Origin of the sequence: Enterovibrio sp. FF113 (assembly GCF_041439165.1) — a bacterium.
Lineage (GTDB): Bacteria > Pseudomonadota > Gammaproteobacteria > Enterobacterales > Vibrionaceae > Enterovibrio > Enterovibrio norvegicus_A.
Genome location: NZ_JBGONO010000018.1, coordinates 1 through 57671, shown reverse-complemented (window position 1 = coordinate 57671; position 57671 = coordinate 1). Strand labels below are relative to the sequence as shown.

The window sequence follows — 57671 nt, the reverse complement described above, 5'->3', positions numbered from 1 at the left end:
CTTGATCAGAAGGTAAAATCGCGAAATGAAGCAAAATGCTACTGAGAACAGGGACAATAACGAGTCCTCCGCCAATACCTAGTAGCCCTGCCAAAAAACCCACACCACAGCCTAGTAGCGCGCAGTATATAATTAACAATAGCAATTCACTCATTTAGCTCACTTTTTAATATAGGGAGGGGATTTAATACTAAATAAACACAGTGTATCCGTATTTTAGGGGTGTGAATATAGCTGACCGTTGGTAGGACTTTCAAATAAAATAGATCATGAATGTTTCTCATGATGATTGTGAGGTAAAACCATTGTTAATCTGATTTTCAATCACGTATAAAATAAATTCTGCTTTGAACCTAGAGAAATGTAACCATTTTCTAGTGGTAGGTTGTAAGAAAGTTTTTTTCTTTATTTCGAGCGCGAATGACTAAAAGAGTAGAGAACTCGGAAATAAGCAAATTTAGGCTGTCGGTTAAAGAAAGGGTGTCAGATTACGATGAATAGAGAATTTACATTTACGATTAAGAGCATTTGTCTCGATGAAAACTACCATCCTTCGGATAACACCCGAATCACAACCAATTTTGCTAACTTAGCAAGAGGGGATAGCCGTCAAGAAAACCTGCGTAACGCATTGAAGATGATTGATAATAGCTTTAATGCCTTAGCTCACTGGGACAACCCAAAAGGCGATCGTTACTCTGTAGAGCTTGAAATCGTCTCGGTTGACATGGACATTGAGAGCCGCGGGCAAGCCTTTCCATCAATAGAAATATTGAAGACAAACATTGTCGACCATAAAACCAACGAACGCATTGAAGGCATTGTCGGAAATAATTTCTCCTCTTACGTACGCGACTATGATTTCAGCGTATTGCTATTAGACCATAACAAAAATAAACCGGGGTTCAGTATCCCTAATAACTTTGGTGAATTACATGGAAAGTTGTTTAAGTATTTCGTAAATTCTAATGAGTACAAGCAGCATTTTAGTAAGCCACCCGTTATATGTCTCAGCGTGTCTGATAATAAAACCTATCACCGAACTGAGAATCAGCATCCTGTTTTGGGTTTTGAATATCAACCGAACGACTCGTCGTTAACAGAGCAATACTTCAAAAAAATGGGATTACAAGTGCGCTATTTCATGCCGCCAAATAGCGTAGCGCCTTTGGCATTTTATTTTGTGGGTGATTTACTCAATGATTACACCAATCTTGAGCTAATTAGCACTATCAGCACAATGGGGACATTCCAGAGAATCTACCGACCTGAGATCTACAATGCCAATGCTGTCGCAGGGAAGTGCTATCAACCCAACTTGAAAAACTCAGACCATTCGCTCACTCAAATTGTTTATGACCGTGAAGAGCGTGGTCAGTTAGCTATTGAGCAAGGCAAGTTTGCACAAGAGCATTTCATTAAGCCTTACCAATCGATTCTTGAGAATTGGTCAGCGCAATACGCTTTGATTATACCCAAGTAGCCTGAAGATGCAGGATTCAGCGAGCTTTACTGACGTTATGATCAAGGCGTCCCTTTGCCGATGTAGTGAGCTCCATCAAAAAGGGACAACACCGAGCATAGCGTCAGTAAACTCGCCCGAAGGGAGGCCCTCAGAGCGTCCACTTCATCGTTAAATTCCTGTGAAATAGAATGACTATTCCTACAAGAATTTGCCTTGAATTGAACACTCTGAGGGCCTCTGAAATCGAGCATCTTCAGGTTACTTGGGTATAACCCATTAGACAGCAGAATTTATGATGAAAAAATTATTACCTACCTCGACCGCGGGCAGCCTGCCTAAACCCTTATGGCTGGCGCAGCCCGAGACGCTTTGGTCTCCTTGGAAATTGCAAAATGAGGAGTTAGCGCAGGGCAAACACGATGCGTTACGTTTATCACTGCAAGAGCAGCAACACGCAGGGGTTGATATTGTCAGTGATGGCGAACAAACACGCCAACACTTCGTCACGACATTCATAGAGCACCTTAATGGCGTAGATTTTGAAAAACGTGAAACTGTTAAGATTCGTGATCGTTACGATGCAAGCGTACCAACTGTCGTCGGCGCGGTGAGCCGTCAGAAGTCCATTTTTGTTGAAGATGCTAAGTTCTTACGTCAACAAACCAAGCAACCGATAAAGTGGGCTTTACCTGGTCCTATGACCATGATCGACACACTTTATGATGCGCACTACAAAAGCCGAGAAAAGCTCGCATGGGAATTTGCCAAAATTCTTAATCAAGAAGCGAAAGAGTTAGAGGCGGCTGGTGTAGATATTATCCAATTTGATGAGCCCGCATTTAATGTGTTCTTTGATGAGGTCAATGACTGGGGGATCGCCACGTTAGAAAGGGCCATTGAAGGCCTAAAATGCGAAACCGCCGTCCATATTTGCTATGGCTATGGCATCAAAGCCAATACAGATTGGAAAAAGACCTTGGGATCAGAGTGGCGACAATATGAAGAAATCTTCCCTAAGCTGCAAAAATCCAACATCGATATTATCTCTCTCGAGTGCCACAACTCCCGTGTGCCGATCGAGCTACTTGAGCTTATTCGCGGTAAGAAAGTGATGGTCGGGGCGATTGATGTCGCCACCAACACCATCGAGACGCCTGAAGAAGTCGCGGAAACCTTACGAAAAGCGCTCAAGTTTGTTGATGCAGAGAACCTTTACCCTTGCACCAACTGTGGCATGGCACCTTTGTCTCACGACGTCGCCAACGCCAAGCTAAATGCTCTTAACGCAGGTGCAGAGATCATCCGCAAAGAACTCTCGATTTAGAACGGAAGAGATTGATGTTTGGGCCTGGGCTTGTTACCGCTCTCCCTAAACAGGGATAACGGTAACAAGCGCGCATTAACCAATAATGCTGAGCGTGGCCTGCAAGATAATCAAGTTAACAATATCAATGAAGAACGCGCCGACAATTGGCACTACCATGAAAGCTTGTGGTGATGGGCCGAAGCGATTGACCACCGAGCCCATGTTCATCACGGCTGTTGGGGTTGCCCCCAAGCCAAAGCCACAGTGACCACTGGCAATCACCGAGGCATCATAGTTCTTACCCATTACGCGATATGTCACGAAGTAGGCAAACAGCGCCAGCATGATGGATTGAACGAGCAAGATGACCAAGAAGGGGATGGCGAGATCAAGAATGTTCCATAGCTTTAGGCTCATCAGCGCCATGGCAAGGAACAGGGCAAGTGATACTGTCCCAAGGATATCGACAGTCTCGACGTCCAGTTTTTTCACCTTGGTGACTTCCTGAACGTTAGTAATGATAACGCCAATGAACAGTGCATAGACAAAGTCAGGGATCATCAGCCAACTGATGTCAAAACCGCGAACCCATTGCTCTAGGTATTTAGCGCCAACGACACAAATCAACAGCACAAACAGGGTTTCAATGACTTTTTTTGCTGTGACGTTTTCTTGTTCGTTTTCGTTGTAGGTCACCAACTCTGGGAACTGCTCGTGGGTTTTATGCGTATTGCCATACTGCGATTTGAGTTGGTTCTTGTCGATCAGGCGTTGTGCCACAGGGCTACCAATAATGCCGCCCATGATGAGGCCAAAGGTGGCAGACGCCATGGCGATTTCAAGTACGTTCTCCATGCCATACACTTCTTGGAAGGTCTGCGCCCACGCAGCGCCAGTTCCATGCCCACCTGAAAGGGTGATGGATCCAGCAATGAGTCCCATTAGAGGATCTAAACCAAACGCGGTGGCAAGAGAAATCCCGATACTGTTTTGCACCACAATGTATAACGATGCGACGGCTAAAAACACGAAGACTTTCGCGCCACCTTTGATCAACTGGGTATAGTTAGCAGCAAGGCCAACAGTGGCGAAAAACATCAACATAAAGGTATGTTGTAGGGGCAAATGAAATTCGAGTTCAATACCGTTCAAATGCATGACAGTGATAGCACTGGCAACGACAAGACCACCCACAATGGGTTCAGGGATGTTGAACTGCTTTAGAAGGGGAACTCTGGCATTGATAAAATGCCCAAGAAACAGCACGAAAATGGCGATAAGAAAAGACTCGAGTGCGCCGACTGAAATTAGTTGATTCATATAGCCTCTGTGATCTCATCATCCTCCGTAATGCATGAGATTCTTATTTTGATTTATCTTCGGTTCGAAAGAATTCGCGACAGCGCTGAGCCTTCTTGGCTTGCTCACAGCGCGACACGCTCATTTCGGGGCGTTGTTATCTCACATTGCGTGCATTAAACACAGTACCCGACTGCAAAAATATTCACTTTCGGTGTCATTTTAACCACTTTGGGTTGAGCTGCACCGAAAAGGTTATCAAGCCTTTGTAGCGGCATGTGCTTTTCAGAAAGCTTAAGAAGGAAAAGGGGGGCGTGATTGTCGCGAATGTAACAATTTGGAATGAAAAAAGCGGACCACCAATTTGCAGTGTCCGCTTTTGGTTTACATGAGAGTATTCACCTTGAAGGAAAAAGCTTGTGTCGATAAATCGCCACGATAAACGCAATAAGCGGATAGAACCAAATGAGGTGATTGGCGTGGATCTCTTTAAAGGTTACCTCAATGATGATCAACAGCAAGGCAAAGCACACCACCGTTTCTTCAATGGACAAGGTTTTGTTGGCGTTGCGCACCAAAAAGTAGATCAGCGCGCAAAGCTGGGTGAGGGGGAACAGCACATGCAGTACGTCTGGCGTGATGGAGTAGAGGCTGGTGGAATCGAAATTCAGGCTAAAGCGCAGAATGAATACGTTCTCAATCATGCTTTGATGATCCCACGCGAGGAAAATCAGTAAGGGTGATGCACCAATGGCGCAACCAATCAAAAAATTCAGCCGAATATCTTTGCGTAAAAACATCGCGAGCAGGAAGGCGGCAGGAGAGAATTTGGTCGCGAATGAGAGGCCCATCAACACACCCGCGAGCAACCACTTTTCTTTTTGAACACACACCAAACCCACTAATAGCAGCGCGACAGGGTAAATATCGTTCGCGCCGACGTGAAACACTTCGTACCACAGCCTCTCAGGTAGAAATAGCAATACCATCGATGCCAACACAGCGCTTCGAACTTGCCACCCGTTGGTTTCAATCTGGCTGCGTGAAGTTAAACAACCCGCCACCAACGAACACAGCGCAAGGGCTGTAATAGCAAGAAAGGCAACACTCGTTAACTTATAGCCGATGCCCGGGAAGTAGGCTGAGGCGGCGTACCCCAATATCATGCCAGGACCATAGTGAAAGCCGCGGTGTTCAGGCGCGAGTTCAGGGCGAATATTGATACTTTCACTGAGATAGGGGTTTTCACCCTGAAGAAATAGCAGCTTGGCGGCATGTTCAGTGGTGTAGCCAATATCGACCGTGGGTGCAGCAAAGATGAAGTCACCATAAGCGGGCACCATGCGGGCAAAAATCAAGGCCAGCACCGCCATGGCAAAAACAGCTTCAGTCATCAGCATCGTCTTACCGATATCATCAGACTGTGTTCTGTGATTGAAAAGGGTCAGGATCAGCGCAAACAAGCCGCTGAAACAGAGAAACTTGGTGAACGGATGTCCCCAATCGTAGGTTTGGAACAGGCGATAAGCACAGTAGATGAAGACGAGTGAAAATAAGAAAGATGACGAGCATAAGACTAGATGCCAGCCTTTTTGCAAAGACGCAGACTTTTCAAATGACGCAGTAAAAAAACGCATAGCAGTCCTCAAACAGTGTTCATGCCGAAGCACGGCGACAAAGGCCCGGCTATTCAATCCCCTATCAATGAGTGTAGAATAAATGCAACAGAGCGCATAATGCACTCTGTTGTTTTATAGTGACTAATTTGGCGATTTAACGACTTAGAGATTCAGTGACGGTGCGGAATCAATCCGGCAATCATAAAAGTGTGTGTCGCCAGTGCCTGACATTTTCTGGACGCCGCGCAACTGTTGTCGGCAATGGCGGCTTGCTGGGTATATATCACTTCCCCGTCTTTAATGGTTGAAACCACGGTGATGTCAGCAAGCTCCATTGGGTTAACCTTCAATGGATTGTCAGACAACAAGACCAAATCGGCCACTTTGCCTGTTTCAATCGAGCCTTTGGTCTTCTCTTCAAAGTGCTGATACGCCGCCCAGATGGTCTGTGCTTTCAACGCCGTCATAGATGGCACGCGCTGGTCTTTGCCTAACACGCGTCCACTTCGAGTGATCCGGTTAACGGTGGCGGAATAGACCCGCATCGAATTAGGAAACGCAACGGGCGCATCGTGGTGAGAAGTAAATATCATGTCGCGATCCAATGCCCAGCCAGTGGGTGAAATATTTTCAGCCCGTTCATCGCCGAGTACAGATTGTGCATGCCAATCACCCCAATAGAAGGTGTGCATAGGGAAGAAAGACGGCATAACGTTGAGTTCTTTAAACGACTGCACCTGATCTTCTCGGGCGGTTTGCGCGTGAATGGCGACAAAGCGTCGCTCGCCTTCACCATATTTCTTCGTCGCGTTTTTCACGGCGCGGATATATTGGTCGATGGCAGCATCACCGTTAGCATGTGTGAGTAATTGCCAGCCGTTTTCCATCGCCATACCGACATATTTCTCCGCTTCTTCATCCGGCATGATGGGGTAGCCGAGATAACCTGCTTTTTGGCCTTCAGGCGGGATAAGATAGGGTTTGGTTAGCCATGCGGTTTTGCCTTGTGGCGAACCATCTAGCGTCAGTTTGACGCCGCCGACACGGAAACCATTGTTGTAGCTTTGGCTAAGGTAGGGCGGCTTCATGATGTCTGTGCCGAGCTGAATATCCGTGTAGGCCACCACGTCCAGCAGCAGTTTCTTTTTCTGCGCAATGTCGTACATGGTTTTGACACTGTCAGACATGGTGCGGCCTTCTTGCGCCGTGGTGTAGCCATATTTGGCGTACAACTCCATGCCTGCCTGAAACAGCAATTCGTTCTCGTCGGGACTGATTTGCGTAAATAAAGGGATCAGAGCACCAAAAAACGCGGACTCCTCAAGCACACCATTAGGCTCGTTGCTGTCAGGGACTCGGCGGATCACACCGCCTGGAGGGTTCTTGCTGTCAGCGTTGAAGCCCAGCATATCGAGCGCTTTACTGTTCAAAACAGCCAAATGCCCAGACTGATGAATAATGAGAATGGGAACCTCGGTCGACACGGCATCCAAATCGAAGCGGGTTGGGTGAATTTGCTCTTTTAGCTGAGAATCGTCATAACCAAAACCGATGATGAAGTCTTGCGCTTTATTGGTTGGCTTATCAGCCCAAATACGCAGGGCTTCCTGCAAACTGATGATGTCGGTCACCGGGCCATCTGGCGGTGACAATAAGTTAGCAGACACCGCTTGAAGACCGGTATTCATGACATGCCCATGGGCATCGATAAAGCCCGGTATCATCGTCATGCCTTTCAAATCGACCACGTGGGTACTGTTACTGGCTAACTTGAGTACGTCTTCGTTGTCGCCAACGGCAAGGATTTTGCCATTGAGTATCGCCACAGCGTTGGCATCAGGTTGTTTATCGTTGACCGTGATGACCTGCGCATTGTGATAAATGGTGTCTGCAAAGGGCATTTTAGGGCTATCTGCAAGCGCAGGAAAGGAAGCGGCGAGTGCCGTCAGCGTAAACAACGAGGTTTTCATAGTGACTCCTTCAATAAAGAAAAAAGCGGTTCAAGCCCGCTTGTCATCTCTAGTGTATGCCGTGGCTCGCCCAGAAGTCGTCTAGATTTTGAAGCAATTGATGACGTTCATCGTCGGTTAAAAAAGCGGCCTCAATAGCATTTCGTGTGAATTGCACTAATTGTGCTTTGTTAGGGGAAAGTGCCTGATTCAGCGCAAGGAAGTTGTCATTCATGTAGCCGCCAAAAAATGCGGGATCGTCGGAGTTCACTGTCACGCAAAGCCCTTCGTCCAGAAGATTGAGAATGTTGTGATCTTCCATACGGTCGAATACCCGCAGTTTAATATTGGAAAGCGGGCATACCGTCAGTGGCATACGTGTTTCTGCCAGTTCTATCATTAGTGTAGGGTCTTGCACGCATTGAACGCCGTGGTCGATTCGATTCACATGGAGCAAGCGAATCGCATCCCAAATATTGCTTGCTGGGCCTTCTTCGCCCGCGTGTGCGACGGCTTTCAATCCCAGTGCACGTGCTTCAGCGAAGACGCGCGTGAATTTTTCAGGTGGATGCCCAAGCTCGGAAGAATCCAGTCCAACTGCGATAAGACGGTGCAGGTGGGGTTTTGCTTGTTCCAACGTTTCAAACGCCGCTTCTTCAGAAAGGTGGCGTAGGAAACACATAATGAGCTTGCTGGTGATACCGAGTTCTTTCTCTCCCTGACGCAGCGCATGGTAGATGCCGTTGATCACGGTATCAAACGCGATACCACGGTCAGTGTGAGTTTGTGGGTCAAAAAAGATCTCCGTGTGCATCACGTTGTCCGCTTTGCAGCGCATCAAATAGGCCCAAGTCAGATCGAAAAAATCTCGCTCTGTGATCAGTACGTTGGCGCCTTGGTAATAGATATCGAGAAAAGACTGAAGATCATTGAAATGGTAAGCCGCGCGCGCCTCCTGAACATTGGCGTAGGGCAGGGTGATACCATTGCGCTCCGCCAACTCGAACATCAGTTCTGGTTCCAATGAGCCTTCAATATGAAGGTGCAACTCTACTTTTGGTAAACGACGAATAAAATCTTCCATAGTAATCTCCGTGTTTCAAGCTAATTCGTCTGTCATACAGTATAGACGTCTATGTCTTTCTTGACTGGCAGGTCAATTTTTTTGACATAGGAATCATTTATTTGAACGCTTTAATGTCTCCGATTTCTTCACGGATTGCTCAATCACGGAGCTCACCAATTGTTGTTGGAACTGCTTAGGCGCTTGACCCACATGGCGAGTAAAGAAGCGAGAAAAATAGCCAGGGTCTTTAAACCCGAGTTGATAGCCAATTTCTTTTGATGAAAGCTGGGTGAAAATCAGCAATCGCTTGGCTTCATCGATAATCCGTCCGTGAATAATCTCTAACGCTTGCTGATCAGCGCTGCGCTGGCATGTGCGGTTGAGTTGTCCTTGGCTTAAGCCCAATGCGGCGGCGTATTCACTCACACTCCAGTGCTGGTTGTAATGTTGTTCCACCAAAGCCGTGAATTTTTCGAACAAGATGGTCTTAGCGTCTGACACTTGCGAAGATTCTCTGTGTTTCACCTGTCTATTAAGCAGCACGAACACTATCTTCAAGTACGCGCCAATCATAGATGCTTGCCCCACAGCGCGCCCTTGGTATTCTGCCAATAAGCGTTCGCCTAATAACTTCAACTCCACAACATTCCGCCCATCTGTAATGGGGAGCACCATGGGTTCACGAAACAGTGAAGAGAGTGCTTGTCGCTCGGTTTCGTTGAATAAGCTCAATATGAAAGGTTGGGAGATCGACAGAATAAACCCTGTCACCCCAGGCTGGTGGATGAAGCCATGCACCTCTTTAGCGGGAATGGAAAGGACACAACCCCCTCGATATTCGGCGCTGCTCTCTCTGATTTGAGCCGTCATTGAGCCAGACTCAAGAATCATCAACTGATGCAAATCATCGTGTCGGTGTGGGTGAATTTCCCAGTTATGTTTTGGCAGAGATTGCTCAAGCCGCGCGATGTGCATGTAATCCGGTGAGTCTTCTGGCTGTTCTTCACCGTAAAGAAAGTAATGGGGGATGTTTGACATCACACTCGCGCTTCAAAAGTTAGTAATGTTAAAAATGTACAACAAAATGTAAAAAAGTTGAATTTATTGCGAGCGACATCATGACTATTCTGATCCTAATTCTCATGCGAAGGTCAGAAAGACATGGTTTCGATCCCTTATATGCAGCTCAGAGGCGGAAGCTCCAAAGGCATCTATTTTCTTGCAAGTGACTTGCCGGACGATGCTGAAGAAAGAAACCAGATCATTCTTGATGCTGTTGGTCGTGATGCGCGACAAATCGATGGATTGGGTGGTGCAAACCCGTTAACGAGTAAAGTGGCGGTGGTGTCTGCTTCTGCACATGCTGATTACGATGTTGACTACCTGTTTGTTCAAGTCGTTGTCGGTGACAATCGCGTTGATACCACACCCAATTGCGGAAACATTTTGGCGGGCGTGGGTGCCTTTGCCATTGAATCTGGCCTTGTTGAAGCGACCCATCCGAAAACCATGGTACGTGTGTTGATGACCAATAGCGGCAATCGCTGTGATTTGGAAATCGAAACACCTAACGGTCACGTGAAATATGACGGCGATGCTGCGATTGATGGCGTGCCAGGCACCGCATCTCCCGTGATTTGTCATTATCAAGATATTGCCGGCTCGATCACTGGCGCATTACTGCCCACGGGCAATACCCGCGATACGTTTGAAGGCCTCGACGGTCAATACGACGTCACCTGCATTGATAACGGCATGCCTGTTGTTGTGCTGCGTGCAGAAGATTTCGGTGTGACAGGGTACGAAAGTGCAGATGAACTGAACAACCATGTTGAGTTGAAAGCACGCATTGAAGCTGTTCGATTAAAAGCGGGTGTTGCGATGAACCTCGGTGATGTGACTGACAAAGTCGTGCCTAAAATGTGTTTGATTGCGTCCCCCGTTGCTGGCGGCAATGTCTCCTCCCGTACTTTTATCCCTCACGTTTGCCACTCTGCCATTGGCGTGCTGGGCGCAGTGTCCGTTGCGACGGCGTGTGCGTTATCTGGCTCGGTCGCAGAGGGGATTGCCTCAATCCCTGACGGCTTGGTGAAAACCTTGTCCGTTGAACACCCTTCAGGGGAATTCTCCATGACGTTGACGTTTGACCAATCTGGCGCAGTGCAGAGTGCTGGATTGGTCAGGACGGCGCGTTTGCTCGCGAAAGGTGAGCTTTATTTGCCCAAGACAGTCATTTAGCTAGGCGCTGACAGTTAGCGCATCAAAGCCAGCGTTTTAATACATAAGCGCCTTAATTAATAACGAAAACGCAGCTTTTTTAAGTGCTGCACAGGAGTCACGGAATGACCAAACCCAGCTGTATGCCACCGGATAACAACACACGCACTCCGCGATTTGTGGCACCCGCCAATGCCTGCGATGCCCATTGCCATGTGTTCGGCCCTCATGCGCAGTTCCCTTATGCAGAGACCGCAACCTATTGGCCGCCTGATGCGGGCAAAGATACGCTGAAACGTGTGCATGACACGCTGGGTATTTCCCGCGCTGTGTTGGTGCAAGCGAGCTGCCACGGGCGAGATAACCGCGCCATGATGGACGCGATTGCAACCAGTAACGGCGCTTACCGCGGCGTGTGCATGGCTGACGATACGTTTACAGACAATGACTTTCAGGATCTTCATGAAGGTGGCGTTCGCGGTATTCGCTTCAATTTCGTGACCCATCTTGGTGGCGCACCCAACCTTGAAATGATGGAACGTGTGTTGAACCGAGTGAAGCCGTTTGGTTGGCATTTGGTTATTCACGTCAACGCAGAAGACATTATTCGTTACGAGGCGTTCTTCAACCGATTCGACATGGACATCGTGGTTGATCACATGGGGCGCGTGCCAACCTCTGAAGGTGTCGGTCAAAAGGCGTATCAAATTCTTCTCGATTTTATGCAGCGTGATAACTGGTGGGTCAAAGTGTGCGGCTCTGAGCGCATCGCTATCGCGCCGCCTTTTTATGATGCTGTGCCATATGCACAAGGGCTAGTAGAAGTCGCCCCTGATCGCATTCTATGGGGAACGGATTACCCGCACCCGAACATCAAAAAGCACATGCCAAATGATGCGGATTTGTTGGATCTCGTGCCATTGATTGCGCGTGACGAAGCCACGCAGAAGAAGATTTTGGTGGATAACCCAGCACGCCTTTACGGTTTTGACGAGTAAGGAAAGCAGTATGTCTATGAGAACAATCCAAGGCGTCGCCGTTCGACACATTGAACGTGCTGACAACGCGGTATTGGAAGGGCTCGCCGAATGCGGCAGCGCGACTGTGCATGAAGCCCAAGCGCGCACAGGCAACCTTAACCCTAACCTGCGTCCTATTTATTCTGGTGCGCAAATCGCGGGCAGTGCCGTGACGGTGTTGGCACAACCTGGCGACAACTGGATGGTGCACGTGGCGATTGAGTTGTGTCAGCCCGGCGATGTGCTGGTGATCGCAACCACCTCGCCGTGCACAGACGGCTATTTCGGTGATTTGTTAGCAACGTCTGCCCAAGCGCGTGGCGTGCAAGGGCTGATCATTGACGCGGGTGTACGTGACACCAAAGATCTAACAGAAATGAATTTCCCCGTGTGGTCAAAAGCGGTGTCTATCAAAGGCACAGTGAAAGCGACATTGGGGTCGGTGAACGTGCCCGTGGTTTGTGGCAATCAACCGATTTATGCCGGTGATGTGATTGTGGCCGATGACGACGGCGTGTGTGTGGTGCCAAGAGACCATGCAGAAACGGTTCTAGCCGCAGCGAGATCACGAGTGGCGTTAGAAGAAGAAAAACGACAAATGCTTGAGAGCGGCATTTTGGGGTTAGACATGTACAACATGCGCCCTAAGTTGGATCAAGCCGGCTTTCGCTATGTAGATGGTTTGGAGGATTTGGAATGAGCAAGGATACGCTGATTATTGATTGTCATGGTCATTACACCACAGCACCGAATGCGCTGGGTGAATACCGTGATCAACAGAAAGCCGAACTGGCAACCGATCCTCTGTTCGACCACGTCAAAGGCGTGGTGAACATTTCCGATGACCAAATCCGTGACAGCCTTGAAGGTGCGCAACTGAAACTGCAAAACGAGCGCGGCACGGACGTGACCATTTTCTCGCCGCGTGCAAGTTGGATGGGGCACCACATTGGTAACCAAACCACGAGCAAATATTGGACTGAGCACTGCAATGAACTGATTCATCGTATTGCAGAGCTGTATCCACAAAACTTCATTGGTGCGGCGCAATTACCGCAATCGCCTGAGGCAGACTTAACTGTGAGTGCAGCAGAGCTTGAGCGTTGCGTGAAAGAGTTTGGGTTTGTGGGGTGTAACCTCAGCCCAGATCCATCAGGTGGCTACTGGACAGCGCCGCCGCTGGATGACAAATACTACTACCCCATTTACGAGAAAATGTGTGAGCTGGATGTACCAGCGATGATCCACGTCAGTGGATGCTGTCACCCGTGTTTCCACACCACGGGCTCTCATTACCTTGGTGCTGACACCACGGCATTCCAACAGTTGATGATGTCGAAAACCTTGTTCAAAGATTTCCCTGAGTTGAAGTTCATCGTGCCACACGGCGGTGGCGCAGTGCCGTATCACTGGGGGCGTTTCCGTGGTCTGTGTGACATGTTCGGCTTGCCAGCACTGAATGACATCATGGAAAACAACATCTTCTTTGATACTTGTGTCTACCACCAAGAAGGTATCGATTTGCTGCTTGAAGTCGTGCCAACGGAAAACATTCTGTTTGCCTCTGAGATGATTGGCGCGGTGCGTGGGATAGACTCGCAAACGGGTCACTTCTTTGACGACACCAAACGTTACATCGATGGTTCAACACTGAGCGATGAAGACAAAGCCAAGATTTTCAATGGAAATACGCGCCGAGTATTCTCTCGATTAGATGCCAGACTGAAAGAAGTTGGTTTGATTTAATGTGCGTTATTTGAGCGTTATTTGAGCGTTATTTGAGGAGTAAATAATGCGTGAAAAAAGAGATTATGACGACATTCCCGGCACCTACGTGTTTGATGGACAAAAGTCGCGCCAAGGGTATCACCTCAACATGTTTTGCATGTCGCTGAACAAAGCTGAAAATCGCGATGTGTTTCGTGAGAGCGAAGCTGAGTACCTCGACAAATACCCCATGACGGAGGCACAGCGCAAAGCGGTATTGGCGCGAGATTGGCTGGGCATGTTGCGTTTGGGTGGCAATATCTATTACACCTTCAAACTCGCCATTTTTGATGGATTGACCATGCAAGATGCAGGCGCAGGCATGTCGGGAAATGGCATGACAGTGGATGATTTTCGTCAAATGATGCTGTCGGGTGGTCGTTCCATTGAAGGTAATCGCAGCAAAGCGGAATGGGCGGAATATTACGCGCGTCCGGAAAACAAGGATGAAGCAAATGGCTAAAGTGGTTGCAGGGATTGGCACATCGCATATTCCATTGATTGGCGCTGCCATGGATAACGGCAGTATGCATGGCGAATATTGGCAGCGTTTCGTGGGCGGTGTTCAGGTCGCCCGCGATTGGATGGAAACGGTCAAACCCGATGTGTGTTTGATTGTATTTAATGACCATGCGTCTGCCTTTTCGCTTGAATCTGTCGCGACATTCTCGATTGGTGTCGCCCCAGAGTTTCACCCTGCTGATGAAGGTTACGGCCCGCGTCAGGTGCCTTCTTGTCAAGGGCACAGTGAATTTGCGTGGCACATTGCGGAATCGTTGATCCTTGATGAGTTCGACATGACCATCGTTAATCAGATGGATGTGGATCATGGCCTTACCGTGCCCTTGTCTGTGATGTATGGGCAGCCGAGTGAGTGGCCGTGTAAAGTGATCCCGCTGGCGGTCAACGTGGTGCAATATCCTCAACCCACGGGCAACCGTTGTTTCAATCTGGGCAAAGCGATTCGTAAAGCGGTGGAATCCTTTCCTGACGATATCACGGTCGCCATTTTTGGGACGGGCGGGTTATCACATCAGCTGCAAGGCGAACGCGCTGGGCTGATTAATACCGAATATGATTGCAACTGGCTCGACAAAATGGTCGAAGACCCAATGGCGGTGAAAGACATTTCCCACACCGAATATATTCGTGAAGCCGGATCAGAAGGTATCGAGGCCATCATGTGGCTGGTGATGCGCGGCGCGATGGATGAAAAGGTCGATGAAGTGTATCGATTTACTCACGCCCCAGTGTCGAACTCCCATTATGGTTTGACATTGTTAGAAAACAAGTGTGACAGGGTCACATCTGATGTGCTCACATTCAAGGAGTGAAGAATGAAAATAGTCATGGTGGGTGAGGGCGCGTTCGGACACAAGCACCTCGATGCGTTGAAAAATATTGATGATGTGGAAGTGGTCTCTATTGCGGGTGGTGTGGAAGAAAGCACCCGCGAGACCGCAGAGAAATACGGCATTCCGCATTGGACGCTAGACCTTCAAGAAGCCTTGTCGCAACCGGGCGTTGAAGCGGCTATTATCACGTCGCCAACGCCGATTCATGCCGCGCAGGCCATTGATGTGATGGAAGCAGGCAAGCATGTGATGATCGAAATCCCAATGGCCGATTCTTTGGCCGATGCAGAATCGATTTGCACGGTACAACGTGCCACCGGGTTGGTCGCGATGGCAGGGCACACTCGCCGTTTCAATCCGAGCCATCAATACTTGAACAAGAAGTTTCGCGCGGGTGAACTGACGATTCAGCAAATGGATGTGCAGACCTATTTCTTCCGTCGCCAGAATCTCAATGCCTTGGGACAACCGCGCAGTTGGACGGATCATCTGTTGTGGCATCACGCGTGTCATACGGTGGATTTGTTTGCGTATCAAACGGGCGAAGACATTGTGCAAGTGCAAGCCATGGAAGGGCCAAAGCACCCTGAGCTTGGCATTGCTATGGACATGAGCATTGGGTTGAAAACGGCGTCTGGTGCTTTGTGTACGCTGTCTTTGTCGTTCAACAACGATGGCCCTCTCGGCACATTCTTTCGTTATATTTGCGATAACGGCACCTACATGGCGCGTTATGACGATTTGGTTGATGGACGTGAGAATCCGATTGATGTCAGCACTGTCGATGTGTCAATGAATGGCATCGAGTTGCAAGACAGAGAGTTCATTGCCGCCATTCGTGAAGGGCGCGAACCTAATGCCAGTGTGTGCCAAGCGTTGGTAGCGATGAAAGTGCTTGATAAAATTGAACAAGTGCTGAGTCACTAGCTTGCTATAGGTCATCATTTTCATTCGTTAGGTACTATTAAGGGGAATGTCATTACATGGAAAAGCGCAACATTGGATCGCTAAGCGTGTCACCGATTGGGTTGGGCTGCATGAGCATGTCTCATGGCTATGGGCCAAGCGATGAAAAAACATCGATTCAGCTGCTCAATGAAGCGCTCGATGTGGGCTATGACTTCCTCGATACCGCCACCATGTACGGGGGCGGAAGAAACGAAGAACTGCTGGCAAAAGCGCTAAAAACGCGCCGACAGGAATACGTGCTGGCGAGTAAATGCGCCTTGTTTTCCCAAGACGGTAAGCCGACGATTGACGGTAGAGCAGAGACTATCAAAGCGCAGTGTGAAGCGAGCCTGCAACGGTTAAAAACCGATGTGATTGATCTTTACTACTTACATCGACTCGACCCAAAAGTGCCGATTGAAGAAAGCGTGGGTGCCTTAGCGAATTTGGTCCGCGAAGGAAAGATCCGTGAAATTGGCTTGTCTGAAGTCTCCGCAGATACTTTGCGTCGCGCGCACGACATTCACCCCATTGCGGCGGTGCAATCTGAATATTCCCTATGGACACGTCTACCAGAAATTAAAATGCTCGATGTGTGTGAAAGTTTAGGAACCACCTTTGTGCCTTTTTCACCCCTTGGTCGTCAATTTTTGACGGGTAAAGCCCAAGAAGCGTCGTGCTTAACGGAGGGAGATATTCGCACCAGCAATGCACGTCCACGGTTTGAAACCGAAGCGTTTGCCCAAAACAGTAAACTGCTCGAACCGCTTAGAGAAGTGGCGCAAGAATTCAACTGCTCGTTGGCACAGTTGGCGTTAGCGTGGATTATTGCGTTACCAAACCGGGCCGGTAAGCAAACGCTCATTCCTATTCCTGGCACCAAACATATTGCGTACATGCGTGAAAATATCGCGGCAATGAATGTGAATTTACCGCTTGATGTGGCTGAATATGTGTCGAGCTTGATTGACGATGATAAGGTCATTGGCGCGCGTTACAACGACAGGCAAATGAAAGTCATGGACTCTGAGCGAGACAGAAACTAGGGTGCAATGTGTTGGTAGTGGCACAAAAGATTTGACCCTAAAAGCCGTCTGAATGCAGACGGCTTTGTCGTTTTGGTAAGCTTGATGACTGAACTTGAAGAGCAACTTGCCCATCAACCGATAAATTTACCGACAAAGTTCGTAATATTGCCAAAGCTTGCGCCAGCCATGACCACCACAATCAGTACGCCCATGACCGACAAATACACAGGGTGTTTGTAGTCACCCACAATGTCTTTACGGCGTGTTGCAGCAAGCACGAATCCCAATACCACAGGCAGGATAATACTGTTGACCAGACCTGCCAGCATCAGCAGCAAGATAGGCATGTTCATCAACACCGTACCGACGCTGGTGATGATAATGAAAGCAATACACCAGCGTTTTTCGTTACGTGCGACGACAGGGAATAGGGTTTTAATCAGTGAAATCGCCATGTAGGAATTGCCGACCACTGAAGTGATAGAGGCAACAAACAGCACCAGGCCGAAGATGAAGTAGCCGACGTCCCCAGCGCCTTGACGGAAGGCATCCGCAGCAGGATTTGAAGTATCCAGTACCGCGCCCGCAGCAATCACACCAAACACGGCGAAGAACAGCAGAATACGAATGACCACCGCAATCGAAATACCTGCCCATGCGGCGGTTTTAATCGCGGCTGCGTTTTCTTTGCCTTGCAAGCCGATGTCGACCAAGCGCTGTGCGCCAGTGTAGTAACCGCCAACAGCACCACCGACGATGGTCAGAGTGGGCAGTAGTAAGCTTCCGACGTCACTTGGCATGACCGCAGCGGTGAGGGTTTCGCCGATTGGCGGCAGACTGGTCATGGCTACGTAAGCGATCAACACAATCATGAACAGGCCGAGATAACGCGCCATCTGGTCCATGCGCTTCGAGGCGTTATGAACCACAAACAACAAACAACCGACCACGCCTGTGAACAACGCGCCCCATGTTGTATCTACGCCAGTGAGGACATTAATGCCCAATGCCGCGCCGCTGACATTACCAAAGTTAAACGCCACGGCGCCAAGCGCGAGCAAAATACCGATAAAGTAACCTGCACCTGGTGCAATTTTATTGGCGATATCTTGAATACGTAGACCAGACACACCCACGATGCGCCAAAGGTTCATCACAATACCGAAGGTGATAAACATCGATGCGAAAACAGGGAAGGCCATGTCCATCTTGTAGATGTTGGTGAATACGGCAGTTTGCGTAAGAAATCCAGGGCCAACTGATGTTGTAGCCATAAGGAATGCGACGCTAAGAATGGCCTTGTTTTGCCAAGACGTTGTAGGGGTGTTTTGAGTAATCGTTTGCGTTGTCATGCCGAATCCAAAAATTGTTGTCTCTCTCTTTATAAAAAAAGAAAAACAACTGACCGGGATCAGCTGACGTTTGGCGGGTAACTTGTTGAAAAAACTCGTCGTTGCGGCTTGTCTTTTTGCTGGGAGCGGATACTAAAGACTCACTAAAAGTAAGTCAATCATTAAGTCAGAAAAAACGGAATGTTCTAATGCCATTGCGTACCACTGAATGGTTTTTCAATGATGTAACACATCCGTATTGTTCGACAGTGTTTATGAGATGTGCTCAAGGTTTCCACTAAATGCGGTGGTTATGTAGTCGATTGAAGGGTTTTTGCCATTGAATCTGGGCATGGTAATTCGTAAGGTCAAAACAGCATAAATTTTTTGATTTTCGATATGAACACTTAGAGGAAGCGCCAATGGATGGGATACCAAACCATGTCATGCTCAAACAATATAGTGACCAAGCTTCATTTTCTGATAATCACGTTCGTGAGATCCCTTATCAAGGGGAAACGGCGATGGATATTTACTTGCAGGTCATGAACAACACACCTAAGTGGGTGGGGGCGTTAATGCGGTTGCGCAACCGCATCACTTCTGCAATCGGCCTAAAACACCTCGGGAACTTCGATGATTTTGCTCCCGTTAAAACAGATTACAAGGTCGGTGATCGTGTAGGGATTTTTACCATGATCTACCACTCACCCGTTGAGGTGATCATGGAAGACCAAGATAAACATCTTGATGTGAAAGTCTCGTTTCACATTACGCCAAATGGCGACCGCGCGAAAGTCACGGCGAGCACTGTGGTGCATGTGAAAAACCGACTTGGAAAGGTGTACATGTTTTTCGTTGGCCCCATCCACAAATTGATAGTGCCTGTGACGCTAAAAAAACTGCCTTCGCCAGAGTGAAGACATGAAGGTTTTCGATAAGTATCGGAAACCAGGTTAGTGCGCTAAGGGACGCTGATGCAGGATGCATAAACGGATACGCTTGGACTGAAACTGGTTCTGTGTGTCCCACTTAAACTTCGCGCGAACAATTTACCACTGTTGGTTTCTGTCGACGAACCGTAACGTAAAGCCCCCGCCCACCCATAACCCGAAGTCAAATTTCCCATCTTTGTTCTCAAGGATGTTATTTCATTCACTGTGGTTCTGCGCCAATTGTCTCTGTAATTAAATCTGATGCTCGCGAGGTGAGAGCAGTAACGGTCGTAAGCGCCATCTTTTCCATAGGTTGAGCTGTCAAAATCATCATCCCAGTTTAAGCCAGTGTTTTGAAATCTTGCAAAATTTTCGGGGCTACCCGTCACTGAAGAATCACTTTGAAACGATTCGTAGGTTTTCCCTGAGTTTGTTGACGTGGTGTCTGCTGTGTAACCCAAATGAAGCATCAGTGCTTCGCTAGGGGTGCCTGTAAACAAATTCTCTGTGACCGTTTCTGCGATGACTTTGAGGCATACGCCCGTCGCAGTGTTCGAGCTGGCGTCGTCAACAGCACCACCGCACAGCGACAAAGACGTTGTCGTCACCGTCACTATATTGCTCGTAATTGATCCTATGCTGGCAGTCACCTCCGACGTGCCGGCGGCCATCGCATTCATTTGTGGGCCAGAAAACGTCGCTATGCCTGAATCAGAAATGTTCATTGTGACGCTATTGGAAACATCACTGACCGTTCCTTCGTTATAGGTGCCTGTAACAGTAAATGTCTGAGAAGCATCGTATTCCATCGTTGAGGTTATGGCGTTACTTCCACCGACTTGAGGGTTAATTCCATTAAGCTCGGGCGTCAATTCAAGAGAGACTATGTAGGGTGGAACAACATCTAAGCCAAAGGCATTACTTGATCTGCCTCCGACTGTGGCTGTGATGAAAGCAGAGCCAAGCGACAGAGCTTTAACTAAGCCCGTCGAAGAGACCGAAAGCACACTGTTGTCTGAAGATGTCCAAACAACGCCATTATTGAGTGTCGATTTCGAGAGGGGAGCGGAAGAAGTGATGACTTTTAACTGCAACGTTTGACCGGGAGAAAGTTGCAGGAGTATTTGAGCTCCAGTCTCTCCATCGGTCTGAATATCAATGGAATTTGGAGCCGTTTGCGCTGTATCTGTACTTTGGTCACTATTGCTGCCGATCCAGATGAAATCGCCATTGCATCCAGCGAGATGCAAGCACAACAAAACGATGAAACCTTGATAAACAACTTTCACCAAGTACTACCTCTGTACAACAAAGTGCATATGCATAGTTAAAGCGTAGTCCATAGATGGGAATTACAACACTTTCAAATGAATATTTTTTCATTGTAAGTATCTATAGAATATAAATTTTACCTTTATAGGCACATCAGTTTCGTTTCAAATTCTCCGTACTTCCCACGTTCAGATCTTCGTCCAGCTTTGCTTTGATCTCATCAATCAAATCCATAATTGAAGCGGCTTCATCAGGTGTCGCCCCATCGAGCAATGCATCTTGAAGTAGTGAATTAATGCGTTCCTTCCTTAAAAGAAACAAATCATGCAGTGAATACGCCACTTCCAAACGACGTTTAGGGAATTGTTCGATGAGATGGCGCAGAATCTCTCCGGAACGTTTTGGATAGGCCATGACAATATTTTTGGCGACGTCATTGGCATTCAATGCCGAGCCTTGCAGAGCGAGTTTAATCAACAAACCCGGATCAGAGGGATTTTGTCCCAGGGCAGCAATCAAGAGTTTCAGTTCTGGATTGGTGGTGTTGGTGTCTTTAAAGTCGAGCATAGGATCAAGCTCAGATGCCCCAGGAATAGGTTGGACACTGACCTTGAACGTGTTGGTTGAGGGTATTTTTTCTGTTCGGACGTACAGCTTCCGGATCATGAGGAACACAAACACAAAAACATGAACCGTAATGATGTAGTAATAGAGCCACACCACGCTAAATTCGCTCATCAAAGAACTGGCGACAATCGGGCCGATCACTCCGCCAGCGCCCAATAATATTTGCATAGTGCTGGTAACGGGCATCGCTTCTTTTGGATCGATGTGGTCAAACACTTGTGTCACTGCTAACGGAAACAATGCCACGCCAGAACCACCGGAAATCCAGAACAGTACCGCCAATAACTCTATTGGGTAGGGATGGAAGTTATCGAGTACGATCAAACTGTTGCTGATCACGCCCATCACCATTAGCCCTGATGCGATGACGCGTTTGTCATATCTGTCCGCTAACCATCCGGTGGGAAACTGGGTAAGCAACCCGCCCATTTGATAAGAACCCAAAATAAGCGATAGCCAAATCCCCGAAATACCTTTGCTGTACGCGTACAACGAAATGAGTGACACGCTTGACGCGTTAATCAAACCCGCACAAAAACACAAAAGTGTTCCCGAGGGGGAATAATCCCAGAGTTTTTTTAGCGTAATGGGCGTGCTTCTCGCGGGCAATTCAGGTGCCGGTAAACGGCTCATGGACATGATGATGAGCGAGAAACAAAGAAAAACAGAGATCAAACCGAACAAGCGTGGATCTTGCTCGTTGAACATACTGAACAGAAAGGGCGCAGTACCAAAACCAATCGCAAAACAAATCTGATACGTGCCGTAAACGCGTCCTCGATTGCTTCGGTCACTTAAAACGTTGAGCCAGCTTTCCAGCGTGATAAACGAGGTGACATAGCAAAACCCAGCGATCATCCTAAGCGCGCCAGTGAGCCAAATGTCCGTGGTGTAACTGTGGATCACGGACACAATCGACAACGTCGCAGCCATGGATGCAAATGCCCGAATATGACCTGCACGCAGCACGGCACGTGAGCCAAATAGCCCCGCACAAATTGCGCCCACGGCAAACATACTCATGGCGAGACCAATATTTGAGGTCTCATAGCCTGTTTCCTTCATGCGTATCGGGAGCATGATGAAGAAAAGGTTATGGCTGATGGCAAAGCCAAAAATGGTAAAAAGGATGGGGCGTATACGCCAAAATATATTTGTTTTCATATCCGTATGTCGTCAGGCTCTTCCAATTTAAGCGTAGACTTAATTTCTAAACGCAAATGTCATCAATTCAGACAGTTTCAAGCATGCAGAAGTGATAAATAGACACGGTGAGAGCCGTGCTTTCTGCTTTGCAAATTGAACAATGATTGGGGCTGGTTTTTCACCAAAATAGTACCATGAGATGGCACTAAACCTTGGTCTCATCAGGAAGTGATAGCGCTATCTCTTGGCTTTTTGACAGCATTCTTATTAATGGAATAGCAATGACTTGGGTATCAATAGTTTTGCTTTTTCGACCTAGGGTTTGATTTTGGTGGATGAATAGCAAAAATGTACTTTTCTGTGTCTTTGAAATGGCTTTTATTTTAAATTGGATAGGCTCTTACTGTCATGCTTTGCCAGGGTGTAAACCATTCTTATTGAATTCTAATGGCAATAACTATTCGTTAAATTAGGAGGGGTTATGGTAAGTCTGGAAAAATTAAAACCTGATCATGAAAATGAAATACGGAAAATCACACTTGGTGATGAACAAGCGAAATATACAGCCCTTCCTGATGCGTTTCTTTCTAGTGATAGAGGAAACGCCGAACATTTTGTTGTCATGCTTGATGGCGTTGTCGTTGGGTACTTCAAAATTGAACGAGATTTTTCTACTCAACGTAATGCTTGTGATGAGAATGCTATTGGGCTTAGGAAATTTGCGATTGATCTAAATCAGCAAGGGAAAGGATTAGGCAAAGCGGCGGTCTTATTGTTGGGGAAGATGGCGAAGGAGCATTTCCCAGAAGCAGATTGGTTGTACTTGACCGTGAACTGCAAAAATACAGTTGCATATCAGTGTTATCTCAAGGGTGGCTTTGAAGACACACATGAGCGCTATCTTGGTGGGCCCAATGGCCCACAGCACATTATGAGGCTTGAGATCTAGCACCAGAAAACGCGTAAAGTGAATGCCTATTCAGTCTTATGTTTATATTTTCTGTTGATCATCTGCCTTTGTTGGTTAATATTGGTTTCTTGTATTAATAAATATTCTAAATTTAAAACCCTCTTGTTCTCTTTTTCTTTTACATTGTATATTTCGAATTGAGATGTCGTCTCTTTGGTGAGTCATTTAATTCCATTTAACACCAATGATCTTTCCTTTAATAAACTGTGATCCTGTTTCCGTTAACAAATATTTACATTTACATTGTGTGGAAGAATATAGTCCTGAGTGTTTGACTGATCTAGTCAAATAAAAAGGACGACATCTATGAACACATTCAACGTTAGTGGTAGAAAGCTGTTGGTCGTGGCAATGAGTGCCGCATTGCTGACGGGTTTTGCAGGCTGTGAAGATCCAAGGTGGGTTGCAAATAAAGTTAGCAAGGCAATCAAGGAAAAGAATCTTGTTGATCATCTTGAGGCCATGGAAGTAGCGGCCGTGCCAACGCCCGATGGCAGTTCAACAACACGCGCTGCGGGGACTGAAGGTTACGCTAATTCCGCGGATTATATCAAAGCCACGCTGGAAGCGAATGGCTACGATGTCACATTCCAACCTTTCGATTTTAGAAGCTGGTCTGAACAAGATGGCACAACGTTAAGCGTCAATGGGCAAGCGCTTGTTCATGTACGTGATGCAACGGACGATATTCCGGCGGACTATGCTGCCATGTCTTACTCTGGTGGTTCTGATGGCGCGTTGAACGCTGACATTGCCTTTGTGACGCCCGATTTTGATTTTGAATCCCCAGACTACGATGATACTGATGGTTGTGAAGCCGCCGATTTTGATGGCGTAGACGTGACCGGAAAAGTGGCGGTGATCCAGCGTGGTGGCTGTACATTCAATGCGAAAGTCGTGAATGCGGAAAACGCAGGTGCGGTTGGCGCTATTGTGTTTAACCAAGGTAACAATGACGGTCGTAAAGCCGTGGTCAACGGCACCTTGGGCAGTGACAGTGAAGCGGGTATACCTGCGTTTGGTGCTCGCTATGATCTCGGTAAAGCTTGGTATGACCTTGCGCAATCGAATGCGGTCGCTGCGGCGTTGAATATCGGTGTTGAAGACGAAGTTGTTGTGACACAAAACCTCCTAGCAGAAACCAAAAAAGGTAACCCTGATCAGATCGTGATGCTGGGCGCACATTTGGATTCTGTGCAAGAAGGACCGGGCATTAACGATAACGGTTCCGGTAGTGCGGGGATCTTGGAATACGCGATTCGCCTAGAGAAGAAAATGAGGCAACTTCCGGTTAACCAAAAGAACAAAGTCCGTTTCGCTTGGTGGGCGGCAGAAGAAGCTGGCTTGGTCGGTTCTAACTACTACACCGAAGAGGTGTTAGGCGGTTATTACAACGATGCACAAGCACAAATCATGGAAGAGGAAGGTGTCACTGATCCGGCAGACCTCACCGCGGCACAGCGTGAATTGGTCGATGCGCGTTATCTTGAAATCAACCCGATTAAAATGTACCTCAACTTCGACATGATCGGCTCGCCAAACTATGTGTTTGGTGTGATGGATGGTGATTTGTCAGATACCAAAGACAGCCCAGACAATGCATACCCAGGTGACTTTGAGCCACCAGAAGGTACGTCGCACATCGAAGGTCTGTTCAACGAGTTCTTTACTGATAAAGATGAATCCACTGTGCCGCAAGCCTTATCAAAACGTTCGGATTACTCGGGCTTTGCCGATTGGGGAATTGCGTTTGGTGGTCTGTTTACAGGGGCTGAACAAATCAAATCCGCAGAGGAAGCCGAGCAATTTGGCGGTGATGTAGATGTCGCTTACGACAAGTGCTATCACCAAGCCTGTGATGATCTCAATAACGTGAGCAACAAAGCGTTAAGAGTGAACTCGAAAGCGCTAGCTTACGTGGCGACCTTCTATGCGATGAGTGATGATCTCTATGCGGATGGACGTGAAGATGAACCTGAACAGCGCACACTGCTGCGTTCTTTGTCGGTGCAAGAATCTAGCAATCAACACAGTATTGGTCAGAAAATTAAATCTGCATCGCGTGAAGTGTCTGATCATGGTCACTTCCATGGTGATTTCGACCAAGACCGCGAATAGTCAGCAGATAGACTGGATCGCGTTTGTTAGTGCAACAGAGTGAATACAGTAAAGCTGATTAAGAAGTAAAACCTAAAACCTAAAACCAAGGGAGCCAAATGGCTCCCTTTTTGATTTTCTATGTATTTATCCCCAAACGAGATTATTTGGCCATTTCTCCTGCTTGCATGGCCAGGCGCATTTGGCTATTTGCCGCACCAAACCCTGTGTATCCATTGCGTTGGACAATCTCAAAGCAGAATCTGCCTGCAAACAAAGTGGTATAGAGTTGGTAGAAACTGCCGTTTTCATCTTCGTCATACAAAATATTAAAGCGCTTGAGCTTGGCAATAGTTTCATCCGACAGGTCGAATCGTGCCGCTAAATCGTCGTAGTAATTGACCGTTGCCGGTAAGGTCGTGGTTTGTTGGGCATCCATAAACGCGGCCGTCGCGAAAATATCTTTGGTGGAGAGCGCAATATGGTTCACGCCCGTGCCTGCGTATTGATCGAGGATACGGCTAGATACCGTGCGTGAAGCTTGGCTGCTGTTTAAGGTAAAGCTCACGCCGCGATCAGGCGTTTGTAGGGCTTGGCTTCGAATCAGACCGCCGGGATCGGTAACATTCACGGTTGGCATGGTTCGCATGCTGAACATCGAACGGAACACCAGCACAGAGTGGAGCATTTCTTCGTAGCTCATCGAGAGCGCAATATGATCGACTTTATTCAAAAACGCCTGCGCCTCAACATCGCTATGCCACTGAAATTCACGCTCCCAATGAGCCGGTTTTTCTGACCCATCCACCATATAAAGCAAGCTTTCACCTGGGCCATAAATGGCAGGAATACCGTGTGTGTCGGTGTTTGGGTTGCCATAAACGGGGGTGAATTCCAGTTTCTTGGCTCGCTCCACCATGTCTTTCACGTTATCGCAGGTCATGCCGACCGCACAGACTGAAACACCGTGATGCTGGTGGAAGTTCTGTGCAAAACTGTCTGGCTCCATGTTCATCACCAGATTGATATTGCCTTGTCGCCACAACTCAACATGTTTCTTTTTGTGTGTCGCTGCATGGCTGAAACCCAGTTGAGAAAGCAGCTTGGTGAGACTTTTCTTCTCGGTATCGTTCAGTGCAAACTCAATGAATTCGATGTCACGAGGTGGCGACACGACGGGAATAGACGTTGCGTCCTCGTCGGGTGTTTTTTCCGCAGCGTGGTTGGCGAACACTAATGAACGATATCCATCACGCGCTGTTTTCTCTGCTGATCCCGCACGAAACTGGTCGTTGAATATTTCCAGCGAGAAAGGGCCGTCATAGCCTGTTGCATGCATGTTGGCGACGAAGTGGTCAATCGGCAAATCACCTTGGCCGGGGAAACAACGGTAATGTCGGCTCCAGCTTAGGTGATCCATTGACAAACTTGGCGCATCCGCAACTTGCACGAGAAATATTCTGTCACCGGGAATGTTGAGCATGGTATCAAGCTCAGTTTGGCGCGAGAAGATGTGAAAGGTGTCTAGGCACAGCCCAACGGCATCATGGTTCGCTCGACGCACGATTTCCCACGAATCGCGATAGTCATAGACGTATTTCCCCCATGCCAGCGCTTCATAAGCAATCCGCATATTACGCTTCGATGCGCGCTCGCCTAACTCATGAAAATCATCGGCTGCTCGTTGAATACCACCCAAGGCATGCGGTGATGTATTGCTGCAGACCATTAACAGATCCGTACCCAACGCTTCCATTAGGTCGAATTTTCGCTCAGCGCGATCAAAGGCTTTTTGGCGATAAGGAGCAGGTAAACCTTCAAAGTCTCGAAAGGGCTGATAGGTCACCACTTCTAAACCGTGATCGTCCAACATACGGCGGATTTCTTTCACAGAACCGTTGTGGGTGATCAGATCACTTTCGAAAATTTCGATGCCACGAAAGCCGGCTTTTGCGATAGCTTCAATACGTTCACGAAAGGTGCCTGACAAACATACAGTTGCAATGGAGTAGATCATGCCTCGTCTCCGTATGTCGCCATGAGTCCGTCGATGGCCAGTGCATAACCTTTTACGCCAAACCCAACAACAATGCCTGCTGCAACGGGGGAAAGATAAGAATGATGACGAAATTCCTCACGGGCATGGACATTGGAAATATGAATTTCAATGACAGGGACTTGTGCGCCTTTAATGGCATCTTGTAAGGCCACTGACGTATGGGTAAACGCACCGGCATTAAACACCACGCCGATCATGTCACCGTTCGCGATTTTTCTTCCCGCATCATGCATAGCATCAATCAGGACACCTTCATGGTTGCTTTGCATAAACTCAATCGCCACGCCGTGTTTCTGGGCGGCGTCGTGACAGAGTGTTTCGACATCCGCGAGCGTTGTGTTGCCGTACAGGCCGGGTTCACGTTGGCCTAACAAGTTGAGATTTGGGCCATTCATTACCAGTATTGATTTCATCATTTACTTCCTTGTCTAATCCGAAAATATTACCCAATATCATCGATATATACGGTTCTTCCCGTTTTCACGGCTTCTAAAACGGCTTCGGTGACACGAAGGTTCTGAAGTCCATCTCGCACTGTTACCAAGGGTTTTTCTTGCTTGCGTATCACTCGACAAAAATGATTAAGCTGCTCAACCAAAGGATCTTTGCGCTCAAGGGTAATGGTTTCGCTGGTAAAGGGTTTCCACCAAGAACGATCAGCTTTTATCGGATAATGCTTAAGGCGCATGGTAGGCACTGAAATAGAGCCGTCAGTGCCTGCAATGTGGTAGCAATTTTCATCAGTGCTCGTGGCGTACGCTTTGTTTTCTTGCGAGGTTTGCTCCCAGCTAGAGCCAGAAGCTGCCGTGTCTGAGAGTAAAAATGTCCCCAACGCGCCATTGGCAAAGCTGAGGTTAATCGACACCGTGTCTTCCACATCAAAGTTGCGGCGACGGTTTGATGCCATGGCCTGTACCGCAACAATTTCGCCGCATAAATAGCGAAGGTTGCCAATTTCATGGATGAGATTAATCAGAATAGGGCCGCCGCCTTCTTTGGTGCGCCATGGTGCGGCGTCAAAGTAATCATCGGGTTTACAGAACAGTGCGCAACCTTGTACGGCGACCAAGGCTCCCAGCACGTCGGAGTCAATTAGCTCTCGTGTCCGCTTGATGATGGGGCTATGCATACGATGGTGTCCAACCAATAGGGTGTCCCAAATACCTGGAGAGCGCATTGCAATGTTGAGTAATTCCGTCGCTTCTGCCACTGAATGTGCCACGGGCTTTTCAATCAAGACGGGAACCTTGTATTCCATGCACACTTTGGTTTGCTCGACATGCATGTTGTTAGGGGTGGCAAGGATAACGCCATCAACACGTAAAGTAGCAAGCATGTCGTTCAGATCAGAAAAGTGCGGGACGCCACATTTTTTTGCGAGTTCAATGCTGGCTTCAAAAGGGTCGACAATGGCTGCAAGCTGACAGACTTCGCTGCTTTGGATGAGCTGAATGTGATTTTTGCCAATCAGACCAGCACCAACGACAGCAAGGTTTAATGGTTCCATGTGGGGCGAATATCCTTATTAGTTAATAGCGATATGCAGGGAGCGTGTCGCAGATGACGACGAGTTCAGTGATCGACATGCTTGAAATGACCAAACTTGCAATTACCAAACATTGAAGAGTTAGCGTTGTTCACCAAACTCACGTAAGCGCTCAACAAATCCACCTAAGTGCGATTCCAATGCGTGAACACAGGCCGGAAGGTCACGATTTAGTGCGGCCTCTAAAATCACCTGATGTTCGTCAATAATATGTGTGCCTCGAAAGCCATTAGTGCGCAGTTCCATCATCACAAACTGTCGGAACTGATCGTAGATCTGTCGATGGTAGTGCATGTGTAATTCCGAATCGCAGGCACCAATCAATGCCGCATGGAACTCGTAATCACAGCGATGCCACATCATAAAGTTGTCTTCAATGTTGTTGCGCATTTTGCTCTCTACATGCTCAAGCTTGTGGTGGGCAGCAACCAGATTGCTTTCCCATTCCATATCGCCATTTACAAAAGATTGCTCTGCGCCATTGGATTCAAGAAGAATGCGCAGCCGCGTCAGCTCTTCCATCTTCTTGGTTGAGAAGCTAGCGACGTGAAACCCTTTTTGCCCTTCAGCAATCACTAAGCCATCGCTGGCTAGTCGCGTCAGGCATTCGCGTAATAAGTTCACACCGCTGCCATAGCGTGTTTTTAGCGACTCCATACGCAGACGGCTTCCGGGTTTATAGTCGCCTCTTAATAAATCTGTTCTTAACGTTTCATAGAGGTTCATTGCCTCTGGCCTCAAGCGTTGGATTAACCTACATCCACATTCTCGTCCTAATAAAACGAAGAATATGTCTTATTTTTATGAATTCACTATAAGTCAAAAAATGTCCCTCAAAATGAATAATGGGTGATGTTTTAACAAATGAGACACATTTGGGTAACAACGACGTAATCGGATCGTCTACGCTATGTTCATGTTAAACGGTGCGCTGATTTTTTGACCAAGGGGGTCATTAAGCAAACCAAATGCTGGGTACTTGAATCACAAGGGCCCATACAAAGGAGTGGTGTATGAAATTGTTGTCCAGATCCTCGGCAAGCTGGCTGAGCAACGTCACGAAAGCAACAACGTTGGCGATTGCGATGCTTTCTGTAACGGCTGCTAGTGCTGCGGATATGAAGTTGCGCTTATCGGCGCCAAGTTCGGAAACTGACCAACGTGCAATTGCATTAACGGAAGTGTTTGGGCCAGGCGTAGCGAGTTTTGCGGAGTTTGAACCGCACTGGAATGCTTCATTGTTTAAGCAAGGCACTGAGCTAGAAGCCATTGCTCGTGGCAACCTTGATATGGCGATGGCATCGGCGCAAGAATTGGCCGAATTCATTCCTGCCTTTTCTATTTTCGCAGCGGGCTACATGCATCGTGATGCGGACCATCAGGTCGCGGTGTTTAATTCTGATGCCATGGACCCTTTGAAAGAAGAAGTGGAAGATCTGCTGGGTGTGAAACTGCTTAGCGTGATTTATCTAGGTCGTCGTCAGTTGAACCTTCGTACTGATGAGGAAGTGAAAACACCGGCAGATCTTGCGGGTGTGAAACTGCGTATGCCAGGTTCAGATTCATGGCAGTTCTTGGGTAAAGCGCTGGGCGCAAACCCAACACCAATGGCCTTTACCGAAGTTTATACCGCTTTGCAAACTGGCGCGGTTGACGGACAAGACAACCCATTGCCAACCGATAAAGATGCCAAGTTCTACGAAGTGACTAAGCAGATTGTATTGACGAATCACTTGGTGGATTTGAACTATTTAGCGGTATCGAAAAAAGTGTGGGATGACTTAACGCCTGAACAGCAAACCCAAATGCAGAAAGCGGCTGATGATGCTGCGGCTTATGGGCGCAAAAACCAACTGGCATTGGAAGCTGAGTTGGTGGATTTCTTCCGCGAGCAAGGCTTGAAAGTGTATGAGCCTAATCTAGAGGCTTTCCGTTCACACGTTCAAAAAGCGTACCTTGAGTCTGAGTTTTCTGAAAGCTGGCCGGAAGGCATGGTGGAAAACATCAACAACCTGTGAGGTTTAACGCGTGAAAACTATTCTGCTTTGGTTTCAGCGAATAGCAGATGGGGTTGCGGTCATTATGTTGGCCGCAATGTTCCTGATTTTTTGTGCGCAAATATTCTCCCGATATGTCCTTAATGCTCCTATTGGCTGGTCTTCAGAGCTTCTGCTGACACTTTGGCTGTGGGTGATTTTTTGGACGGGCGCATTTTGTTTGCGTAACAAAGATCATATTCGCTTTGATCTTCTTTTTTTAAGTGTTCCGGGAAAGGTACAACGTATTTTTCTTATTTTGTCTGCATTGGGCATCATCATCGGTTTTGGCATCAGCTTTCTGCCGACATGGGACTACATCACTTTCTATAAGATCAAGAAGAGCGCGATCTTAAAATGGCGCCTCGACTATGTATTCAGCATTTACGGGGTATTTCTGGGCGTCATTATTCTCCGCTACGGTATTGCACTGATTCAGTATTTGAATCCGAATTACAAAGTGCAAGACGATGATAAGGACGAGCAGGTGGAAGAATGAGTTTGGCGTTAACACTATGCTTGGTCACTGTGTTGCTTTTGGCTGCATTCGGTACGCCAGTATCATTTTCAATGATCATTGGTGCTATCGTTTATCTCTTGGTGAGCGGTCAAGATTTAGCACTGGCTGGTGAGCAGATTATTCAAGGTTTCTACAACAGCTTTATCCTGTTGGCGGTTCCTCTGTTTATTGCCGCTGCCAATATCATGAATGCGGGCAGTATTACGGATCGACTGCTTCAATTCTGTGTGGCTATGGTGGGGCATTTCCGAGGTGGACTGGGTCACGTGAATATCGTTTCCAGTTTGATTTTTTCGGGTATGTCTGGCTCTGCGGTCGCAGATGCGGCAGGCGTCGGGCGAGTTATCATTAACATGATGACCAAAGATGGACGCTATCCGCCTGCTTATGCCGCTGCGGTGACGGCGGCTTCTGCGACGATAGGTCCTATTATCCCGCCTTCGATCCCGATGGTGATTTATGCCTTGGTGTCGGATACCTCGATTGGCTATTTGTTTATCGCAGGCTTGTTACCGGGTTTATTGATGGGCGCTGTATTGATGGGAATGAACACCTATCTTGCGACCAAAATGAATATTCCTAGAGAGCCTAAAACACCAACGAAAGACATTCCTGGGATAACTTTCCGAGCGTTACCAACACTCTTAATGCCAGGTATTCTGTTGTTTGGTATTTATGGTGGTGTGACGACACCAACGGAAGCAGCAGCAGTCGCAGCAGCGTATGCGTTGATACTGGCGGCAGTCGTTTACCGTTCTATTAGTTTGAAAGAACTGTATGCGGCACTGAAGGAAAGTGCGTTTTCATCAGCATCAGTGGGTTTGGTGATTGGCTCAGCGCTAATCTTCAATTACATCATTGCGACGGAAAATGTGCCAACTTCTATCGCGAATATGATTGAAGCCGCTGATTTATCGCCAATGGCGTTCCTGATCATCGTTAATCTGATTTATCTTGCACTGGGCTTCTTGCTGGATGCGACAACCGTTATTTTGGTTATCGTTCCACTGTTTATTCCTGCGTGTCGTGAGTTAGGTATCGATTTGGTTCATTTTGGCGTGATAACGATTGTGAACCTGATGATCGGGCTGATAACACCGCCTTATGGTGTGCTGTTGTTCGTGATAAATGGAACCACAGGCATACCGTTAGCGGGCATTATTAAACAAGTGATCCCGTTTATTTGTGTATTGCTGGTGGCCTTGGTCATCATGATTTTGACTCCCGACGTGGTGTTGTGGATTCCGCGCCTAATGGGATATCAAGGATAGACACGAACAACGTTTGACGAGTTTGCATTATGTGAACGCAGACAGGCGAGGACCGATTTATGTAAAAGAGAAGGCTATACGCCTTCTCTTTTTGTCGAATGTCTGCCGGATGTGAAACCGAATTGCTTGGGTTGTCATATACCAGCTAAAGATAAGGATTGGAGATCCACCGAGGCTTACTCTATCTTGAGTGATTAACATCCACCCATAAGACAAAAACCAGCCACCCTGGCTGGTTTTTTAACTTCCTCGGTATGTGGAATAGCCATAAGGAGAAACAAGTAAAGGAACATGAAAGTGTTTCGTGGCATCGGATACACCAAATCGGATCACGATGTCATCCAGAAAAGGAATGGGTTCAAGAGGCGTATTCGTCGAACGAAAATAAGCGGCAGTTGAAAAGACAAGCTGGTAAAGACCTGGGGCACAGTCATCATCGATTAGCAGGGGAGCATCTGTTCTGCCATCATCATTGGTCACGGTTGAAACCAGCGGCTGAAGCCCGTCATCACCGATACGGTAGAGTGAGATTTTGATGCCCTTTGCTGGCACACCTCTCGCGGTATCGAGAACATGTGTCGTCAATTTTCCCATGCGTTATCACCTCTGTTTCTTACTTCGACCGAAATACCGAAATCATCTCAATACGTCTATCTCTGTGTCAAAATTCCCTGAAACGGGCGCAGTACATTTGTTCGCGCCATATTAAAAACTTAGCATTCCGTAAGGCATTTTTCTAACGTGTCGCTGAATAAAATGTAAGCAAAAAAGAGCATAACATGTTCGTTTTTGTGTTTTGCTTGTTGACGCACAGATTGGCAAGTCAGTTTATTACGGGAGGTGTGTTTGAGGCATTGAGGCATTGAGGGGTTGGCACAAATTATAGCCAACCCCTGCAACAGTTACGCTGGTTGCAGCGACGCGCGAACCAACGGTTTGTCGTTGATTGGAAGGTGAAGCAGTGCTGCAGCAAGTGCTAGCACAACCGTTGCCCACCAGATTGGCGTATACGAACCATAGAAGTCGTATATACGGCCACCTGCCCACGCACCCAAGAAGCTGCCAATTTGGTGGGTAAAGAACACCAAACCATAGAGGGTAGACATGTAACGCGGGCCGAAGATTTGTCTGACTAGGCCAGAGGTTAACGGCACTGTGCCTAACCAGCAAAAACCGATAGCCGCGCCAAATACGATCGCGGTTTCTGTTGTCAGTGGCAGTGTCACAAACAAAGAAAGCACAACGGCTCGCATCAGATAAAGGCTCGTCATCACATAGCGCTTGTTGAATCGGTCACCCATCACGCCCCAAAAATAGGAGCCAAAAATATTGAATATTCCCACATAAGCCAATGCCATCGCTGCGGTATTGCCCGGTAACCCTTTATCCGCAATGTAGCTAGGCAAGTGGGTGGCAATAAACATCACCTGAAAACCACATACAAAGAAGCCTGCATGGATAAACCAATAGCCCGGATGGCGAAAAGCTTCTGCCAGCGCTTGACGCAAGGTTTGGGTGTCTGCTGTGGTTTGTGATTGCCCCTCACTTGTCGCACTCTTCATGAATACTGAAAAGGCGATGATCACCGTACACAGCACGGCGAATACTTGCATGGCCGTTTGCCAATCGTAGTTTGCCAGCATACTTTGCGCGCCGGGGATCACGGCAAACATGCCGAACGAACCTGCCGCGGTTGTCAGACCAAACGCTTTGGCTGTGTGCTCTGCCGGCACGACTTTCGCCACAGCGCCTAGCACGATGACATAGCTGGTTGCACTCAGACCAAGACCGACTAAAACACCGATAGACAAGAACAAAACGCCAGAGCTGGTGGCGATAGATGTGAGATACAGACCCAGAGCGTAGGCAATACCGCCTAAAGCGACAATGCGTTTAGCGCCGAAGCGATCTGCTGCCATACCGATAAAAGGTTGGAACATGCCAAACATGAGGTTTTGCACGGCAATGGCAAGGCTAAAAAATTCACGTCCTGATTGGAACGTGTCGCTGATCGGCATCATGAAAATGCCGAAAGATTGCCTGATCCCTAGGCTGATAATCAAAATCCCTATCCCCAGCCATACCATTAGTGGGAACCGGAAAATGCTCATAGATGTACCTTAAAATTGAGTATAAAAAGTGGGTGTTAATAAAGTGTTTGATATCAAGGGCGGTTGTTCAGCTTACTCTGGTGATTCCATGTGGTGTCGCTGGTGACAGCCACCATCCACGGCGTAATCTGAGAGCGCACGTTGTAGTGGCGCACAATGATGAACACCGATCAGGGTAATAATCAGCACAGCTAGCCAACGTGTTAACTGGGCGGAAAGTGATTGCGAGTTCATGTCGATCCCAGAGATTGAAAGGCGCGTAGAGTAGTGGCATCAACACTATGAAGCAAATGAATTGAACGCAAAAAGGTCATGCATAAAATGCATGACCTTTTGATACACTTGCCGAGAGTAGTAAATGGAAGATTGAGAGGAGAATAAACTGCTCAGTGAGCGGGGCACCAGGTATAAACCGTATTGATGTCGGTTGCGGGCATTTTTAGGACCTTGTTGCTGCCACGGATCTCGTTTTGTTTTAGCGCCGCATCAATCGTTTTGCTGGCGGGCAGTCCTGCATGAGACAAAATCTGCGAGACAGCGTCTTGCGGCTGTTTGACGAAATCTTCGTAATTGATCGTGATTAAATCGAGATCAAGCTCTTGTACTTCCTGCTTGGTGGTTTGCATTAACTTGTTTAATTGAAAAGCAGTGCCTGCGACGGCATGGTCGCGCAGCATGTCGTATTGCGCCAGCTCCTGCAAAGAGTACGCGCCGCGCCACCAGAGTAAATGTCTGCCTAAATACTCCCATTCTTCCGTCGAAATCATGGAGTGCACTGTGGAGGCGGGATCACGCACGATATTGACGAATTTAGCATCGGGAAAAATGCTGTGCAAAAAGCAGAGTCTGGCGGGGCCAGTAAAACGCAAACCGAGTTGCGCTTTTTGTGAAAGGATTAAGCGTTTCGCCAATACGTCTTTTATGGTTGTAATTTCCATCGGCGTGGCGTGTTTTCCACGCAGAAAACCGCGATCAAAATCAATGTCGTCACGGGTTGATTCGTCCCAAAAAGAAATCGCTTCAGAAGGTACCGGTGAAAACTCTTTCGCAAGGCTTCCAAGAAGAGAAGATGATTGTGCCGCATGGTTTCGCCAACCCGATGCATGGTGAAAGAGTCGATGTTGCCAATCAGATCGTGGGTGTTTTTCAAAGTTCTTATCGAGCCAGCACAGATCGCGATGATGAAAGATGAGATCAGAAATGAAGGTTACCCCAGATCGAGGAGGGCCAACAAAAATCAGCGGTTTATTTAACGCAGATGAGGTGTCGTTCATTCTGATGCTCCTTCAACGGGTTACCTAAGAAGGAGCAATTTAGATGCCAGTGATCTATGCCAGTAGAATCAAGGATTTGTTACTAGATGCTGTGCGGCATGGCAACTTGAGTTGCAAATTGAAAACGCAAATGTCGCAGAAATCGATTATTGCTCAAGCGTTTGATGTTCGACAAAAGCAAACATTGACGCGATGACATAGTCACGATCACCGCCGCCATGTTCTTTGATAGAGCGAATGGCATTATCGACAACCTTATCGCCTGCTTTTTCTCTTAATCGCTCAACTAGCTGGATTAAAAAGTCAGGCGTGAATTCCGGATGGCACTGCATCGTTAGAATGTGGTTCTCTTTTGCTGTTATCGCAAACGGGCAAAATGTGGATCCCGCGATGACACTAAAGTCAGGTGCAGGAGATTGCACCTGATCTTGATGGCATGCGATCAGATTGAGTGCGGTAGGCAGTGAAGACATGGAGCCTTGATCACGGTTCATGCTTTCGATGGGATAAACACCCATCCCCCAGCCTTTGTTTGATTTATCTGCTCGTCCACCAAGTGCTTGGTGAATGAGCTGGTGGCCGAAGCATACGCCGAGCAAAGGGCGTTTTGCTTCATCGCAGCGTCTTACGAATTCACTGACGGCTTTTATCCACGAATCTGGGTCGTAGACTCCCCATTTACTGCCTGTGACAAGCCAGATATCGCAATCGTCAGGGCTATTTGGATACTCTTCTTCAAAGCAGCGAAAGGTCGAATAGCTATTGATCGCGCTATCCTGAAAAAGACGCTTGAACGCATCGTCGTAGTGACCATAAGTTGGAATGGACTCGGGGTAGTGATCGTCACACAACAATATGCCAAGTTTCATAACCTTATCCGTGCTCCTTGCTCGTTATGGCATTCCAATGAATAGTACTCATAGTAGATTAACCATATATTATGTCTTTTGAGTATAAGTTCATGTACGAATTACTAGATATATACTGATTCACTCAATTAATGGTTTCACATTCTAACTATTTGTCATTGATGAGTTTTTTATCTGGTCATTTTCTGAAAGACTAATTTTAACGACTAGGCTGGTTATTTTTTGACTCATTGAATTCAAAAACATGCTCTCTTACACAGATTCAATGTGTTCGGTCTTTTATTGTTAGGTTAAACTCAAGTAAGATGCAGCACAAAGTCGAGCGTCATACTGACGCATGGCGAGCCAAAATCATAGTGGAGAAACAAGCTTGATTAGTGTTTTCCTTGTAGATGATCACGAGCTGGTTCGCACAGGGATACGTCGTCTTCTCGAAGATGAACGTGGTGTAAAAGTGGTAGGGGAAGCCGAAAGCGGTGAGGAAGCAGTCAAGTGGTGTCGTAGTAATCATGCAGACATTATCTTGATGGACATGAACATGCCTGGTATAGGAGGTTTAGAAGCGACACGAAAGCTTCTGCGTTATAACCCCGATGTTAAGATTATTGTTCTAACTATTCATACAGAAAACCCATTTCCGACCAAAGTCATGCAGGCCGGTGCCGCAGGTTACCTGACCAAAGGGGCGGGGGCGAACGAAATGGTGAATGCGATACGCGCGGTGAATAGCGGTCAACGCTATATTTCACCAGAAATCGCACAACAAATGGCATTGAGTCAATTTACACCGGATGCAGAGAACCCTTTTAAGAATCTTTCTGAGCGCGAGCTGCAGATTATGATGATGATTACGAAAGGGCAGAAGGTGACAGATATTTCTGAGCAATTGAACCTTAGCCCCAAAACAGTTAACAGCTACCGGTACCGCTTGTTCAGCAAGTTAGCTATTAATGGTGATGTTGAACTGACCCATTTGGCAATTCGCCATGGTATGCTAGATACAGAAGCTCTCTAACCAAAACTGTTCGCTGTGTTTGATGCCAAAAATTTCTTAAAAACCGTCTCTGACAAACCGGGCGTCTATCGCATGATGGATGCTTCCGGAGAGATCATTTACGTCGGTAAAGCAAAGTCGCTGAAAAAGCGACTTTCTAGCTACTTTCGCACAAATGTGGTGGGGGAGAAAACGCGTGCATTGGTGAAAAATATCACCAATGTAGAAGTTACGATCACTCACAGCGAAACCGAAGCGCTCATTCTTGAGCATAATCTCATCAAGCAGCACTTGCCGCGATACAACGTATTGCTGCGTGATGATAAGTCATATCCTTATATTTTCCTGTCTGCCAGCAAGCATCCTCGCTTGTCGATTCACCGTGGTGCGAAAAAGCGAAAAGGTGAATATTTTGGTCCGTTTCCTGATGCGGGCGCGGTAAGACAAAGCCTTTACCTTCTCCAGAAAATATTTCCTGTTCGCCAATGTGAAGACTCGGTGTATGCCAACCGTTCACGACCTTGCTTGATGTATCAAATTGGGCGATGTGCAGGACCTTGCGTGAGTGGCATTATTTCCGATGACGACTACGCAGAGTTGGTCAACTTCACGCGCTTATTTTTGCAAGGCAAAGACCAACAGGTTTTCTCTACGCTGGTGGAAAAAATGGAGCTGGCCAGCAAAGAGTTGGCGTTTGAAAAAGCCGCCCAATACCGAGATCAAATTCAGGCGCTTCGTCGTGTTCAGGAACAACAATTTGTTTCTCAAAACAGTGAAGATGACTTGGATGCGATTGGCGTGTCTATTGAGAATGGCATTGCGTGTATCCACGTGTTGTTTTTGCGCCAAGGTAAAGTGCTTGGCAGCCGTAGCTATTTTCCGAAAATGCCCGCCAATACTGATATCAATGAACTGGTGTCGAGTTTCGTTAGTCAGTTTTATTTTAATCAAGCAGAAGGGCGCACTATTCCTACCAGCATTTTGATAGGGCAGGATTTAGGTGACGAGATAGAATCCCTTGCCACTGCCTTGTCGGAGATCGCAGGTCGAAAAGTGCATTTGCAGAGCAAGCCTCGAGGTGCGCGCGCACGTTTTTTGAAGCTAGCACAAACCAATGCCGCCACGGCGTTAACGACTAAGATCAACCAGAAGATGACGATACATAATCGTTTCTCCGTGCTGGCGGATGCGCTAGATCTTGAACCGATCAAACGGATGGAATGTTTTGATATCAGCCACACCATGGGTGAGCAGACAGTGGCATCTTGCGTGGTATTTAATCAAGACGGCCCAGTAAAACCAGAATATCGTCGTTATAACATCACCGGTATCACGGGTGGCGATGATTATGCTGCTATGGCGCAGGTGCTTGAGCGTCGTTACAGTAAGCAAACCGATCCTGACAAAATCCCAGACATCATTCTTATTGATGGTGGTAAAGGGCAGCTGAATAAAGCGTGGGAGGTCGTTAGACCGCTTCTAGATGATTGGCCAAGGCATCCGCTACTGTTAGGGGTCGCAAAAGGCACCACACGCCGCCCTGGGCTCGAGACGTTGATAAAAGTTAGCGGCGAAGAGTTTTCTATGCCGTCGGATTCGCCCGCACTGCACCTGATTCAGCATATTCGCGACGAAAGTCATAACCATGCGATTTCTGGGCACAGAGCCAAGCGCGCGAAAGTGCGAAAAAGCAGTGTGTTGCAAGAAATCGAAGGTGTTGGGCCGAAGCGTCGACAAGCGTTGCTTAAATACTTGGGCGGAATTCAGGAACTTAAGCGAGCATCTGTTGAAGAAATAGCCAAAGTACCAGGAATTAGCCGAGTTTTGGCAGAGAAAATTCATTCCTCATTGCAACAGCAGTGACTTTCAAGCACCATAACGCCGACACTCACAAATTATTACAAGTATGCGACTGAATATCCCCATTATCCTGACTCTACTACGCATCGCATTAATTCCCGTTTTTGTTGTCGCGTTTTACTTACCCTATGAGTGGTCGGCGTTTGCTGCTGCACTTATTTTTGTTATCGCGGGCTTCACTGATTGGCTTGATGGCTTTCTGGCGAGAACGCTCAACCAAACCACGCGGTTTGGTGCGTTTCTTGACCCTGTTGCAGACAAGGTGATGGTGGCGATTGCATTGGTCCTTATTGCAGAGCATTACCATTCGTTCTGGGTGACAATTCCTGCTGCGACTATGATTGCGCGAGAAGTGATCATTTCAGCATTGCGAGAATGGATGGCAGAGCTGGGTAAACGCGCTAGCGTTGCAGTTTCGTGGGTGGGTAAATTCAAGACAGCAGCTCAAATGTTTGCGCTGACCATGCTGCTTTGGCATGACAATGAAATCATTACCTATATTGGTTACGCAGCACTGTATGTTGCAACGGGTTTGACGTATTGGTCGATGTATCAGTATTTACTGGCGGCGAAAGATGATCTGTTGAACGCAGATTAACAGCGCATTTAGAACTAAACCGAGATTCAATAAGAAAGGCCGCATGATGATGCGGCTTTTTTTGTATGAACCTAGAACCTAGAACCTAGAACCAAGAACGTAAAGCAGACTATCTCGATCCATATTAATGATGCTTTGGAAACGACAGAGCAAATGCGGCGCCTTGAAGATCTGATGTGCTGACAGTGATTGAGCCTTCATAGCTTTGGACAATGTCATCACACACGGCAAGACCAATACCTGTGCCTGGATTCAATTGATCAGCACGCACGCCGCGCTGAAAGATGGAATCGCGGAACGCATCAGCTACGCCAGGGCCATCATCTTCGATGATCAGCAGATAACTGTCAGAGGTTTCCACCGTTCGAATACGAACTTGGCTGATGCAATATCGAAATGCATTCTCCAATAAGTTACCCAGTAATTCAGTCAGATCGTCTTTGTTCAGTGGCAGGGAAGGTAACCCTGTAAACTCAGTCGTAACAGTGACAGATTTGTCATTATAGATTTTGATGAACATGCCCGTCAGGCTATCAACTTGAGGTTGTAATAAAGTACTTTCTCGCACGAGACCTTGTTGACCTAACAAGGCACGTTTTAGTTGATACTGCACCATGTCATCCATTTGGCTGACTTGTTCGACGATGCGTTTACTCATCACATCACGTGCTAGTGTAGAGTCATCCAAAAGCGCATTGGTGGCCGCTAGGCGACTTTTTAAACTGTGTGCAAGATCATCCATGGCATGGCGATAACGAAGCGTTTGCTCTTTGCGAAGTGTGATCATTCGGTTTAGCGCTTCCGTCACGTCTTCAAGTTCAGAGGGGTAATCTTGGTCGAGTTTTTCCCGTCGAGACTCTGCAATTTCATTGAGTTCATCAGCGAGTTTACGCAGTGGGCTGAAGCTCCAGTAGGATGCCGCATAAAGTAAACCCGTTGCACCTATAAACAGCAAGGCAACATAAAGCCAAGTTTTACGTTTTAGCGCTGACAAGCTGTTAAGTTGTGTCGAGACTTCCCGCAGTAAAAAGAAGTGTTTGCTGTCGTTGTAGGTTGCATCTGAGATGAAATGGACCACATAAGGCTTGTCGCGATAGGTGATAAGATCGGGCTCACCCATTTCATAAGGGATATGGGCGCAGATATCGCCCATGCCGTCGCGTTTTGCTTCCGATGACATCCAGAACATGCGTTGGTCTTTTTCGCAGATAAATGCAAGATAATTTGAGTTAGCATCCTTTGCTAACAACGTATCTGATGGATCGTCTTTATCGAGATCTAAAATTCTATCTCGTCGTAATTCACTAAAAATATTAGGGACGGCGGAGACTAAATCGGCGGAATAGATCGCAATATAGCTATTGATGTAGAGTTGATTGAGCAACAATCCAAACGCCAAAGAAAACACCAGAATAATAGCGATTGACGTAGAAATGACCCGTTTATGGATCGGTGGTGTTATTTTGGTGGCCATATATCCGAGTATCCTCAAGATGTTTGTTTAACACGCGCCGCTTTATGTTGTGTGACGGTTAGTTGACCTGCACTTCAAAAATGTACCCTTGACCACGAATGGTGGAAATGGGGTTGTCTTGTCCTGCTTGTGTTAGCTTCTTGCGCAAACGACTCATCATGACTTCAATGGTATTTGGGTCGCCTTCTTGATCTTGATAAAGTACGTCAAGCAGTCGCTGCTTAGAAACCACTTGACGGTTATGGCGGACAAGATATTCGAGTAAATCATATTCGAAGGCCGTCAAGTCGAGTGGATTGTTGTCGACGGTCACTTTCTTTGCCAGTAGATCCACCACGATTTTATCTGCTTTGATTTCCGGTTTGATAAAGCCTGCGCTGCGACGAACGAGGGCGTTCAAGCGAGCAACCAGTTCTTCTTTTTGGAATGGTTTAACCAAATAGTCGTCACCACCTGCATCCAATGCAGAGACTTTGTCTTGCCAGTTAGCACGAGCGGTGAGCACGAGAATGGGCATACGAATACCTGCATGGCGAATGTCTTTGATGAGACTAACACCATCACGGTCAGGTAAACCTAGGTCGACAATCGCAATATCGTTCGGATAGTCTTTGGCCATATAGAGGCCTTCGGTGGCAGTAGCGGCGCAATGTGCTTGATTGCCAAGCGCTTGCAGTTCTGTTTTCAGGTGATGACTCAACAAGGGGTCATCTTCGACAATCAGGATTCGCATAACGAGGCACCTTTTTTATTCGCGGCAAAACGAAGCATGGAAATGCCGTTTGTCGTTTTGCTCTAGAGCTATATTTGGCAACAGATTAAGGGTCAGCAGGGAAATGCGTGAGAATTGATAGCCGACCCAGCGAACAGTGTAACGCTGTTCGCTGAATCTGAGCTGACTCGCAGGCTGAGAATGCGAGCGAATTAGGTGAGTATGACGAGCAGGGTACCTGCAAATGTCAGTAGAACGTTCGCAATGGCATAAGTGCCAGCATAGCCTAGTGCAGGAATGGTACTGCGAGCATGTTGGTTGATCATGTCCATCGCAGGTGCGCAGGTACGCGCACCGATGATCGCCCCGAACAACAAAGCACGGTTCATTTTTAGGATATAGGCGCCTACAAGATAGGCGAGAATCACTGGAATAACACTGATGGCCAATGCGCCTAACATAATGGTGAAACCCATTTGTTGGAGGTATTCCCAAAGGTTGCCACCCGCGCTTAGGCCCACGCCGACCATGAAGGTCATCAGGCCAAGCTCTTTCACCATGTTGATTGCACCTTGCGGCACATAACCAAAGGTTGGGTGGTTGGCACGAAGGAAGCCAAGCAAAATACCTGCGATAAGTAAGCCTGACGCATTACCCAGACCTAGTGTCATTTGGCCGAAAGTCATCGTGACTAGACCGAAAATCAAACCGAATATGAAAAACGAGCAGAACGCCAGCATGTCCGAAACCTGGCTATGAATAGAGATAAAGCCGATTCGCTCCGCTAAACCCAATACGCGTCGTTTTTCTCCACTGACCTGCAATACATCACCTTTTGATAGCAAAATATTGTGGTCCATGGGCATTTCAATTTGTGCGCGTACGACACGGTTTAAGAAGCAGCCGTATTCTGACAGATTCAGATCTGACAGGCGTTTGCCGATGATGGCGTCATTTTTCACCACAATCTCTTCTTCCACTACGCGAAGGTCGAGCAAGTCTCGGTCGAATACCTCTTTGCCGTTTCGGAAAGAAGGATCAAGACGTGCGTGGCTATCGGGGTAGCCCACTAGCGCGATTTCATCACCTTCTTGCAAAATGGCATCACCATCAGGGTTGGCCAATATGCCATTGCGGCGAATGCGTTCGATGTAACAACCTGTTTGGCGGTAAATGCCGAGTTCACGCAAGTTACGCCCATCGACCCAGTTAATGAGTTCGGGGCCGACACGGTAGGCGCGAATAATAGGCAAATAGACTTTACGCTGTGACGAGCCCCCCAAACCACGTTCCATGGCGATTTGTTGCGCTGAATGTTCGAGGTTTTCTTTTTGCAATTTCGGCATTAGGTTGGCAAGCACGATGAGGCTAACCAAACCCACCAAATAGGCCAAGGCATAGCCAACACTTAGGTTATCAATCATGGCGGCTATTTCTTGCGGTGAGTAATTTACCCCTGCAAGTCCGGCATTCAGTGCGTCTTTTGCGCCAACTAAAACGGGTGTTGCTGTCAACGCCCCTGCCATCATGCCTGTTGCGATACTGCTGTCTAAACCGAATTGATAACGCATCAATAAGGTGATGCCTACCGACGCGATCAATACCGTCAGAGCGAGGACTAAATAGGATTTACCGTCACGGAAGAAGATCCCGAAAAAGTTCGGCCCCGCTTCAATGCCCACGCAAAAGATAAACAGCATAAAGCCGATATTCAGTGCTTCAGGGCTAAAAGAGAAACCTGCATGCCCAAAGCTAAGTGCGGTGACCAGCACGCCAATAGAGTTTCCAAATTGAAAGCTACCGATTCGGATTTTTCCGATGCCAAGGCCAATCGCCAGTACGACGAATAGGAGGAGTATATCGTTTTGAACGAGCAGGTTGTTGACGTCTATGTTCACTGAACCATTATCCGCAGCGGGAGGAAGGGGGATTTCTTGGCGGGCATTATACGCATTTGCCATCAAATGTAATTTAAAGTTGTGAGAAAAATGGCATTTTATTTCAGGTGCTTGTCAGAACTAGAACTGAAAAGTGTGAGGTGAAAGAGGTTTGTCGCTATTTCGCTGATTTTGAACAACAAAAAGCCAGCGCGTGGCTGGCTTTTGAAAGCGATATAGCGGAGCATTTTGAGGTTGCTCAGCCAGAAGCGCGTCGATTGATTAGTCGTACAAGCCTAGGTTTGCTTTTGCGTAGGCTTCGAACTCAGTAAAGCCGCCGACGTGATCTTGGTCTACGAAAATCTGTGGCACTGTATCAACAGGTTTACCGACGGTTTGCTCTAGGTCGGCCTTGCTGATGCCTTCCGCGTGGATATCAACATAGCGGTAGTTGAAATCATCACGTTCTTCTTTCAATTTGTCTGCCAGATCTTTCGCGCGCACACAGAATGGGCAACCAGGACGACCAAAAATAACTACGAACATAATCTACGATCCTATTATTTATAAACTTTTAGTGATGGTGCCAAACACATCCATGCGGCTTCATCATCTGACTTGTGCAAACTATGCCTGATGCGATTGTAAGATAAAAGAAGGTTTTAACTTTTATTCCAATCGGAGAAAGCTATCAATGAAATTTTGACCATTCGATGGCGAGAAACACGCAGGTATACGTAAACAAGCATCTTGAGGTTGCGTGTTTGGGTATAGTAAGGACCGAACCGGATGAGAATAATACCTACCCTAATGATAAGGATGAGAACATGAATGCTGCCATAGAGACGCTTTTAGCCCATCGTTCGATTCGTCAATTTGAGATCACGCCAATTTCAGATGAACAGCGTTGCACGATTATTGACTGTGCGCGTGCAGCATCGACATCGAGTTTCATTCAGTGCACCAGCATCATTCGAGTCGTAGATAAAGAGAAACGTCGCTTGCTTGCTGAGTATGCAGGCAATCAAGCCTATGTGATGGAGGCGGCTGAATTCTTTGTTTTCTGTGCGGATTACAATCGCCACTTACAGATAAAGCCGGATGCCAAAGTCGGATTTGCGGAGCAAATGTTAATCGGGGCGGTAGATGCTGCGCTAATGGCGCAAAATGCATTGGTTGCTGCAGAGTCGATGGGGTTGGGAGGCGTATATATTGGTGGGCTTCGTAATAATCCTGACAAAGTCAGTGATCTTCTTAAACTTCCTGAACAAGTCGTCCCTTTGTTTGGTTTGTGTTTAGGTTATCCGGCGCAAGACCCAGAAGTTAAACCCCGTTTGCCTGTTGATTTGATGGTCCACGAAGATAAATATCAGCCGATGGATAAAACACGCTTAGCCGAATACGACGACGTGGTTCGTGAATACTATTCAACGCGCACAGGTGGCAATAGAACGATGAGCTGGAGTGAACAGATTTCAGCTACGCTGGACAAAGAATCGCGCCCATTTATGCGTGATTTTTTACACAGTAAAGGCTTCGCCGTTAAGTAGTCATTTTGCTTGTTACGACACGGTAACTTTATGTGCGAATGGCATTAACATGTGTCAGGGTGTAACAAAATATTTTTCATGTAAATTTAATTATAACAATAGCTTATTGCTATTTCACCCGTCGTAATAAAGCTGTCTATGTTACATTTCTTGTCTACTTCTTCATCATTCGAAAATCTTTTTTCGCGTTAAATAAAAGTAGATTTTGATCACGTTATGAATCCCTGTTAGACTCCGCGCGCTTTGGTTGTTCTCACTCGATTTGAGAAATGCCAAAAATAATTTATGGAATTGAACCGTTTTTAGCCGTATGTCTTTATTAGTCATAGCGTTAACACGGTTTGGTTGTTGTTATAGGTGACGCAGTTAGGTCTTGGAACTTGGGTTTTTCCAGCGACACCTTTTAGTCGTGATTTTATTGAGTTGTAACATGAAAAAACTGAACAAAGCTACGGGCGTTCTTGCTGCCGGTTTCTTTATCAATATGTGTATTGGTATTCTGTACGCATGGTCTGTTTTCAAACAGTCTTTGGTAGAGCAGGGTTGGTCAAACGCCGATGCATCAATGCCTTACACCGTTGCAACCATCTGTTTCGCCATTTCTTTGTTGGTAGCGGGTAACCTTCAAGACCGTATGGGTCCACGTAAAGTGTTGATCTTGGGTGTTGTTATGGTTGGTATCGGCATGATCGTTTCTAGCTTTGCTACCACGCCAATGACGCTACTGCTGAGCTTTGGTGTTATCACAGGTTGTGGTATCGGCTTCGGTTACGCGTGTCTTGCTCCTGCTGCAATGAAGTGGTTCCACCCTTCGAAGAAAGGTCTGGTTAATGGCCTGATTGCTGCGGGTTTTGGTTTGGCTGCGGTTTACCTTGCGCCACTGACATCGACTCTGATCACTCACTACGGTGTTAACACCAGTTTCTTGATCCTCGGTGTGGGTATTTTGGTTCTTGCTGTGCCATTGGCTTGCACTATTAACAACCCACCTGCGGATTACACCCCAGAAGCACCTGCTGGCTACGTGGCTAAGAAAGGCGCGGGTGATATGAACGTAGGTTGGCGTGAGATGGTTAAGACGCCACAGTTTTACTCACTGTGGCTGATGTACGCATTGGCGTCTTCTGCGGGTCTGATGGTCATTGGTAACATTACCTCTATCGCGATCAACCAATCTGATTTGACGCAAGTCGCCTTCCTAGTTGTTGTTCTGGCTATCTTTAACTCTGGTGGCCGTGTTGCAGCAGGTATCTTGTCTGACAAAATCGGCGGTCTAAAAACCCTGATGCTGGCCTTCATCATGCAAGGCATCAACATGATGATGTTTGCAACCTACAACACTGAGTTCACCCTGATGGTTGGCGCTGCTGTTGCCGGTGTTGGTTACGGTACGCTTCTGGCGGTATTCCCATCTATCACTGCTGATTACTACGGTTTGAAAAACTACGGTGGTAACTATGGCGTGCTTTACACCGCTTGGGGTGTGAGTGGCTTCATTGGTCCTGTTGTTGCTGCAACTGCAGTAGACATGACCGGTAACTACGTGATGGCTTACACTGTTTGTGCAGTTATGCTGGGTGTTGCGGTTGTTCTGTCAGTTATCACTAAACCAGTGAAAGCGACGGAAACACAAGAACAGCAAGTTGCCGCGTAACGGCAGACAGTAATACGTTTCGAAGAACCCGCTCATTGAGCGGGTTTTTTAATGGCTGAAGAATGTCTCATTGACCAAGAACTTCGCGTCTTTCCCCCTCAACACTTGATTGTCCCCTCTAACCTTTTTCTTATGCGTTCTCCCCATTTCCAGCATTTTGTCAGTATTTAGAAGGGTTGAATTTATGGTCAGACCAGTGTTCGATTCTAATATTGTGTTCCACCCATGAGAATTAATGAGACATGATAAATACCTACATTCTTTAGTGTAATTGAACGCCGTTCTATATAGACATCAGTAAGTCACTGAAAATAAAACAGTGTTCATTAAGAGTGGTTAGACCTGTCGGTTTTTTGTATGTTTTTTTAGATACGCCTGAATAGAAAACAGCGTTTGATTGTTGATCCCGCATTGGCTAGGTTGTGTTCACCACCGAATACCAGGAGGGTATTAACATGCATTCAGTGGATTCAACCTGTGTGAACAGTGAGCGTGAACAAATAGACAAGATTCAGGCGGGGCATCCCTTAGCCCGCAATTACTTTGACCAGCTGGTCGCTTGCTATTTGTCACCATTACATCGTCGATGCATGGCTTGGTTGGGGTGTCCTTATGATGCGGATGACGTATTGCAGGAAACCTTAGTGCGGAGTTACCGCTACATCCATGCCTACCGCGGCGAAGCAGCATTCAGAAGCTGGCTATATGCAATTGCAGACAACCAGTGCAGAAGCTATTTAAAAAAGCGCGCGACTCATGCACAGCGCTTTGTCTCTGACGAGACACAAGAAGAAGCGGGCAGTGAAGAAAAATGTCCGGTCACAACAGAAGATGGCATTTCACATACGGTGAAATCGTTAGCGAAAACGGCGCAGGAAATTCTTGTGCTCCGGTTTGAGCATGACTTGTCGTTGGAAGAGATCAGCAATGTATTGGGGCTGGGGTTAAGCGCAACGAAAATGCGTTTATACCGAGCGATTGATGCGGCTGAGAAACATGTGGTGAGAGAAGAGGGGCTGCTCGCGATTGCGTGAGAGTAGATTTATACCCGAGTCACCTCAACATGCGGGTGATTCTGTATATCGAGGTCACTCAGGTATATAAAGCGAAGGACATTAAACGTTTACCATTAATAAAAGAAAACCGCCAAATTGGCGGTTTTCTTATTTCAGTCAGCCTAGCGATATGCGCGTGGCAGATCTGAGAGTGTTAGCAAATCACTTTAATGGCTAGACCGCCTTGAGACGTTTCGCGGTATTTCGCGTTCATGTCTTTGCCGGTTTCCAGCATGGTCTCAATAACCTTGTCCAAAGAAACACGAGGCTCAGACGAGCGGCGAAGCGCCATACGCGTTGAGTTGATCGCTTTCATTGCAGCAATGCCATTACGTTCGATGCAAGGAACCTGTACCTGACCAGCGACAGGGTCACACGTGAGACCAAGGTTGTGTTCCATGCCGATTTCAGCAGCAATACACACCTGTTGTGCGCTACCGCCCATCAGTTCAGCAAGACCGGCTGCAGCCATAGAACAAGCAACACCCACTTCACCCTGACAACCAACTTCCGCACCTGAAATAGACGCGTTTTGCTTGTAAAGGCCACCAATCGCGCCAGTTACTGCAAAGTAGCGAATATATTCACGTGGGCCAACGTTCTGGATGAACTTGTCGTAGTACGCCAAAACCGCAGGGATGATGCCACATGCGCCGTTTGTTGGTGCTGTGACTACGCGACCGCCCGCTGCATTTTCTTCGTTAACTGCAAACGCGAACATGTTTACCCAGTCAATCACTGCCATCGGATCGTTTGAGAATTTCTCAGACGAGATAAGCTGTTGACGCAACGCTGCAGCTCGACGTGGAACGCGCAGAGGGCCAGGTAGAACACCTTCGTTGCTCATGCCGCGATCTAAACACTCGCGCATGGTGCGCCAAATGTTACCGAAATAGGTTTGGATCTCTTCTTCAGAGTGCATGGCGTGCATGTTAGCCATGACAACGGCACTGATCGACAATCCGGTTTCTTTACAATGACTCAGCAGTTCTTCAGCGCTGTTGAAATCGTAAGGGACTTTGATTTTGTTAGCGTCTTCTTTGCCAAAGTTTTCTTCATCAACGATGAAACCACCGCCGATAGAGTAATACGTTTTGGTGTAGATCTTCTCTTCGCCGTTCCACGCATGAATTTGCATGCCGTTTTCGTGCAATGGCAAATTGGTGTTGTGGAAGTTCATGCCACCATTACGTGGGAAATCCACCGTATGGCAATGCATGCCAACGGGCATACGCTCGGTTTCTTCAACGCGTGCGATAAAGCCCGGAATGCTATCGATATCTACATGTTCAGGGGTGTTACCCGCCAAACCCATGATGATCGCGACATCGGTATGGTGACCTTTACCTGTAAGAGAGAGTGAGCCATAGACATCAACGGTGATTTTGGTCGTGTCACGGAGCATTTCTTTGCTACGCAAATCGTCGATGAAAGATTTGCCGGCTTTCATTGGGCCGACAGTGTGAGAGCTTGAAGGGCCTACACCGATCTTGAAGATGTCAAAAACGCTGATCATTAGTCATACCTCAGTCAATGCCCGCGTTTTACATAAAGCGAACATTTGGATTTAGTTTTTCGTTTATCCATCCATGGAGGCGACGTAAATCAGTACCGTAGGAGAAGTCTGGGGTTACTGATTTAGAAAGCAAAAAGAGCAAGATGCGTGAAAAGCATCCTGCTCTATAATTCGTGGCTATTCTACACGATTTATTACGATACGAAACTGTACATAATCGCTGAAATTGCTACTAGACCCATGAAGGTCACGAAGATGTTGCTCGCCTTACCACCGTACTTCTGCATCGCGGGTACTTTCTTGATTGCGTACATCGGCATGATGAACAGAATCGTTGCGATGATTGGGCCACCCAGTGACTCGATCATGCCCAGAATGCTTGGGTTGATGGTTGCTACAATCCAGCTAGTGATGATAACGAACGTCACGGTGAACATGTCGATTTTCTTCAAGTTAACTGTTTTGTTGCGTGAACGCAGTTGCTTGATGATTAGACCGTTCAGACCTTCACGTGCACCCATGTAGTGACCGAAGAAAGAAGAGACGATAGCAACGAACGCAACAACAGGACCCAAGTAAGAAATGAATGGGCTGTCGTGCTTGTTCGCAAGGTATGACAGAACCGCCAAGTTTTGCGCTTTTGCTTCTGCAAGGTCAGCAGGCGTTAGGCTGAGTACGCAAGAGAACACGAACAGCATAACGAAGCCAAGCAACATACCAGACGTGCGAATCAGGATTTGTTTCGCTTTACGTTCTGCGTCGTCACCGTAGTTGCGCGTTTGTGCCATAGAGAATGCAGAGATTGCAGGGCTGTGGTTAAACGCGAAGACCAATACAGGAATAGAAATCCAGATCGTGGTCCAGAAATCGGCCACAGTAGGTACTTGCTGCAGTGCAGACATGTTCCAATCAGGGATAAGGTAAACAGACATGAACAGTAGGATGGTCACTAGCGGGTAAACCAAGAACTGAGTCACTTTCAACATCAGTTTCTCACCAGCCAGCATGACAGACATCATGCCAAGGATAAGAACAATTGAAAGTACAGCGCGTGGAAGTGATTCCATGCCTAGCTGGTTAACCATGAAAGAGTCAACCGTGTTGGTAATACCAACGCCGTAAATCAGAACGATTGGGTAAATCGCGAAAAAGTATAGCAAAGTGATGAGTTTACCCGCTGTCGCGCCGAAGTGCTCTTCAACCACTTCAGTAATGTCGCTACCTGGTTTTTTAGATGACAGTACAAAACGTGCCAAACCACGGTGAGCCAGATAAGTCATAGGACCTACCAGAACAGCGAGAGCAACCAGGGGCCAGAATCCGTTTAAGCCTGCATTGATTGGAAGAAAGAGGATACCTGCACCTACAGCTGTTCCGAACAGCGATAGCATCCAAGTTGTGTCTTGCGCTGACCACTTCATTTTGTCTGCGCTGGAAGTTACGGTGGAGTGAGTATTCATCAATTAGTCACCAAAATAATACGGAACGGATCTGAATCTGATGCGTATTATTTACATTTTTGCATACGATAAAGTGATGAAGATCACTTTTTGTGGCAATAATAATTCGTGCGACGAATTTAATTGTTCTGACGCCTTCGTCAATTTTTATGGTTTAAAAACTATGTTTAAACACCCTAAAAATAGTTTATAAAATAAAAATTAGTTTAGGGAAAGTTGCCGGCTGAGCGAATGAAGTATTTGTGCGGTAACGCCCCAAATCAGGTGTTCTTGGTAGCTCATGGCATAGATGTCGTAGGTATTTCCGCGAACGAGAAAGGGTTGCTTGCGGATGGCTTTTCGTCTCAAAAATTGAGCGAGTGGAACTTCAAAGAGCGTATCGACTTCGTTGGAATCGATGATGGGGGAGTAAGAAGGATCAACAAATGCGATAACCGGTGTGACGAGATACCCACTGACGGTAGGTAATGACGCCAAACAGCCGAGAAGATCATCACGATTTGTGCAGACACCGATCTCTTCTTCCATTTCTCTGATCGCCGTTTCGACGATGTCTTGGTCTGAATTTTCGACTTTGCCGCCAGGGAAACTAATTTGGCCGGGGTGATGCTTCAAATGCGTGGCGCGCTTGGTTAGCAAGACATGCAATTCACCGTTTCTCTCTGCCAGCGCAATCATCACGGCTGCAGGGCGTAACTCACTCCCTACCTGGCGTTTCATGGCGTCGGTAGCGCGTTGTATCACGCGCTCGTCGTAATTGTGGCTGGGGCTGAGGCTAAAGCGTTGAACCAGCCAGTTTCGAGAAAGGGGTCGCATGGGGCTTTGGCGCGTCTGAGGCGCCAAAATAGCAGATTGATTCAACGTGTTTGTGCTGTTCATCCTTGCTGCATTTTCCATGCGTACTTCCTAGGTGCTTGCAATACTGTGTTTGCCAATACTGTGTATGAAGGCTGCGTATGGGAAGACCATACTGACGAAAGCTATTTTACTTAGACAAGGTCGGCAGTATTTTGCTGAGTTTGTCTAATGTTTCTTGAAATTCCGATGCGGCTTCACTGTCTGCAACAACGCCACCGCCTGCCCATGCATAGATACGTTGTTTATGACAAACAAGCGTGCGAATCGTGATGCTTGTGTCCATCGTGCCGCAACGGCTGATATATCCCATGCTGCCACAATAAATGCTTCGACGGTGAGGTTCGAGTTCTTCAATGATTTCCATTGCTCTGACCTTTGGTGCGCCGGTAATGGAACCGCCAGGGAAGCACGCGCGGAGCAAATCCGTGGCATGTTTTCCTTCCGAGAGCGTTCCCGTTACTGTACTGACCATGTGGTGAACGGCTGGGAATGTCTCAATATTAAAAAGTTTAGGCACATTTACTGAACCTGGCGAGGCAACACGGCCAATATCATTACGAAGCAGGTCCACGATCATCAGGTTTTCTGCGCGATCTTTCTCTGCATGTTGTAAGCAGTGGATGTTATCTGCATCTACTTTTGGATCGTCGCTTCGAGGACGCGTGCCTTTAATCGGTTTGGTTTCGATGGCTTGGTCATGCAGTTGCAAGAAACGTTCTGGCGACACAGAAAGAATGGCGCTGTCTTCCATGCGCATAAACCCAGAAAATGGCGCCCCATTAATGTGGGCAAGACGCTGATACGCTTCCCATTCGCTGCCAAGATAAGGGGCTTCAAAACGTTGTGCTAAGTTAATTTGATAGCAGTCCCCGGATGTGAGGTATGCCTGTACGCAATTGAACTTCTCGGTATAGCTTTGCGGCGTCATGTTCGCTTGCCATTGGCCTTCAAGCGTAAAGTCTTGTTGCTCAGGCGCACATTGTTTATTCAGCCAAACCAAACGCTGCTCACCTTCAGGCTGAATGACAACCATTTTCTTTTCCTGATGATCAGCAATGATCGCCCAATCATAAATGCCGATTGCTAGATCGGGGATATCGATATCCCGCATGGCTAATGCTGGCAGTGTTTCGACCTGACGCCCTAAATCGTAACTGAAATACCCTAACGCGCCGCCTAAGAAAGGCCAAGGGGCGATATGGTCAAGTTTCGGAAGCAGTGCTGTTTGCAGTGCGTGAAGTTCTTCAAACGGATCTGTCTCGCTGGCAGATGTTCGTCCATCACGATAGCGAATTAGGTTAATGCCGTTTTCGTTGCACAAAGTGGCAATGGGATCGGCAACGAGAATGTCGAATCGATTGTCGGGGTGTGACTGCGCAGCAGATTGCAGCAGCATGGCCCAAGGCAAATGTTCGATTCGAGAAAATAAGGACGTGAGCGCTGACGGAGAGTACTCAAGAAACTGCAAAGAGATAGGCGTTCGTCTGGATTCTGTCATTTTCGTGTTTTTGTGATCGGCATTGATGCGTCAATTGGCGCTGATTGGGTCGTAAGAGTATCATATTCGCGGGGTTTATACTCAAGCCGCCAACAGGCAGTTTTTGCATTTAGCACAACGTGGAAAGCAAAACACACGAACGGTTTCGGGCATGATGCCTGTCTATCATGTGTTTGACACATACAAAGATACAGTTAGGTCGCTCCCCCAAAAGCGGCCTACGCTTTGACTATAAGAACGCTTTACTGGAAGCTCTGTTTAGCCCGCACCAATAAGCGAGCAGGCAGCGCCAAGGAATCATAACAATGAAAGAGGCAACTATGACCGTCATTCGTAAGGAAGACGTTATCGACAGTGTCGCTGACGCCCTGCAGTACATTTCTTACTATCACCCTATCGATTTTGTTCAAGCCCTTGAAAAGGCCTACAACAAAGAGCAAAGCCAAGCAGCTAAAGACGCCATCGCGCAAATTCTTATTAACTCTCGTATGTCTGCCGAGGGCAAACGCCCGATTTGTCAGGATACGGGGATCGTCACCTGCTTTGTGAACATTGGTATGAATGTTCAGTGGGAAGGCGACATGACCGTGCAGCAAATGGTCGATGAAGGTGTACGCCGCGCTTACAACAATTCCGATAACCCTCTGCGTGCGTCTGTGGTTGCTGACCCTGCAGGCAAACGTCTTAATACTAAAGACAATACGCCAGCGGTTGTGCACATCAATATGGTGCCAGGCAACACGGTAGAAATTCAAATTGCAGCCAAGGGCGGCGGTTCAGAAAACAAAACCAAAATGGTAATGCTGAACCCTTCTGACGATGTAGCGGCGTGGGTAGAAAAAACGCTGCCAACCATGGGGGCGGGTTGGTGTCCACCGGGTATGCTGGGTATAGGCATTGGCGGTACGGCTGAGAAAGCGGCAGTACTGGCGAAAGAATCGTTGATGGAACACATCGACATTCAAGAGCTTATCGATCGCGGCCCGCAAAATGCGGAAGAAGAACTTCGTTTAGATATTTTTGACCGTGTAAATCGACTCGGTATTGGCGCACAAGGCCTTGGTGGCTTGACCACCGTGGTTGATGTGAAGATCAAAACCGCCCCGACCCATGCGGCGTCTAAACCCGTTTGTTTGATCCCGAACTGTGCGGCAACGCGCCACGTGCATTTCACCCTTGACGGCTCAGGCCCTGCGGAATTGGTGCCACCAAAGCTAGAAGAATGGCCAGAAGTGACATGGGAAGTGGGCGAAAATGTTCGTCGGGTGAACCTAGACAATATCACCAAAGATGACATCCAAGAGTGGAAAACCGGCGAAACTGTGCTTCTGTCTGGCAAGATCTTAACCGGTCGCGATGCCGCGCATAAACGTATTCAAGAAATGTTGAACAACGGTGAAGGCCTGCCAGAAGGTGTGGACTTCAACGGTCGCTTCATCTATTACGTTGGTCCTGTTGATGCTGTGGGCGACGAAGCGGTAGGCCCTGCAGGCCCAACAACCTCAACGCGCATGGATAAGTTCACCGAGATGATGCTAGGTGACACAGGCCTAATGGGCATGATCGGTAAAGCCGAGCGCGGCCCTGCGACGGTTGAATCTATCAAGCAGCATAAAGCGGTGTATTTGATGGCAGTTGGTGGTGCGGCTTATTTGGTTGCTAAGGCAATCAAAAAAGCGCGCGTAGTCGCGTTTGAAGACTTGGGAATGGAAGCCATTTACGAGTTTGACGTGGAAGACATGCCAGTGACCGTGGCGGTTGATTCGCGCGGAGACAACGCGCACCAAATTGGCCCGGATACATGGAAAGTAAAAATCGCCGAAATGGACGGTTAACGCCATCAATATTTAGTGTCAAAGCCGCAGCGAGTGTTGCGGCTTCTTTCTATTATAAATACCTGTCAATGCAAAGGCTTACTGAGTCAACATTTAACAGCGCGTCTCATATTCAAGACTTCCCCTGCAAAAATACTTTCCTGTGCTCCATTCTTACTCACATGGCGATAACATTATTACATTGTCTAACTACCCATTACTGAAGGTCTATTCAGGGGCGGTAGCGTGGCAAAATATAGGGCTATATACGAGAGAGTGGGCTGGTCACACCCTGCGCACCGTTCTGTAGAATATGCGTATAGATTTGTGTGGTTCGCACATCAGAATGACCTAGTTGGGCTTGGACAGTACGAATATCTGCCCCTGATTGCAGTAAGTGTGTCGCGAATGAGTGGCGCAATGTGTGTGGCGTGACATGTTTTTTTATGTCAGCCAATTTTGTGGTTGTTCGTACGGCTCGTTGCACCTGCTTTTCGTCAATGTGATGGCGGCGAACGAGACCACTTTCAGGGTCTTCGCTGAGATTTTGGGACGGGAACAGGTATTGCCATGGCAATGCTCGGGATTGGGTTTGGTATTTTTCTCGAAGCCTGTGTGGCATCCATACGCCGGAGAAACGCGGATTGTTATTATCTAGGTTCAACACATAATCGACGTGTTGAATTTGAGCACGAAGGGCATTGAATAGCTCGGGGGCGAGTGTGACGACACGGTTCTTGCCGCCTTTACCATCGATAACTTTGATGCAGCGAAAATCAAAATCAACGTCTTTTACGCGCAGACGCACCGCTTCCATCAGGCGTAAACCGCTGCCATACATGAGCGAGCAGGCGAGATGGTGCGTGGGCGGGCAGCAATCTAAAAAGCGTTTTATTTCACTGTGTGTGAGCACTTCAGGAAGCTTTTGCTTTTTTTGGCTTGAAACGAAATTCAGCTTTAGTGACAGTGGGCTATCAAGAATTTCTTTGTAAAGAAAGGCCAAGGCGTTTAGAGCCAGCGCTTGTGTGTTTGCCGCTACATCTTTTTTGTTCACGAGATCATTGAGGAACTCTTCGACTTCTTTATCGCCCATTGTTGAAGGGTGACGCATTTGATGAAACCGGATGTAAGTTGAGATCCAATGAAGGTACGCTTGTATGGTCCGCTTCGCGTAGCGTTGAACATACATTTTCTCGCTTATCATTTGAAGAAAGGGGGACGTCATTGTTGTTTTACTGCCTTTTGGATACTGTGAATGCATCCAGTTTAGCTAATGACGGTGCATAATATTCACCGACGCCGTTTTGGGGTGTTTCCTCTTGCGAACTTTGAGATGTGCGCAATAAGGTTTTTGAAAACAATATGTTGCTCACTAAGAAAAAGTGGGCATCCGTTATTATGGGACATGTTGGGGTGTTTAAATGCACCACTTTGATGTCTATTAAAATGTTATACGCTGTAATTTTACTTACATGTAAGCAGCGACTTTGAGCGCCAAACCACAGTGGTTTTCTCAACAAAAAAGCGGTTTGGTTTTGGATCGCCGCTTACCATTGAAAGTGTTGCAAACAAGCCATCAGTGGCCAGAAAAGATCAAGCATCCCAAGGGCTGCTTGCAAAGGCAAAAGGCGAGGTTCGGCTATTCAAAC

The 57671-nt window shown here is 47.4% G+C and carries 50 protein-coding genes (1 of these 50 running past the window's edge); 23 read left to right on the top strand and 27 right to left on the bottom strand.

Going from position 1 to position 57671, the window contains the following annotated elements; translation table 11 throughout:
* Positions 1–154 carry the beginning of a sulfite exporter TauE/SafE family protein gene (locus ACED36_RS15100; RefSeq protein WP_016958096.1) on the bottom strand. Its footprint begins 659 nt before the window's first position, so only the first 154 of its 813 coding nucleotides appear in the window; the start codon lies at positions 152–154; the stop codon falls past the left edge of the window.
* Between the two features lie 339 nt (positions 155–493).
* Between ACED36_RS15100 and ACED36_RS15095 the strand changes: the two genes are divergently transcribed.
* Positions 494–1483: a DUF1852 domain-containing protein gene (locus ACED36_RS15095; protein WP_016958095.1), complete on the top strand. Its 990-nt coding sequence runs from the start codon at positions 494–496 to the stop codon at positions 1481–1483.
* Between the two features lie 277 nt (positions 1484–1760).
* Complete coding sequence (locus ACED36_RS15090) at positions 1761–2789, top strand: methionine synthase (RefSeq protein WP_371733509.1); 1029 nt, start codon at positions 1761–1763, stop codon at positions 2787–2789.
* 75 nt (positions 2790–2864) lie between these two features.
* On the opposite strand, the gene gltS is transcribed toward ACED36_RS15090, so the two are convergent.
* The 5 genes from gltS to ACED36_RS15065 all read right to left on the bottom strand — a co-directional run bounded on the left by gltS (position 2865) and on the right by ACED36_RS15065 (position 9742).
* Entirely contained in the window at positions 2865–4091 is a 1227-nt protein-coding gene (gltS, locus tag ACED36_RS15085; RefSeq protein WP_371733503.1) for a sodium/glutamate symporter, read from the bottom strand.
* A gap of 377 nt (positions 4092–4468) precedes the next feature.
* The gene (locus ACED36_RS15080) at positions 4469–5707 is read right to left on the bottom strand and encodes a glycosyltransferase 87 family protein (RefSeq protein ID WP_371733502.1); all 1239 of its coding nucleotides are present in this window, start codon (positions 5705–5707) and stop codon (positions 4469–4471) included.
* Between the two features lie 152 nt (positions 5708–5859).
* Positions 5860–7659 (bottom strand): amidohydrolase, encoded by a 1800-nt coding sequence (locus ACED36_RS15075; RefSeq protein WP_016958091.1) that lies wholly within the window; start codon positions 7657–7659, stop codon positions 5860–5862.
* 49 nt (positions 7660–7708) lie between these two features.
* Positions 7709–8722, bottom strand: a complete 1014-nt coding sequence (locus tag ACED36_RS15070; RefSeq protein ID WP_016958090.1) for an adenosine deaminase — start codon at positions 8720–8722, stop codon at positions 7709–7711.
* 93 nt (positions 8723–8815) lie between these two features.
* A complete protein-coding gene (locus ACED36_RS15065) occupies positions 8816–9742 on the bottom strand; it encodes a helix-turn-helix domain-containing protein (RefSeq protein ID WP_016958089.1) in 927 nt (308 codons plus the stop codon).
* 123 nt (positions 9743–9865) lie between these two features.
* On the opposite strand from ACED36_RS15065, the gene ACED36_RS15060 reads away from it, so the two are divergent.
* From ACED36_RS15060 to ACED36_RS15025, 8 genes are all read left to right on the top strand, one after another.
* On the top strand, positions 9866–10942 hold the full coding sequence (locus tag ACED36_RS15060) for a 4-oxalomesaconate tautomerase (RefSeq protein WP_016958088.1): 1077 nt from the start codon (positions 9866–9868) through the stop codon (positions 10940–10942).
* A gap of 104 nt (positions 10943–11046) precedes the next feature.
* Positions 11047–11919 (top strand): amidohydrolase, encoded by an 873-nt coding sequence (locus ACED36_RS15055; RefSeq protein ID WP_016958087.1) that lies wholly within the window; start codon positions 11047–11049, stop codon positions 11917–11919.
* A gap of 10 nt (positions 11920–11929) precedes the next feature.
* Entirely contained in the window at positions 11930–12640 is a 711-nt protein-coding gene (locus ACED36_RS15050; RefSeq protein ID WP_016958086.1) for a 4-carboxy-4-hydroxy-2-oxoadipate aldolase/oxaloacetate decarboxylase, read from the top strand.
* On the top strand, positions 12637–13686 hold the full coding sequence (locus ACED36_RS15045; RefSeq protein WP_016958085.1) for an amidohydrolase family protein: 1050 nt from the start codon (positions 12637–12639) through the stop codon (positions 13684–13686). Before ACED36_RS15050 ends, ACED36_RS15045 begins: the two co-directional genes overlap by 4 nt.
* Before the next feature lie 46 nt (positions 13687–13732).
* Positions 13733–14170 carry a protocatechuate 4,5-dioxygenase subunit alpha gene (gene ligA / locus ACED36_RS15040; RefSeq protein ID WP_016958084.1) on the top strand — a complete coding sequence of 146 codons (438 nt, stop codon included), beginning with the start codon at positions 13733–13735 and terminating at the stop codon, positions 14168–14170.
* Complete coding sequence (locus ACED36_RS15035; RefSeq protein WP_016958083.1) at positions 14163–15041, top strand: class III extradiol dioxygenase subunit beta; 879 nt, start codon at positions 14163–14165, stop codon at positions 15039–15041. Before ligA ends, ACED36_RS15035 begins: the two co-directional genes overlap by 8 nt.
* A 3-nt stretch (positions 15042–15044) precedes the next feature.
* Complete coding sequence (locus ACED36_RS15030) at positions 15045–15989, top strand: Gfo/Idh/MocA family oxidoreductase (protein ID WP_016958082.1); 945 nt, start codon at positions 15045–15047, stop codon at positions 15987–15989.
* Positions 15990–16045: 56 nt separating this feature from the next.
* Positions 16046–17056 (top strand): aldo/keto reductase, encoded by a 1011-nt coding sequence (locus tag ACED36_RS15025; RefSeq protein WP_016958081.1) that lies wholly within the window; start codon positions 16046–16048, stop codon positions 17054–17056.
* Positions 17057–17169: 113 nt separating this feature from the next.
* On the opposite strand, the gene ACED36_RS15020 is transcribed toward ACED36_RS15025, so the two are convergent.
* The gene (locus ACED36_RS15020) at positions 17170–18390 is read right to left on the bottom strand and encodes an NRAMP family divalent metal transporter (RefSeq protein ID WP_371733501.1); all 1221 of its coding nucleotides are present in this window, start codon (positions 18388–18390) and stop codon (positions 17170–17172) included.
* Positions 18391–18791: 401 nt separating this feature from the next.
* Here ACED36_RS15020 and ACED36_RS15015 point away from each other — a divergent pair, with 401 nt between their 5' ends.
* Positions 18792–19289, top strand: a complete 498-nt coding sequence (locus ACED36_RS15015; RefSeq protein WP_102391717.1) for a DUF2867 domain-containing protein — start codon at positions 18792–18794, stop codon at positions 19287–19289.
* Positions 19290–19333: 44 nt separating this feature from the next.
* Here ACED36_RS15015 and ACED36_RS15010 read toward each other — a convergent pair whose 3' ends face one another.
* Complete coding sequence (locus ACED36_RS15010) at positions 19334–20593, bottom strand: Ig-like domain-containing protein (RefSeq protein WP_371733500.1); 1260 nt, start codon at positions 20591–20593, stop codon at positions 19334–19336.
* Positions 20594–20729: 136 nt separating this feature from the next.
* Complete coding sequence (locus ACED36_RS15005; RefSeq protein ID WP_016958077.1) at positions 20730–22367, bottom strand: MFS transporter; 1638 nt, start codon at positions 22365–22367, stop codon at positions 20730–20732.
* Between the two features lie 463 nt (positions 22368–22830).
* Here ACED36_RS15005 and ACED36_RS15000 point away from each other — a divergent pair, with 463 nt between their 5' ends.
* Positions 22831–23298 (top strand): GNAT family N-acetyltransferase, encoded by a 468-nt coding sequence (locus tag ACED36_RS15000; protein WP_016958076.1) that lies wholly within the window; start codon positions 22831–22833, stop codon positions 23296–23298.
* Positions 23299–23625: 327 nt separating this feature from the next.
* Positions 23626–25437, top strand: coding sequence for a M28 family metallopeptidase (locus ACED36_RS14995; protein WP_016958075.1), 1812 nt, complete (start codon positions 23626–23628; stop codon positions 25435–25437).
* Positions 25438–25579: 142 nt separating this feature from the next.
* Here ACED36_RS14995 and ACED36_RS14990 read toward each other — a convergent pair whose 3' ends face one another.
* From ACED36_RS14990 to ACED36_RS14975, 4 genes are all read right to left on the bottom strand, one after another.
* Positions 25580–27433 carry a bifunctional sugar phosphate isomerase/epimerase/4-hydroxyphenylpyruvate dioxygenase family protein gene (locus ACED36_RS14990; protein ID WP_016958074.1) on the bottom strand — a complete coding sequence of 618 codons (1854 nt, stop codon included), beginning with the start codon at positions 27431–27433 and terminating at the stop codon, positions 25580–25582.
* Positions 27430–27888, bottom strand: a complete 459-nt coding sequence (gene aroQ / locus ACED36_RS14985; RefSeq protein ID WP_016958073.1) for a type II 3-dehydroquinate dehydratase — start codon at positions 27886–27888, stop codon at positions 27430–27432. The genes ACED36_RS14990 and aroQ overlap by 4 nt, the downstream gene beginning before the upstream one ends.
* Before the next feature lie 29 nt (positions 27889–27917).
* On the bottom strand, positions 27918–28982 hold the full coding sequence (locus ACED36_RS14980; protein WP_016958072.1) for a Gfo/Idh/MocA family protein: 1065 nt from the start codon (positions 28980–28982) through the stop codon (positions 27918–27920).
* Positions 28983–29102: 120 nt separating this feature from the next.
* A complete protein-coding gene (locus tag ACED36_RS14975; RefSeq protein ID WP_029486124.1) occupies positions 29103–29747 on the bottom strand; it encodes a GntR family transcriptional regulator in 645 nt (214 codons plus the stop codon).
* A gap of 287 nt (positions 29748–30034) precedes the next feature.
* Between ACED36_RS14975 and ACED36_RS14970 the strand changes: the two genes are divergently transcribed.
* Genes ACED36_RS14970 through ACED36_RS14960 form a run of 3 tightly spaced genes read left to right on the top strand, consistent with a single transcriptional unit; the run spans position 30035 to position 32848 of the window.
* Entirely contained in the window at positions 30035–31039 is a 1005-nt protein-coding gene (locus ACED36_RS14970; RefSeq protein WP_016958070.1) for a sialic acid TRAP transporter substrate-binding protein SiaP, read from the top strand.
* A gap of 10 nt (positions 31040–31049) precedes the next feature.
* On the top strand, positions 31050–31556 hold the full coding sequence (locus ACED36_RS14965) for a TRAP transporter small permease (protein ID WP_016958069.1): 507 nt from the start codon (positions 31050–31052) through the stop codon (positions 31554–31556).
* On the top strand, positions 31553–32848 hold the full coding sequence (locus tag ACED36_RS14960; RefSeq protein ID WP_016958068.1) for a TRAP transporter large permease: 1296 nt from the start codon (positions 31553–31555) through the stop codon (positions 32846–32848). Before ACED36_RS14965 ends, ACED36_RS14960 begins: the two co-directional genes overlap by 4 nt.
* A gap of 240 nt (positions 32849–33088) precedes the next feature.
* Here ACED36_RS14960 and uraH read toward each other — a convergent pair whose 3' ends face one another.
* The 5 genes from uraH to ACED36_RS14935 form a co-directional block, all read right to left on the bottom strand.
* Positions 33089–33442: a hydroxyisourate hydrolase gene (uraH, locus tag ACED36_RS14955; protein WP_371733499.1), complete on the bottom strand. Its 354-nt coding sequence runs from the start codon at positions 33440–33442 to the stop codon at positions 33089–33091.
* Between the two features lie 308 nt (positions 33443–33750).
* Complete coding sequence (locus tag ACED36_RS14950; protein ID WP_017002977.1) at positions 33751–34959, bottom strand: MFS transporter; 1209 nt, start codon at positions 34957–34959, stop codon at positions 33751–33753.
* Positions 34960–35031: 72 nt separating this feature from the next.
* Entirely contained in the window at positions 35032–35193 is a 162-nt protein-coding gene (locus ACED36_RS14945) for a hypothetical protein (protein ID WP_016958065.1), read from the bottom strand.
* A gap of 152 nt (positions 35194–35345) precedes the next feature.
* Positions 35346–36233 (bottom strand): sulfotransferase, encoded by an 888-nt coding sequence (locus ACED36_RS14940; RefSeq protein WP_017002976.1) that lies wholly within the window; start codon positions 36231–36233, stop codon positions 35346–35348.
* A gap of 146 nt (positions 36234–36379) precedes the next feature.
* Positions 36380–37102 (bottom strand): glutamine amidotransferase, encoded by a 723-nt coding sequence (locus ACED36_RS14935; protein ID WP_371733498.1) that lies wholly within the window; start codon positions 37100–37102, stop codon positions 36380–36382.
* A 370-nt stretch (positions 37103–37472) separates the two neighbouring features.
* Between ACED36_RS14935 and uvrY the strand changes: the two genes are divergently transcribed.
* The 3 genes from uvrY to pgsA are packed head-to-tail and all read left to right on the top strand — an operon-like array spanning position 37473 to position 40554.
* On the top strand, positions 37473–38117 hold the full coding sequence (gene uvrY, locus ACED36_RS14930; protein WP_026023806.1) for a UvrY/SirA/GacA family response regulator transcription factor: 645 nt from the start codon (positions 37473–37475) through the stop codon (positions 38115–38117).
* Positions 38118–38123: 6 nt separating this feature from the next.
* The gene (gene uvrC / locus ACED36_RS14925) at positions 38124–39959 is read left to right on the top strand and encodes an excinuclease ABC subunit UvrC (protein WP_277814531.1); all 1836 of its coding nucleotides are present in this window, start codon (positions 38124–38126) and stop codon (positions 39957–39959) included.
* Between the two features lie 43 nt (positions 39960–40002).
* Positions 40003–40554 carry a CDP-diacylglycerol--glycerol-3-phosphate 3-phosphatidyltransferase gene (gene pgsA / locus ACED36_RS14920; RefSeq protein ID WP_016958060.1) on the top strand — a complete coding sequence of 184 codons (552 nt, stop codon included), beginning with the start codon at positions 40003–40005 and terminating at the stop codon, positions 40552–40554.
* A 124-nt stretch (positions 40555–40678) separates the two neighbouring features.
* Here pgsA and ACED36_RS14915 read toward each other — a convergent pair whose 3' ends face one another.
* From ACED36_RS14915 to ACED36_RS14900, 4 genes are all read right to left on the bottom strand, one after another.
* Positions 40679–42028 (bottom strand): ATP-binding protein, encoded by a 1350-nt coding sequence (locus tag ACED36_RS14915; protein ID WP_371733497.1) that lies wholly within the window; start codon positions 42026–42028, stop codon positions 40679–40681.
* Positions 42029–42086: 58 nt separating this feature from the next.
* Entirely contained in the window at positions 42087–42761 is a 675-nt protein-coding gene (locus tag ACED36_RS14910) for a response regulator (RefSeq protein WP_371733496.1), read from the bottom strand.
* Positions 42762–42952: 191 nt separating this feature from the next.
* Positions 42953–44638 carry an aspartate:alanine antiporter gene (locus tag ACED36_RS14905; protein ID WP_026023805.1) on the bottom strand — a complete coding sequence of 562 codons (1686 nt, stop codon included), beginning with the start codon at positions 44636–44638 and terminating at the stop codon, positions 42953–42955.
* A gap of 261 nt (positions 44639–44899) precedes the next feature.
* On the bottom strand, positions 44900–45163 hold the full coding sequence (locus ACED36_RS14900) for a GrxA family glutaredoxin (protein ID WP_016958056.1): 264 nt from the start codon (positions 45161–45163) through the stop codon (positions 44900–44902).
* Positions 45164–45444: 281 nt separating this feature from the next.
* On the opposite strand from ACED36_RS14900, the gene nfsA reads away from it, so the two are divergent.
* The 3 genes from nfsA to ACED36_RS14885 all read left to right on the top strand — a co-directional run bounded on the left by nfsA (position 45445) and on the right by ACED36_RS14885 (position 48855).
* Entirely contained in the window at positions 45445–46167 is a 723-nt protein-coding gene (gene nfsA, locus ACED36_RS14895; protein WP_371733495.1) for an oxygen-insensitive NADPH nitroreductase, read from the top strand.
* A 430-nt stretch (positions 46168–46597) separates the two neighbouring features.
* Positions 46598–47821, top strand: a complete 1224-nt coding sequence (locus ACED36_RS14890; protein ID WP_017006653.1) for an OFA family MFS transporter — start codon at positions 46598–46600, stop codon at positions 47819–47821.
* A gap of 455 nt (positions 47822–48276) precedes the next feature.
* Positions 48277–48855, top strand: coding sequence for an RNA polymerase sigma factor (locus ACED36_RS14885; protein ID WP_016958053.1), 579 nt, complete (start codon positions 48277–48279; stop codon positions 48853–48855).
* Positions 48856–49030: 175 nt separating this feature from the next.
* Here the strand turns inward: ACED36_RS14885 and ACED36_RS14880 are convergent, their stop codons facing one another.
* From ACED36_RS14880 to pabB, 4 genes are all read right to left on the bottom strand, one after another.
* The gene (locus ACED36_RS14880; protein WP_017007571.1) at positions 49031–50392 is read right to left on the bottom strand and encodes an L-serine ammonia-lyase; all 1362 of its coding nucleotides are present in this window, start codon (positions 50390–50392) and stop codon (positions 49031–49033) included.
* Positions 50393–50586: 194 nt separating this feature from the next.
* Positions 50587–51852, bottom strand: a complete 1266-nt coding sequence (locus ACED36_RS14875) for an HAAAP family serine/threonine permease (protein ID WP_017007570.1) — start codon at positions 51850–51852, stop codon at positions 50587–50589.
* Positions 51853–52053: 201 nt separating this feature from the next.
* Positions 52054–52749 (bottom strand): CoA pyrophosphatase, encoded by a 696-nt coding sequence (locus ACED36_RS14870; RefSeq protein ID WP_371733494.1) that lies wholly within the window; start codon positions 52747–52749, stop codon positions 52054–52056.
* Between the two features lie 88 nt (positions 52750–52837).
* Complete coding sequence (gene pabB / locus ACED36_RS14865; RefSeq protein ID WP_371733493.1) at positions 52838–54208, bottom strand: aminodeoxychorismate synthase component I; 1371 nt, start codon at positions 54206–54208, stop codon at positions 52838–52840.
* Between the two features lie 320 nt (positions 54209–54528).
* On the opposite strand from pabB, the gene ACED36_RS14860 reads away from it, so the two are divergent.
* Positions 54529–56043 (top strand): fumarate hydratase, encoded by a 1515-nt coding sequence (locus tag ACED36_RS14860; protein ID WP_029486122.1) that lies wholly within the window; start codon positions 54529–54531, stop codon positions 56041–56043.
* A gap of 241 nt (positions 56044–56284) precedes the next feature.
* Here the strand turns inward: ACED36_RS14860 and ACED36_RS14855 are convergent, their stop codons facing one another.
* Positions 56285–57247, bottom strand: a complete 963-nt coding sequence (locus ACED36_RS14855) for an integron integrase (protein ID WP_029486120.1) — start codon at positions 57245–57247, stop codon at positions 56285–56287.
* Between the last annotated feature and the right edge of the window lie 424 nt (positions 57248–57671).

Excerpts from the sequence above, each read along its gene's own strand:
- ligA (WP_016958084.1), top strand. The coding sequence starts at position 13,733 with ATGCGTGAAAAAAGAGATTATGACGACATTCCCGGCACCTACGTGTTT.
- ACED36_RS14935 (WP_371733498.1), bottom strand. The coding sequence starts at position 37,102 with ATGAAACTTGGCATATTGTTGTGTGACGATCACTACCCCGAGTCCATT.
- ACED36_RS15025 (WP_016958081.1), top strand. The coding sequence starts at position 16,046 with ATGGAAAAGCGCAACATTGGATCGCTAAGCGTGTCACCGATTGGGTTG.
- ACED36_RS15095 (WP_016958095.1), top strand. The coding sequence starts at position 494 with ATGAATAGAGAATTTACATTTACGATTAAGAGCATTTGTCTCGATGAA.
- ACED36_RS14995 (WP_016958075.1), top strand. The coding sequence starts at position 23,626 with ATGAACACATTCAACGTTAGTGGTAGAAAGCTGTTGGTCGTGGCAATG.
- ACED36_RS15030 (WP_016958082.1), top strand. The coding sequence starts at position 15,045 with ATGAAAATAGTCATGGTGGGTGAGGGCGCGTTCGGACACAAGCACCTC.
- ACED36_RS15060 (WP_016958088.1), top strand. The coding sequence starts at position 9,866 with ATGGTTTCGATCCCTTATATGCAGCTCAGAGGCGGAAGCTCCAAAGGC.
- ACED36_RS15080 (WP_371733502.1), bottom strand. The coding sequence starts at position 5,707 with ATGCGTTTTTTTACTGCGTCATTTGAAAAGTCTGCGTCTTTGCAAAAA.
- ACED36_RS14855 (WP_029486120.1), bottom strand. The coding sequence starts at position 57,247 with ATGACGTCCCCCTTTCTTCAAATGATAAGCGAGAAAATGTATGTTCAA.
- ACED36_RS14950 (WP_017002977.1), bottom strand. The coding sequence starts at position 34,959 with ATGAGCATTTTCCGGTTCCCACTAATGGTATGGCTGGGGATAGGGATT.
- ACED36_RS14940 (WP_017002976.1), bottom strand. The coding sequence starts at position 36,233 with ATGAACGACACCTCATCTGCGTTAAATAAACCGCTGATTTTTGTTGGC.
- pabB (WP_371733493.1), bottom strand. The coding sequence starts at position 54,208 with ATGACAGAATCCAGACGAACGCCTATCTCTTTGCAGTTTCTTGAGTAC.
- ACED36_RS14890 (WP_017006653.1), top strand. The coding sequence starts at position 46,598 with ATGAAAAAACTGAACAAAGCTACGGGCGTTCTTGCTGCCGGTTTCTTT.
- uraH (WP_371733499.1), bottom strand. The coding sequence starts at position 33,442 with ATGGGAAAATTGACGACACATGTTCTCGATACCGCGAGAGGTGTGCCA.
- ACED36_RS14990 (WP_016958074.1), bottom strand. The coding sequence starts at position 27,433 with ATGATCTACTCCATTGCAACTGTATGTTTGTCAGGCACCTTTCGTGAA.
- pgsA (WP_016958060.1), top strand. The coding sequence starts at position 40,003 with ATGCGACTGAATATCCCCATTATCCTGACTCTACTACGCATCGCATTA.
- ACED36_RS14970 (WP_016958070.1), top strand. The coding sequence starts at position 30,035 with ATGAAATTGTTGTCCAGATCCTCGGCAAGCTGGCTGAGCAACGTCACG.
- ACED36_RS14975 (WP_029486124.1), bottom strand. The coding sequence starts at position 29,747 with ATGAACCTCTATGAAACGTTAAGAACAGATTTATTAAGAGGCGACTAT.
- ACED36_RS15070 (WP_016958090.1), bottom strand. The coding sequence starts at position 8,722 with ATGGAAGATTTTATTCGTCGTTTACCAAAAGTAGAGTTGCACCTTCAT.
- ACED36_RS14980 (WP_016958072.1), bottom strand. The coding sequence starts at position 28,982 with ATGGAACCATTAAACCTTGCTGTCGTTGGTGCTGGTCTGATTGGCAAA.
- nfsA (WP_371733495.1), top strand. The coding sequence starts at position 45,445 with ATGAATGCTGCCATAGAGACGCTTTTAGCCCATCGTTCGATTCGTCAA.
- ACED36_RS15015 (WP_102391717.1), top strand. The coding sequence starts at position 18,792 with ATGGATGGGATACCAAACCATGTCATGCTCAAACAATATAGTGACCAA.
- ACED36_RS15000 (WP_016958076.1), top strand. The coding sequence starts at position 22,831 with ATGGTAAGTCTGGAAAAATTAAAACCTGATCATGAAAATGAAATACGG.
- ACED36_RS14860 (WP_029486122.1), top strand. The coding sequence starts at position 54,529 with ATGACCGTCATTCGTAAGGAAGACGTTATCGACAGTGTCGCTGACGCC.
- aroQ (WP_016958073.1), bottom strand. The coding sequence starts at position 27,888 with ATGAAATCAATACTGGTAATGAATGGCCCAAATCTCAACTTGTTAGGC.
- ACED36_RS15035 (WP_016958083.1), top strand. The coding sequence starts at position 14,163 with ATGGCTAAAGTGGTTGCAGGGATTGGCACATCGCATATTCCATTGATT.
- ACED36_RS15020 (WP_371733501.1), bottom strand. The coding sequence starts at position 18,390 with ATGACAACGCAAACGATTACTCAAAACACCCCTACAACGTCTTGGCAA.
- ACED36_RS14875 (WP_017007570.1), bottom strand. The coding sequence starts at position 51,852 with ATGAATACTCACTCCACCGTAACTTCCAGCGCAGACAAAATGAAGTGG.
- ACED36_RS15055 (WP_016958087.1), top strand. The coding sequence starts at position 11,047 with ATGACCAAACCCAGCTGTATGCCACCGGATAACAACACACGCACTCCG.
- ACED36_RS15090 (WP_371733509.1), top strand. The coding sequence starts at position 1,761 with ATGAAAAAATTATTACCTACCTCGACCGCGGGCAGCCTGCCTAAACCC.
- ACED36_RS15045 (WP_016958085.1), top strand. The coding sequence starts at position 12,637 with ATGAGCAAGGATACGCTGATTATTGATTGTCATGGTCATTACACCACA.
- ACED36_RS14910 (WP_371733496.1), bottom strand. The coding sequence starts at position 42,761 with ATGCGAATCCTGATTGTCGAAGATGACCCCTTGTTGAGTCATCACCTG.
- ACED36_RS15050 (WP_016958086.1), top strand. The coding sequence starts at position 11,930 with ATGTCTATGAGAACAATCCAAGGCGTCGCCGTTCGACACATTGAACGT.
- ACED36_RS14915 (WP_371733497.1), bottom strand. The coding sequence starts at position 42,028 with ATGGCCACCAAAATAACACCACCGATCCATAAACGGGTCATTTCTACG.
- ACED36_RS14900 (WP_016958056.1), bottom strand. The coding sequence starts at position 45,163 with ATGTTCGTAGTTATTTTTGGTCGTCCTGGTTGCCCATTCTGTGTGCGC.
- ACED36_RS15065 (WP_016958089.1), bottom strand. The coding sequence starts at position 9,742 with ATGTCAAACATCCCCCATTACTTTCTTTACGGTGAAGAACAGCCAGAA.
- gltS (WP_371733503.1), bottom strand. The coding sequence starts at position 4,091 with ATGAATCAACTAATTTCAGTCGGCGCACTCGAGTCTTTTCTTATCGCC.
- ACED36_RS14945 (WP_016958065.1), bottom strand. The coding sequence starts at position 35,193 with ATGAACTCGCAATCACTTTCCGCCCAGTTAACACGTTGGCTAGCTGTG.
- ACED36_RS15005 (WP_016958077.1), bottom strand. The coding sequence starts at position 22,367 with ATGAAAACAAATATATTTTGGCGTATACGCCCCATCCTTTTTACCATT.
- ACED36_RS14885 (WP_016958053.1), top strand. The coding sequence starts at position 48,277 with ATGCATTCAGTGGATTCAACCTGTGTGAACAGTGAGCGTGAACAAATA.
- ACED36_RS14870 (WP_371733494.1), bottom strand. The coding sequence starts at position 52,749 with ATGGAAAATGCAGCAAGGATGAACAGCACAAACACGTTGAATCAATCT.
- ACED36_RS14960 (WP_016958068.1), top strand. The coding sequence starts at position 31,553 with ATGAGTTTGGCGTTAACACTATGCTTGGTCACTGTGTTGCTTTTGGCT.
- ACED36_RS15075 (WP_016958091.1), bottom strand. The coding sequence starts at position 7,659 with ATGAAAACCTCGTTGTTTACGCTGACGGCACTCGCCGCTTCCTTTCCT.
- ACED36_RS14880 (WP_017007571.1), bottom strand. The coding sequence starts at position 50,392 with ATGATCAGCGTTTTTGACATCTTCAAGATCGGTGTAGGCCCTTCAAGC.